50 protein-coding genes and 2 tRNA genes (2 of these 52 running past the window's edge) are annotated in these 57,205 nt (G+C 71.5%); 35 read left to right on the plus strand and 17 right to left on the minus strand.

What is annotated here, in order from left to right; all coding sequences use genetic code 11:
• The 4 genes from IGS69_RS23205 to moeZ all read left to right on the plus strand — a co-directional run.
• Nucleotides 1-114 carry the end of a hypothetical protein gene (locus IGS69_RS23205; RefSeq protein WP_190902459.1) on the plus strand. Its footprint begins 1,281 nt before the window's first position, so only the last 114 of its 1,395 coding nucleotides appear in the window; its start codon lies beyond the left edge, outside the window; the stop codon is at nt 112-114.
• 120 nt (nt 115-234) lie between these two features.
• Nucleotides 235-1,194 (plus strand): NAD-dependent epimerase/dehydratase family protein, encoded by a 960-nt coding sequence (locus tag IGS69_RS23210; RefSeq protein WP_010047687.1) that lies wholly within the window; start codon nt 235-237, stop codon nt 1,192-1,194.
• Nucleotides 1,182-1,931, plus strand: a complete 750-nt coding sequence (locus IGS69_RS23215) for a spherulation-specific family 4 protein (protein ID WP_190902460.1) — start codon at nt 1,182-1,184, stop codon at nt 1,929-1,931. The genes IGS69_RS23210 and IGS69_RS23215 overlap by 13 nt, the downstream gene beginning before the upstream one ends.
• A gap of 63 nt (nt 1,932-1,994) precedes the next feature.
• Nucleotides 1,995-3,173 (plus strand): adenylyltransferase/sulfurtransferase MoeZ, encoded by a 1,179-nt coding sequence (gene moeZ, locus IGS69_RS23220; protein WP_190902461.1) that lies wholly within the window; start codon nt 1,995-1,997, stop codon nt 3,171-3,173.
• A 125-nt stretch (nt 3,174-3,298) separates the two neighbouring features.
• Here the strand turns inward: moeZ and IGS69_RS23225 are convergent, their stop codons facing one another.
• From IGS69_RS23225 to IGS69_RS23235, 3 genes are all read right to left on the minus strand, one after another.
• Entirely contained in the window at nt 3,299-4,768 is a 1,470-nt protein-coding gene (locus tag IGS69_RS23225) for an alpha/beta hydrolase (protein ID WP_190902462.1), read from the minus strand.
• Nucleotides 4,769-4,992: 224 nt separating this feature from the next.
• Nucleotides 4,993-6,537 carry an alpha/beta hydrolase gene (locus IGS69_RS23230; RefSeq protein WP_190902463.1) on the minus strand — a complete coding sequence of 515 codons (1,545 nt, stop codon included), beginning with the start codon at nt 6,535-6,537 and terminating at the stop codon, nt 4,993-4,995.
• A gap of 117 nt (nt 6,538-6,654) precedes the next feature.
• Nucleotides 6,655-9,393 carry a lysylphosphatidylglycerol synthase domain-containing protein gene (locus IGS69_RS23235; RefSeq protein WP_190902464.1) on the minus strand — a complete coding sequence of 913 codons (2,739 nt, stop codon included), beginning with the start codon at nt 9,391-9,393 and terminating at the stop codon, nt 6,655-6,657.
• Between the two features lie 186 nt (nt 9,394-9,579).
• Here IGS69_RS23235 and IGS69_RS23240 point away from each other — a divergent pair, with 186 nt between their 5' ends.
• The 5 genes from IGS69_RS23240 to nudC all read left to right on the plus strand — a co-directional run bounded on the left by IGS69_RS23240 (nt 9,580) and on the right by nudC (nt 19,803).
• The gene (locus IGS69_RS23240; RefSeq protein WP_229829154.1) at nt 9,580-9,969 is read left to right on the plus strand and encodes an MGMT family protein; all 390 of its coding nucleotides are present in this window, start codon (nt 9,580-9,582) and stop codon (nt 9,967-9,969) included.
• Between the two features lie 266 nt (nt 9,970-10,235).
• Nucleotides 10,236-13,622 carry an ATP-dependent helicase gene (locus IGS69_RS23245; protein ID WP_190902466.1) on the plus strand — a complete coding sequence of 1,129 codons (3,387 nt, stop codon included), beginning with the start codon at nt 10,236-10,238 and terminating at the stop codon, nt 13,620-13,622.
• A gap of 91 nt (nt 13,623-13,713) precedes the next feature.
• Nucleotides 13,714-17,289, plus strand: coding sequence for an ATP-dependent DNA helicase (locus IGS69_RS23250; protein ID WP_190902467.1), 3,576 nt, complete (start codon nt 13,714-13,716; stop codon nt 17,287-17,289).
• A 10-nt stretch (nt 17,290-17,299) separates the two neighbouring features.
• A complete protein-coding gene (locus IGS69_RS23255; protein ID WP_190902468.1) occupies nt 17,300-18,703 on the plus strand; it encodes a dipeptidase in 1,404 nt (467 codons plus the stop codon).
• A gap of 155 nt (nt 18,704-18,858) precedes the next feature.
• Nucleotides 18,859-19,803, plus strand: a complete 945-nt coding sequence (nudC, locus tag IGS69_RS23260) for an NAD(+) diphosphatase (protein ID WP_190902469.1) — start codon at nt 18,859-18,861, stop codon at nt 19,801-19,803.
• Between the two features lie 130 nt (nt 19,804-19,933).
• On the opposite strand, the gene IGS69_RS23265 is transcribed toward nudC, so the two are convergent.
• Nucleotides 19,934-20,176, minus strand: coding sequence for a mycoredoxin (locus IGS69_RS23265; RefSeq protein WP_030854849.1), 243 nt, complete (start codon nt 20,174-20,176; stop codon nt 19,934-19,936).
• A gap of 182 nt (nt 20,177-20,358) precedes the next feature.
• Here IGS69_RS23265 and IGS69_RS23270 point away from each other — a divergent pair, with 182 nt between their 5' ends.
• The 5 genes from IGS69_RS23270 (at nt 20,359) to IGS69_RS23290 (ending at nt 24,362) form a co-directional block, all read left to right on the plus strand.
• Nucleotides 20,359-22,554, plus strand: coding sequence for an ATP-dependent DNA helicase UvrD2 (locus IGS69_RS23270; RefSeq protein ID WP_190902470.1), 2,196 nt, complete (start codon nt 20,359-20,361; stop codon nt 22,552-22,554).
• Nucleotides 22,555-22,718: 164 nt separating this feature from the next.
• Nucleotides 22,719-23,045, plus strand: coding sequence for a hypothetical protein (locus tag IGS69_RS23275; RefSeq protein ID WP_078885271.1), 327 nt, complete (start codon nt 22,719-22,721; stop codon nt 23,043-23,045).
• A gap of 173 nt (nt 23,046-23,218) precedes the next feature.
• Nucleotides 23,219-23,587 carry a WhiB family transcriptional regulator gene (locus tag IGS69_RS23280; RefSeq protein WP_190902471.1) on the plus strand — a complete coding sequence of 123 codons (369 nt, stop codon included), beginning with the start codon at nt 23,219-23,221 and terminating at the stop codon, nt 23,585-23,587.
• Nucleotides 23,584-23,907, plus strand: a complete 324-nt coding sequence (locus IGS69_RS23285) for a hypothetical protein (RefSeq protein WP_190902472.1) — start codon at nt 23,584-23,586, stop codon at nt 23,905-23,907. The genes IGS69_RS23280 and IGS69_RS23285 overlap by 4 nt, the downstream gene beginning before the upstream one ends.
• A gap of 236 nt (nt 23,908-24,143) precedes the next feature.
• Nucleotides 24,144-24,362, plus strand: coding sequence for a hypothetical protein (locus IGS69_RS23290; RefSeq protein ID WP_190902473.1), 219 nt, complete (start codon nt 24,144-24,146; stop codon nt 24,360-24,362).
• Between the two features lie 16 nt (nt 24,363-24,378).
• Here the strand turns inward: IGS69_RS23290 and IGS69_RS23295 are convergent, their stop codons facing one another.
• Nucleotides 24,379-25,749 carry an ABC1 kinase family protein gene (locus IGS69_RS23295; RefSeq protein ID WP_190902474.1) on the minus strand — a complete coding sequence of 457 codons (1,371 nt, stop codon included), beginning with the start codon at nt 25,747-25,749 and terminating at the stop codon, nt 24,379-24,381.
• Nucleotides 25,742-26,956: a ThiF family adenylyltransferase gene (locus tag IGS69_RS23300; protein ID WP_190902475.1), complete on the minus strand. Its 1,215-nt coding sequence runs from the start codon at nt 26,954-26,956 to the stop codon at nt 25,742-25,744. Before IGS69_RS23300 ends, IGS69_RS23295 begins: the two co-directional genes overlap by 8 nt.
• Before the next feature lie 351 nt (nt 26,957-27,307).
• Between IGS69_RS23300 and IGS69_RS23305 the strand changes: the two genes are divergently transcribed.
• From IGS69_RS23305 to IGS69_RS23320, 4 genes are all read left to right on the plus strand, one after another.
• The gene (locus IGS69_RS23305; RefSeq protein WP_190902476.1) at nt 27,308-27,916 is read left to right on the plus strand and encodes a M48 metallopeptidase family protein; all 609 of its coding nucleotides are present in this window, start codon (nt 27,308-27,310) and stop codon (nt 27,914-27,916) included.
• Nucleotides 27,917-28,058: 142 nt separating this feature from the next.
• Nucleotides 28,059-29,795, plus strand: a complete 1,737-nt coding sequence (locus IGS69_RS23310; RefSeq protein WP_190902477.1) for a TerD family protein — start codon at nt 28,059-28,061, stop codon at nt 29,793-29,795.
• 11 nt (nt 29,796-29,806) lie between these two features.
• Entirely contained in the window at nt 29,807-30,487 is a 681-nt protein-coding gene (locus IGS69_RS23315) for an AIM24 family protein (RefSeq protein WP_031112077.1), read from the plus strand.
• Nucleotides 30,488-30,503: 16 nt separating this feature from the next.
• The gene (locus tag IGS69_RS23320; protein ID WP_190902478.1) at nt 30,504-31,259 is read left to right on the plus strand and encodes an AIM24 family protein; all 756 of its coding nucleotides are present in this window, start codon (nt 30,504-30,506) and stop codon (nt 31,257-31,259) included.
• A 159-nt stretch (nt 31,260-31,418) separates the two neighbouring features.
• Here the strand turns inward: IGS69_RS23320 and IGS69_RS23325 are convergent, their stop codons facing one another.
• Both IGS69_RS23325 and IGS69_RS23330 read right to left on the minus strand, forming a co-directional pair.
• Nucleotides 31,419-31,946, minus strand: a complete 528-nt coding sequence (locus IGS69_RS23325) for an NUDIX hydrolase (RefSeq protein ID WP_190902479.1) — start codon at nt 31,944-31,946, stop codon at nt 31,419-31,421.
• The gene (locus tag IGS69_RS23330) at nt 31,943-33,409 is read right to left on the minus strand and encodes a zinc-dependent metalloprotease (protein WP_190902480.1); all 1,467 of its coding nucleotides are present in this window, start codon (nt 33,407-33,409) and stop codon (nt 31,943-31,945) included. Before IGS69_RS23330 ends, IGS69_RS23325 begins: the two co-directional genes overlap by 4 nt.
• 192 nt (nt 33,410-33,601) lie before the next feature.
• On the opposite strand from IGS69_RS23330, the gene IGS69_RS23335 reads away from it, so the two are divergent.
• The 4 genes from IGS69_RS23335 (at nt 33,602) to IGS69_RS23350 (ending at nt 36,853) form a co-directional block, all read left to right on the plus strand.
• Nucleotides 33,602-34,723 carry an SDR family oxidoreductase gene (locus IGS69_RS23335; RefSeq protein WP_190902481.1) on the plus strand — a complete coding sequence of 374 codons (1,122 nt, stop codon included), beginning with the start codon at nt 33,602-33,604 and terminating at the stop codon, nt 34,721-34,723.
• Nucleotides 34,724-34,865: 142 nt separating this feature from the next.
• Entirely contained in the window at nt 34,866-35,324 is a 459-nt protein-coding gene (locus tag IGS69_RS23340; protein ID WP_190902482.1) for a molybdenum cofactor biosynthesis protein MoaE, read from the plus strand.
• 171 nt (nt 35,325-35,495) lie between these two features.
• On the plus strand, nt 35,496-35,660 hold the full coding sequence (locus tag IGS69_RS23345; RefSeq protein ID WP_190902483.1) for a hypothetical protein: 165 nt from the start codon (nt 35,496-35,498) through the stop codon (nt 35,658-35,660).
• Between the two features lie 101 nt (nt 35,661-35,761).
• Entirely contained in the window at nt 35,762-36,853 is a 1,092-nt protein-coding gene (locus IGS69_RS23350; RefSeq protein ID WP_190902484.1) for a YlbL family protein, read from the plus strand.
• A 114-nt stretch (nt 36,854-36,967) separates the two neighbouring features.
• On the opposite strand, the gene IGS69_RS23355 is transcribed toward IGS69_RS23350, so the two are convergent.
• On the minus strand, nt 36,968-37,510 hold the full coding sequence (locus tag IGS69_RS23355; protein ID WP_190902485.1) for a PPA1309 family protein: 543 nt from the start codon (nt 37,508-37,510) through the stop codon (nt 36,968-36,970).
• Between the two features lie 163 nt (nt 37,511-37,673).
• On the opposite strand from IGS69_RS23355, the gene IGS69_RS23360 reads away from it, so the two are divergent.
• From IGS69_RS23360 to IGS69_RS23375, 4 genes are all read left to right on the plus strand, one after another.
• Nucleotides 37,674-40,622, plus strand: coding sequence for a UPF0182 family membrane protein (locus tag IGS69_RS23360; protein ID WP_190904610.1), 2,949 nt, complete (start codon nt 37,674-37,676; stop codon nt 40,620-40,622).
• Nucleotides 40,623-40,679: 57 nt separating this feature from the next.
• Nucleotides 40,680-40,753: transfer RNA gene (locus IGS69_RS23365), tRNA-Met, on the plus strand.
• Nucleotides 40,754-40,987: 234 nt separating this feature from the next.
• Nucleotides 40,988-42,811 carry a tetratricopeptide repeat protein gene (locus tag IGS69_RS23370; RefSeq protein WP_190902486.1) on the plus strand — a complete coding sequence of 608 codons (1,824 nt, stop codon included), beginning with the start codon at nt 40,988-40,990 and terminating at the stop codon, nt 42,809-42,811.
• Nucleotides 42,812-42,893: 82 nt separating this feature from the next.
• Nucleotides 42,894-42,967: transfer RNA gene (locus IGS69_RS23375), tRNA-Met, on the plus strand.
• Between the two features lie 123 nt (nt 42,968-43,090).
• On the opposite strand, the gene IGS69_RS23380 is transcribed toward IGS69_RS23375, so the two are convergent.
• Nucleotides 43,091-43,507: a Fur family transcriptional regulator gene (locus IGS69_RS23380; RefSeq protein WP_190902487.1), complete on the minus strand. Its 417-nt coding sequence runs from the start codon at nt 43,505-43,507 to the stop codon at nt 43,091-43,093.
• A gap of 145 nt (nt 43,508-43,652) precedes the next feature.
• Here IGS69_RS23380 and IGS69_RS23385 point away from each other — a divergent pair, with 145 nt between their 5' ends.
• Nucleotides 43,653-45,104 (plus strand): catalase, encoded by a 1,452-nt coding sequence (locus tag IGS69_RS23385; protein ID WP_190902488.1) that lies wholly within the window; start codon nt 43,653-43,655, stop codon nt 45,102-45,104.
• Nucleotides 45,105-45,177: 73 nt separating this feature from the next.
• On the opposite strand, the gene IGS69_RS23390 is transcribed toward IGS69_RS23385, so the two are convergent.
• The 3 genes from IGS69_RS23390 to IGS69_RS23400 all read right to left on the minus strand — a co-directional run bounded on the left by IGS69_RS23390 (nt 45,178) and on the right by IGS69_RS23400 (nt 47,271).
• Nucleotides 45,178-45,567 carry a CBS domain-containing protein gene (locus IGS69_RS23390; protein WP_190902489.1) on the minus strand — a complete coding sequence of 130 codons (390 nt, stop codon included), beginning with the start codon at nt 45,565-45,567 and terminating at the stop codon, nt 45,178-45,180.
• A 129-nt stretch (nt 45,568-45,696) separates the two neighbouring features.
• Nucleotides 45,697-46,497 (minus strand): histidinol-phosphatase, encoded by an 801-nt coding sequence (hisN, locus tag IGS69_RS23395; protein WP_190902490.1) that lies wholly within the window; start codon nt 46,495-46,497, stop codon nt 45,697-45,699.
• Between the two features lie 33 nt (nt 46,498-46,530).
• Entirely contained in the window at nt 46,531-47,271 is a 741-nt protein-coding gene (locus IGS69_RS23400) for a GbsR/MarR family transcriptional regulator (protein WP_190902491.1), read from the minus strand.
• A gap of 233 nt (nt 47,272-47,504) precedes the next feature.
• On the opposite strand from IGS69_RS23400, the gene IGS69_RS23405 reads away from it, so the two are divergent.
• The 4 genes from IGS69_RS23405 (at nt 47,505) to IGS69_RS23420 (ending at nt 50,890) form a co-directional block, all read left to right on the plus strand.
• Nucleotides 47,505-48,173, plus strand: a complete 669-nt coding sequence (locus IGS69_RS23405) for a DUF4097 family beta strand repeat-containing protein (RefSeq protein WP_190902492.1) — start codon at nt 47,505-47,507, stop codon at nt 48,171-48,173.
• A gap of 32 nt (nt 48,174-48,205) precedes the next feature.
• Nucleotides 48,206-49,159: an ATP-binding cassette domain-containing protein gene (locus IGS69_RS23410; protein WP_190902493.1), complete on the plus strand. Its 954-nt coding sequence runs from the start codon at nt 48,206-48,208 to the stop codon at nt 49,157-49,159.
• A complete protein-coding gene (locus IGS69_RS23415) occupies nt 49,156-49,947 on the plus strand; it encodes an ABC transporter permease (protein ID WP_190902494.1) in 792 nt (263 codons plus the stop codon). The genes IGS69_RS23410 and IGS69_RS23415 overlap by 4 nt, the downstream gene beginning before the upstream one ends.
• Before the next feature lie 337 nt (nt 49,948-50,284).
• A complete protein-coding gene (locus IGS69_RS23420; RefSeq protein WP_190902495.1) occupies nt 50,285-50,890 on the plus strand; it encodes a TetR/AcrR family transcriptional regulator in 606 nt (201 codons plus the stop codon).
• A 7-nt stretch (nt 50,891-50,897) separates the two neighbouring features.
• Here the strand turns inward: IGS69_RS23420 and IGS69_RS23425 are convergent, their stop codons facing one another.
• The 4 genes from IGS69_RS23425 to IGS69_RS23440 form a co-directional block, all read right to left on the minus strand.
• Nucleotides 50,898-51,221, minus strand: a complete 324-nt coding sequence (locus IGS69_RS23425) for a DMT family transporter (RefSeq protein ID WP_190902496.1) — start codon at nt 51,219-51,221, stop codon at nt 50,898-50,900.
• Between the two features lie 138 nt (nt 51,222-51,359).
• Nucleotides 51,360-52,370, minus strand: coding sequence for a ribosome small subunit-dependent GTPase A (rsgA, locus tag IGS69_RS23430; protein ID WP_190902497.1), 1,011 nt, complete (start codon nt 52,368-52,370; stop codon nt 51,360-51,362).
• Nucleotides 52,371-52,387: 17 nt separating this feature from the next.
• Nucleotides 52,388-53,704 carry a 3-phosphoshikimate 1-carboxyvinyltransferase gene (aroA, locus tag IGS69_RS23435; protein ID WP_190902498.1) on the minus strand — a complete coding sequence of 439 codons (1,317 nt, stop codon included), beginning with the start codon at nt 53,702-53,704 and terminating at the stop codon, nt 52,388-52,390.
• A 110-nt stretch (nt 53,705-53,814) separates the two neighbouring features.
• Entirely contained in the window at nt 53,815-54,537 is a 723-nt protein-coding gene (locus IGS69_RS23440; protein WP_190902499.1) for a M50 family metallopeptidase, read from the minus strand.
• 103 nt (nt 54,538-54,640) lie between these two features.
• Here IGS69_RS23440 and IGS69_RS23445 point away from each other — a divergent pair, with 103 nt between their 5' ends.
• The 4 genes from IGS69_RS23445 to rsrA all read left to right on the plus strand — a co-directional run.
• Nucleotides 54,641-55,456, plus strand: a complete 816-nt coding sequence (locus IGS69_RS23445; protein ID WP_190902500.1) for an SOS response-associated peptidase — start codon at nt 54,641-54,643, stop codon at nt 55,454-55,456.
• A gap of 1 nt (nt 55,457) precedes the next feature.
• Nucleotides 55,458-56,114 (plus strand): alpha/beta hydrolase family protein, encoded by a 657-nt coding sequence (locus tag IGS69_RS23450; RefSeq protein WP_385863454.1) that lies wholly within the window; start codon nt 55,458-55,460, stop codon nt 56,112-56,114.
• Nucleotides 56,115-56,370: 256 nt separating this feature from the next.
• Entirely contained in the window at nt 56,371-57,057 is a 687-nt protein-coding gene (gene sigR / locus IGS69_RS23455) for an RNA polymerase sigma factor SigR (RefSeq protein ID WP_190904612.1), read from the plus strand.
• On the plus strand, nt 57,054-57,205 hold the 5' end (the start) of the coding sequence (gene rsrA / locus IGS69_RS23460; protein WP_190902501.1) for a mycothiol system anti-sigma-R factor. It continues 160 nt past the right edge of the window; 152 of the gene's 312 nt are visible here — the first part of the coding sequence; it begins with the start codon at nt 57,054-57,056; its stop codon lies off the right edge, out of view. The genes sigR and rsrA overlap by 4 nt, the downstream gene beginning before the upstream one ends.

Genomic DNA, 57,205 nt, shown 5'->3' on the forward strand with positions numbered 1-57,205 from the left:
GCCGGCAGCGTCCCCACCCTCACCTGCGGGGCCGCGGCGCTGGCCCTCCTGGTCCACACGACCCGCAAGCTCACCCGGGCCTCGGCCCACGCACCGCCGGAGCCCGCGCGATGAGCGCATCGGGCCTCGGCGCCACCGCCGCGGGCAGCACCCGCCCCGTCCCTACCTTTCCGCCCCGAGGAGAACCCGCATGATCACCCACCCAGGAACCCCGGCGACATGGGGAGCCGTGCGATGAGAGTCCTGCTGATCGGAGCCAACGGCTACATCGGGCGCTTCGTCGCCGACCGCCTGCTCGCCGACCCGGCCGTGCAGCTCACCGCCCTCGGCCGCGGTGACGACGCCGACGTCCGCTTCGACCTCGCCTCCGGCAGCCCCGGCGCCCTCACCCGCTTCCTCGACGCGGTCCACCCGGGCGTCGTCGTCAACTGCGCCGGCGCCACCCGAGGCGGGGCCCGCGAGCTCACCCGCCACAACACCGTCGCCGTCGCCACCGTCTGCGAGGCCCTGCGCCGCAGCGGCTGCGGCGCCCGGCTGGTCCAGATCGGCTGCAGCGCGGAGTACGGCCCGAGCCAGCCCGGCTCCTCCACCGCCGAGGACGCCGTACCCCGGCCCGGCGGCCCGTACGGCGTCAGCAAACTCGCCGCCACCGAACTGGTCCTCGGCTCCGGCCTGGACGCCGTCGTCCTGCGGGTCTTCTCACCGGCCGGACCCGGCACCCCCGCCGGCTCCCCGCTGGGCCGCCTCGCCGAGGCCATGCGCCGGGCCATGCAGTCCGGGGACGGCGAGCTGAAACTCGGCGGCCTCGGCGCACAGCGCGACTTCGTCGACGTCCGCGACGTGGCCCGCGCCGTCCACGCCGCCTCGCTCTCCGCCGCACAGGGCGTCATCAACATCGGCTCCGGCCGCGCCGTGCGCCTGCGCGACGCCGCCGCCGTCCTCGCCCGCGTCGCCGGATACGGCGGCGCCCTCCACGAACTCGACGGACCGCCCGGTGCCCTGCGCACGGCCATCGGCCACCCCCGCCCCGACCCGGACCACGCCCCTCCCGTTGCGTACCCGTACCCCGACGGCTGTGGCAGCTGGCAGCAGGCCGACGTGCGCACCGCGCGCGACCGGCTCGGCTGGCGTCCCCGGATCGGCCTGGAGGAGTCCCTCGCCGACATCTGGATGGAGGCGGCATGCCGCATCTGACCAGATCCCGGCGGCACACCTCGGACACCGAACTGCGCCCCGGCGTCGGCGTCCCCGGCTTCGCGCATCCCCTCCTCGCCCCCACCGAGTGGGGTGAGCTGACCCGCCCCGGCACTCCGCTGCACTGGGTCGTCCTCAACGTGGCGGACGGCCCCGGCGCCCGCCCCGACCCGCACTGCCTGGAGGCGGCCGGCCGGCTGCGCAACGCGGGCATCCGCGTCCTCGGCCGCCTCGACACCCGGTACGGCACCCGCAACTTCGGCGAGCTGATCTCGGACGCCCACCGGTTCGTCGACTGGTACCAGGTCGACGGCTTCCTCCTGGAGCACTGCCCGGCCGACCACGCCGGGCTGCCCCAGGTCCGCCGCACGGTCGCCACACTGCGGGTGATCCGTGACGCTGCCCACGTCGTCCTCGGTCACGGCATCCACCCGCACCCCGGCTACGTCGAACTCGCCGACCAGCTGGTCACCTTCTCCGGACCCTGGAGCGACTACCGCTGGTCGCAGGTGGCCGAGTGGACCGCCGACCACGCGCCCGAGCGCTTCTGCCACTTCGTCCACGGTGTGCCCCACCCGCACCTGGCCGAGGCGCTGCGCATCGCCCGCTGGCAGGGCGCCGCGACGGTCTGGATGACCGACCACACGGATCGCGGCGGAAGCACCGACCCCTGGGAGGCCATGCCCGGTTACTGGGACGAATTCGTCTCGCGGATCGGAACAGGTGTCTCGGAATGAAAAAGGCCATGGCACTGTTACGGGGAGAACAACCGTAGTGATTGACCGACCAACGGAGTCCCCGTGTCGCTGCCACCCCTGGTCGAGCCCGCTTCCGAGCTCACCGTAGACGAGGTCCGCAGGTACTCCCGCCACCTGATCATTCCCGACGTGGGGATGGACGGGCAGAAGCGGCTGAAGAACGCCAAGGTGCTGTGTGTGGGCGCCGGCGGCCTGGGCTCGCCGGCGCTGATGTACCTGGCCGCCGCGGGTGTCGGCACCCTCGGCATCGTGGAGTTCGACGAGGTCGACGAGTCGAACCTGCAGCGTCAGATCATCCACAGCCAGGCCGACATCGGCCGCCCGAAGGCCGAGTCCGCCCGCGACAGCGTCAAGGGCATCAACCCGTACGTGAACGTGATCCTTCACGAGGAGCGGCTCGAGGCCGACAACGTGATGGACATCTTCAGCCAGTACGACCTGATCATCGACGGTACGGACAACTTCGCGACCCGCTACCTGGTCAACGACGCCTGCGTGCTGCTGAACAAGCCGTACGTCTGGGGCTCGATCTACCGCTTCGACGGCCAGGCGTCCGTCTTCTGGTCCGAGCACGGCCCCTGCTACCGCTGCCTCTACCCGGAGCCCCCGCCCCCCGGCATGGTCCCCTCCTGCGCCGAGGGCGGCGTCCTGGGCGTGCTCTGCGCGTCCATCGGCTCCATCCAGGTCAACGAGGCCATCAAGCTCCTCGCCGGCATCGGCGACCCGCTGGTCGGCCGGCTGATGATCTACGACGCCCTGGAGATGCAGTACCGCCAGGTCAAGGTCCGCAAGGACCCGAACTGCGCGGTCTGCGGTGAGAACCCGACCGTCACCGAGCTCATCGACTACGAGGCCTTCTGCGGCGTCGTCTCCGAAGAGGCCCAGGCGGCGGCCGCCGACTCCACGATCACTCCCAAGCAGCTCAAGGAGTGGATCGACGACGGCGAGAGCATCGACATCATCGACGTCCGCGAGCCGAACGAGTACGAGATCGTCTCCATTCCGGGCGCCCGGCTGATCCCGAAGAACGAGTTCCTCATGGGCACCGCCCTGGAGAGCCTGCCGCAGGACAAGAAGATCGTCCTGCATTGCAAGACGGGTGTCCGCAGTGCGGAAGTCCTCGCGGTCCTGAAGTCCGCGGGCTTCTCGGACGCGGTACACGTCGGCGGTGGCGTGATCGGCTGGGTCAACCAGATCGAGCCGTCCAAGCCGGTGTACTGAGCCGTCCCGAGGTACCGAGCTCGGCCGGCGTGCTGAGCCGAGCCGGTCCACCGGGCCGTTTCCGGCCTCGCTTTCCCCGCGGCGGGGGCTTCGGGCATCACGGGTGCCCGAAGCCCCCGCCGTCGTCATGAGCAGACCTTGCCGTTCTTCGGCACCGAGCCGCCCAGCAGGTACGCGTTCACCGTGGAGTCCACGCAGTCGCTCCCACTGCCGTAGGCGCCATGCCCCTCGCCCCGCCAGGTGAGCAGCACTCCGACGCCCTTGCCCAGCTCGCCGGCCATCCTCAGCGCGCCCTCGTACGGCGTGGCCGGGTCGCCGGTGTTGCCGACGACCAGGACGGGTGCCGCGTCGGGGGCGCTCACCTCCGGGGTGTCGTGCTGTCCGGGCACCGGCCAGTCGTGGCACCAGCCGGCCGTGTCCCAGCCGAGGAACGTCCCGAAGACGGGGGAGATCGTCTCGAATCGCGGCAGCAGCTTCTTCGTCTCGGCCACCGTCGGCCGCTGCCTGTCGTCCAGGCACGATATGACCCGCTGGGAGTGGGTCGTCGTGCCGTAGCGCCCCGAGGGGTCGCGCTCGTTGTAACGGTCGGCGAGGGCCAGCAACTCCGAGCCGTCGCCTTCCTCCGCCGCCTCCAGGGCGCTCGTCAGGGTCGGCCAGCTGTCCTTGCTGTACAGCGGCAGGATGATGCCGGTGACCGCGAGGGTCTGGGTCAGCTTCCGCCCCGGCGCGCCCGTCGCCAGGGGGCGGTCGTCGATGCGCCGGAGCAGGTCGGCGATCTTGCGTGTGCCGTCCTCCGGATCCTGGCCCGTGGACCTGAGGTAGCCGTTCAGCGCACGCTGGAAGCCCCTGGCCTGGTTCTGGGCATGGCCGACGGTGTCCGCGGTGGGGTCGACGACCGCGTCCAGCGTCATGCGTCCCACCTTCTTCGGGAAGAGGTGGGCATAGGTGCCGCCCAGTTCGGTGCCGTAGGAGATGCCGAAGTAGTTCATCCTGTCGTCGCCGAGGACCTCACGGATGCGGTCCATGTCGCGGGCCGAGTCGGCGGTCGAGACGTGGGCCATCAGCTTCCCGGCGTCCTTCTGGCAGCCCTTGCCGAAGTCGGCGGCGTCCGCGAAGTACGCCTTCTCCTCGGCGGGGGTGTCCGGGGTGACGTCCACCGACTCGGCGGCCTGGATCTCCTTGTCGCCGCGGCAGCGCACGCCCTCGCTGGTGCCTACGCCGCGCGGGTCCCAGCTCACCAGGTCGTACCGCTCGCCCAGTGAGGAGACGGTCGGCGCGTAGGACGGCATCATGGACACGCCCGAGGCGCCCGGCCCGCCGAAGTTGAACAGCAGCGAACCGAGGCGGTCGCCGCCGCGGGCCTTGGCGCGGATCAGTCCCAGGCCGATCGTCTCGCCGTCCGGCTTCGACCAGTCCAGCGGAACCTTCACCGTCGCGCACTGCCATTCGCCGCTCGGCGCGGGGCCTTCGGCGGTGGCCTTGCAGCGGCCCCAGGAGAGCCCGGTCTTGTCGTCGCCGGACGAACCGCCGCCACAGCCGGCGGCCAGCAGGGCCGAGGCGGCCGCCAGAGCGGTCCACCGAACCAAGCGCGTCATTGCCCATCCCCCCTCGCAGGCCGTCCGCTTCGTGCCGCGGATGGCGGTCAGGCCATGGTAGGCAGATCCGGCGTCGGCCGTTTCCGCCTGTGGATAACCTTCTGACCTGCGAGTTCGTCGGGAGCGTTGGGGATGTCAGGTGCAGACGGTCGCCGTCGGCGGCAGGGAACCGCTGCGGATGTCAGGAGCAGACGGCCCCCTGGCGGAAGGGACCGTTGCGGATGTCAGGTGCACACGGTCCCCGTCGGCGGCACTTTCCCGTCCAGCAGATAGCCGTCCACCGCCCCCTGCACGCACGGGTTCTTGCTGTCGTAGGCGCCATGCCCCTGGCCCCGGTACGTCAGCTCGACGCCGACGCCCTTGCCCAGCTCGTTCACCATGGCCCGCGCGCCCTCGTACGGCGTGGCCGGGTCGCCGGTGTTGCCGATGACCAGGATGGGCGCCGAGCCCGGAGCGCTGACGTCCGGGTCATTTGCGGCTCCCGGCACGGGCCAGTCGGTGCAGCTGAGCAAGGACCACGCCAGGTAGTCGCCGAACAGGTCGGACGCGGCCCGGAACTCGGGCAGCTTCCGCTCGACGTCGGCGGTGTCGTAGCGGGGTTTGTCGTCGGCGCAGTTGATGGCGATGTTGGCAGGGGTGATGTTGCTGTACTCGCCGTTCTCGCTGCGCCCGTTCATCGCGTCGGCCAGCGACAGCAGGATCCTGCCGTCGCCGTCGTACGCCTGCTCCAGGCCCTCGGTGAGGTACTCCCAGAAGTCCTGCGAGTACAGCGCTTGTGCGATGCCGCTGGTCGCCTGCGTCTGGGTCAGCTGGCGCGGGAAGATCCCCGGGATCGGGTTGCGGTCGAGGTCGGCCAGCAGTCTGGCGATACGGTCCTTCACGTCCTGGGCGCTGTCGCCGATCGGGCACTCCTCGACCTGCGACACGCAGTTCTCGGCGAAGTTGTCGAGTGCGCGCTGGAAGCCCTTGGTCTGCCCCAGCGACCCCTGTTCGGGGTTCTGCGTGGGGTCGACGACGGCGTCGAACACGGCTCGGCCGACCCGCGAGGGGAACAGGTGGGCGTAGACGCCGCCCAGTTCGGTGCCGTAGGAGATGCCGAAGTAGTGCAGCTTGTCGTCGCCGAGGACCTGACGCATCAGGTTCAGGTCGCGGGCCGTGTCGGTGGTGCGCACGTGCGGCAGGATCTTCCCCGAGTTGTCCTCGCAGGCGTCGTTGAACTCCTTGGTGTTGTCCACGAGCTCGGTGCGCTCGGCGGCGTCGTCGGGGGTGGCGTCCTGCTGGAAGTAGGCGTCGAGCTGCTGGTCGTTCTCGCAGATCACGGGTTCACTGCGGCCGACGCCGCGTGGGTCGAAGCTGACCAGGTCGTAGCGGGTGCGCAGCTTCTCGTAGCCTTCCGCGAAGGCGGGCAGCGAGGTGACGCCCGAGCCGCCGGGGCCGCCGAAGTTGAAGATGAGCGAGCCGATGCGGGCGTTCTCCGGGCCGGTCGTCCTGACCCGGATGAGCTCCAGGCCGATCGTGTCGCCCTTCGGGTCGTCCCAGTCGAGAGGGGCCTTCATGGTCGCGCACTGCCACTCGCCGTCGTCCGGCAGGGGAGAGGGTGAGGTGCCGCCGCCCTGGGCCGCGTCCGGGGCCGGGCAGCCCTTCCAGCTCAGGTCCTGTCGCGTGAGGTCCTCGTCCTTGGCGTCGTCGCCGCAACCCGCCAGCAGGGTGGACAGCAGCACGGCGGAGGCGGTCAGTGCGGCGGCGCGCAGCCGGAGGAGGGAGGGCATGCCTCCATCCTGCGGCGGCGGCGAACGGGGCGCGCGGGACGCGTGCCGTACGAGGTAGGAGGGGCAGGGGAGGCGGTAGGAGGGGCGGGGGAGGCTCTGCTTCCCCGCGCGGTCGTGTCAGAGGGCCTGCTTGCGCGAGAGATGGTTGAAGGCCAGCCAGCCCGGCAGCACCGGCAGCCACAGCGTCAGCAGGCGGAACAGCAGGACCGCCGGCGCCGCGACCTCCTTCGGCAGTCCGACGGCGATCAGACCGACCGTCAGGGTCGCCTCGACCGCGCCCACACCGCCCGGCGTCGGCGCCGCGGACCCCAGGGCGTTGCCCGCGAGGAAGACGACGGCGACGCTGGCGATGCTGATCGACGTGGAATCGTCGCCGAACGCGCGGATCGACGCGTCCAGGCACATCACGAAGCAGGCGGTCAGCAGCAGCATGCCGCCGATGCCGGTGACCAGCTTCTGCGGCCGCTGGAGCACGTCCAGCATGCGCGGCACGACACCCGCGAACAGCGACCGCACGCGCGTGACGACGAACTTGCGCAGGAACGGCACCGACGTCACCACCAGCACCAGCACGGCCACCGTGAGCAGCCCGGCGATGACCGTCCGGGACGGCGACAGGGACGGCGTCTTCTCGGTGCCGGTCAGATAGCCGAAGGACAGCAGCATCAGGATGTGGCAGCCGAGCCCGAACAACTGCGAGGCGCCGACGCTCGCCACCGCGAGCCCCGGCCGCACTCCCGCGCGCTGCAGGAAGCGTGTGTTCAGGGCGACCCCGCCCACCGCCGCCGGGGCGACGATCTTCACGAACGACCCGGCGACCTGCGCCGCCACGGTCCGCAGGAACGGCACCCGCTCGGGCACGAACCCCAGCAGCGCCATCGCCGCCGCGACGTAGCTGCACATCGAGAACAGCACGGCCGCGGCGACCCAGCCCCACTCGGCGTTCGCGATCAGCGGCCCGAACTCGATGTGCGTGAGCTGCGTCAGCAGGAAGTACGCGCCGATCGCGCCGGCGATGACACTGATCAGCGTGCGCGGCCGTACCCGCTCCAGCCGGGCCGGCTCGACGGGCGCCTGCGGCCTGATCCGCAGCACCGCGTGCCGGATCTGCGTGAGCAGGTCTTCCTCGCGCGCCTCCTCCAGGGCCTCGTCGATCGCCCGCTTCTCGGCCCGCTGCTCCGCCCGTACGGCCTTCTTGTCGGGCTTCTTGTCGGGCTTCTCCAGGACGACGGGCGTTTCGTCCGCGTCCTCGCCCGGGCCCTGCTTGGCCTGCCTGGACGCCTCAAGGACCGCCTCGCGTTCGCGCTGTGCCCGCTCGCGGGCCAGTCGGCGCAGCGTCGCGCGCGTGGAGCGGCTGAGCGCGATGGGCTGGAGCATCGGCAGGCAGTCCGCCACCGCGTCGGGGCCGAGCACCCCCACCGCCGAGGCCACCGTGCGCTCGGCGCCCACCCGCAGGCCGAGGGTCACCAGCAGCTGGGAGGTGTCCATGCGCAGCAGCAGATCGCCGGCAGCGATCTCGCCGACGCGCAGGTCGGTGAGGATCACCTTGCCGGAACGATCCACCAGAATCGCGTCACCCACCAGCCTGCGATGCGCGATACGCCGCGACTGCAGGGCCTTCACCTGGCGCCAGGTGTCGCGCAGCAGGTCGTCGGTGATCTCCTCGTCCGGCAGCGAGTCGAGGGTGCGCCCGCCGCTGTGCTCGTAGACGAGCATCACCGCGTCGGGGCCGAGCTCGGAGGTGGCGATCAGCTTGGGCGCGTTGGCCCCGGCCGCGATGGCCGCGTACGCCAGCAGGGCCTCCTGCTCCAGGGCCTGGCGCAGCGACTGGAGGCTGCTGCGGGTGGCGAAGCCGCGCAGGGTCAGGTTGCGCCAGGCGCGGTAGAAGAAGCCCTGGGCCTGCTGCTCCCGGTCGACCACCGTCACGTCCAGGGGCGGGCCGTCCTCCAGCGTGACGAAGTAGCGGCGGCCCCGGTCCCCGGTGTCCGGGTTGTCCGAGGTGTCCTCGCGTGAGGCGCTGACCGGGCGGAACCCGACGGTCCGCAGGCCTGCCATCAGCGTCTGGCCGGTGGGCCGGACGTTGGGCGAGCCGACCGCGTACAGCGTGCCGTAGGCCACGGTCCAGCCGATCAGCACGGTGAGGATGATCGAGAACGGGGTCGTGTACCCGGTGACGAGCATCGAGAAGGCGTCGAGGAGCAGCACGACCCACAGCACCGCGCGCCATCTGGGTCTGCGTGACATGCCGACGGCCGTCATGTAGGCGATGACCGGGGCCAGATATCCGTGCACGGGATCGGTCAGCGCGTGGATGTCGCCGGGGGAGGGCTGGGTGAGCGCCTCCTGGATCGAATCGGGGGCGGCCCGGGCCACCCACAGGTCCGTGGCGAGGGTCACACCGTGCGCGAGGACCGCCGCGAGCACGCCGTCGGCGATGCGCAGCCCGTCCCGTTTGATCAGCCGCTCGATGGCGAAGGCGACCGGCACCAGCAGGATCGCGATGCTGGAGGCCAGCCCCGCGATCTTGATGAGCAGGTCGGGTGCTTGCCCGGTGCCCTTGTTGATGTCCTGTTCGAGGCCCGAGGTGGTGCCGTGCGCGAAGGCGGCGATCCCGATCAGGATCGCGATGGCGAGCACACCCACCAGCAGGCGCATCAGGTCGGACGGGCGGTGCACGCGCGCGGGGAGCAGCGGTTCGTCGCCCTCCACCTCGTCGATGTGCGCGAAGTCGGGCTCCTGGGCGGCCGCCCGGGACTTCTTCGCGGCCCCCTTCGGACCGTCGGCCGGAGTGCCCGGGCGCGACGAAGCGTCAGAGGTGCCCTCCGTGTCCTCGGGGTGCGCACCCTGCTGCTTCATCGTCTCTTCTTGATCTCGTATCACCGATCACCGCCCGCACGATGGTGGCATGCCGCACCGGCACACGGGACAATCAGGGTGCACATGCGGGGGCGGACAGTCTGCCCGATGCGCCCCTGCCGGGTGAGGGAAACGCTCCGGAGCACGCCCCACCCGTTGTCGGTGGGGTGGGGCAGGATGGGGCGGATGAGTGAGCAGAGCCCTGAGGGGGGCCGGTACGAGGACGGGCCCGCGCAAGCGCTGCCCGAGTACGCCGAGCAGGTCCTCGACGTCGCCGAACTGATCCCGCCGGGGCGTGTCATGACCTATGGGGACGTCGCCGAATGGCTGGAGCAGGGGGGCCCGCGGCAGGTCGGCCGCGTGATGGCGCTCTACGGGGGAGCCGCTCCCTGGTGGCGGGTCGTCCGCGCGGACGGCGTCCTGCTGCCGGGGCACGAACAGCGGGCGCTCGGCCACTACCGGGCGGAGGGCACGCCCCTGAAGGAGGCGAGCCGTGCCGCCGAGGGCCACCTGCCGCGCATCGACATGAGACGGGCGCGGTGGGACGGCGGCGATCGCGCGGAGGGTCACACCTGACAGCTTCCGCCATCGGACGGCCTGTCGTGTGACCCGTGATCCGTACGGGGGAATCGGGGCACACCGGGGGCATGACGTACGTTCGTGAGGCGAGGGGCATGAGTGCCACGAGTGCCGAGAGTGGCCGGCGGGAAGAAGGGGAAGCCCTGCTTCCGCCGCACCCGTCGGCGTAGCGTCGGCTGCGCGTGCCCCCGTCACCCCGCGGTCACCGCCCGCCACCCGCGGTGGCCCGCCAACCAGCACTTCCACCAGAACCGGCGAACCACGTGAGCTCCTCTTCCTTCACCAGCGGCCTGTCGCACCCCCGGGCGCGGCGGGGGAGCCGTGGCGCTTACCGACTGGTACGTACCCCTCCTGCTCGGGTGGACCCCCCTCGTTTGGACGCCTCGCAGCGCTCCGTGGTTGACCACACGCGCGGCCCGCTGCTCGTCCTCGCAGGCCCGGGCACCGGAAAGACCACTACGCTCGTCGAGTCCGTGGCCGAACGCGTCGCCCGGGGCGGGGACCCCGAGCGCATCCTGGTCCTCACCTTCAGCCGCAAGGCCGCCGTCGAGCTGCGCGACCGCATGGCCCGGCGGGCCGGGGCGGCCCGCGCTCCCCAGGCGACCACCTTCCACTCGTTCTGCTACGCCCTGGTCCGCGCCCACCAGGACAACGACCTGTTCGTCGAACCGCTGCGCCTGCTCTCCGGTCCCGAGCAGGACGTCTCGGTGCGGGAGCTGCTCGCGGGCCAGGTCGGTCTGGAACGGCTCGGACTGGCTCATGTGCGCTGGCCGGACGAACTGCGCGCCTGCCTGACCACCCGCGGTTTCGCCGACGAGGTCCGCGCGGTTCTCGCCCGCAGCCGTGAACTGGGCCTCGGCCCCGACGCCCTGGACGCCTTCGCCCGCCGCACGGGACGGCCCGACTGGCGCGCCGCGGCCGCCTTCCTCGCCGAGTACCTCGACGTGCTCGACCTGCAGGGCGTGATCGACTACGCGGAACTCGTCCACCGCGCGGTGCTCCTCGCCCGCCGCCCCGAAGTCGCGGCGTGGCTCGCCGCCCGGTACGACGCCGTCTACGTCGACGAGTACCAGGACACGGATCCCGCTCAGGTACGACTGCTGGACGCCCTGGCCGGCGGTGGCCGCACGCTCGTGGCCTTCGGCGATCCCGACCAGTCGATCTACGCGTTCCGCGGTGCCGACGTCAACGGCATCCTGGACTTCCCGCACGCCTTCCCCCGCGCGGACGGCCGCCCGGCGCCCGTCTCCGTGCTGCGCACGTCCCGCCGCTCCGGCGCCGGCCTGCTCGCCGCCACCCGGCTGCTCACCCAGCGGATGCCGCTGACCCGTCTGCCCGCCGATAAGGTGCGCGCCCACCGCGAGCTCGCCCCCGTGCGGGACGGCGGCCGCGTCGAGGCGTACACCTACCCGACGGCCGGGACGGAGCTGGACAACATCGCCGACATCCTCCGCCGGGCTCACCTGGAGGACGGCGTCGCCTGGAGCGACATGGCCGTCCTGGTGCGCGCCGGCTCCCGCACCATCCCGACGGTCCGCCGCGCCCTCACGGCGGCGGGCGTCCCCGTGGACGTCGACGGTGACGACGTGCCCCTGCGGCAGGAACCTGCGGTGGCGCCGCTGCTGACGGCACTGCGGGCGGTGGCAGCGGCGGAGGCGGGGTCTACCGAGCGGCGGGAGGCCGGCGCCAGGGAGCCTTCCTCAGAGGACGTTCCTGATGCGCCAGAGGGCGTTCCTGATGCGCCAGAGGACGTTCCTGGTGCGTCGCAGGACACCTGCTGGCTCGACACCGAAACCGCCCTCACCCTCCTGACCTCGCCCCTCGCGAGCATGGACGCCGCCGACCTGCGCCGTCTCGGCCGCGCCCTGCGCGACGAGGAGAGGGCCGCCGGCAACCCGCTGCCGCCGCCCTCCGACGTGCTGCTCGCCCGGGCGCTCGCCGAGCCGGAGCGCCTGGCCGTGCACGACCCCACGTACGCGCGGGGCGCCCAGCGCCTCGGCGCCCTGCTGCGCAAGGCCCGCGAACGCCTCGCCGGCGGCGGCACGGCCGAGGAGGCGCTGTGGGACCTGTGGGAAGGCACGCCATGGCCCACCCGTCTGGAACGGGCCGCCCGCCGGGGCGGCGCCGCCGGGCGCAACGCGGACCGCGACCTGGACGCCGTCTGCGCCCTGTTCGCCACCGCCGCCCGCGCCGAGGAACGCACCGGAGGCCGGGGCACCCTGAACTTCCTGGCGGAGATCGACGCCGAGGACATCGCCGCCGACACCCTCACCAGGCGAGCCGTACGCCCCGCCGCCGTCCGCCTGATGACCGCGCACCGCTCCAAGGGACTGGAGTGGCGCCTCGTGGTCGTCGCGGGCGTCCAGGAGGGCCTGTGGCCGGACCTGCGCCGCCGTGGCTCCCTCCTGGAGGCCGACCGCATCGGGCGCGACGGACTCGCCGAACCCCTCGCCCCCGGCGCGCTGCTCGCCGAGGAGCGCCGCCTGTTCTACGTGGCCGCCACGCGCGCGCGTGAACGCCTCGTCGTCACCGCCGTCAAGGCCCCCGCGGACGACGGCGACCAGCCCTCGCGCTTCCTGACCGAACTCGGCGTCGAACCCAAGGACGTCACCGGGCGCCCCCGGCGCCCGCTGTCCGTCGCCGCGCTCGTCGCCGAACTGCGCGCCACCACCGTCGACCCGCGCGTCTCCGACGCCCTCCGGGAGGGCGCCGCCCGCCGCCTGGCCCGGCTCGCCGCCCTCGCCGACGAGGACGGCCGCCCCCTGGTGCCGTCCGCGCACCCCTACCGCTGGTGGGGCATGTTCGAGCCGACCGCGTCCAAGGTGCCGCTGCGCGACCGCGACCAGCCCGTGGTGCTCTCCGGCAGCGCCCTCGACCAACTGGCGAACACCTGCGCCCTCCAGTGGTTCCTCGGCCGCGAGGTGAAGGCCGACGCGCCCGCGACCGTCGCCCAGGGCTTCGGCAACGTGGTGCACGTCCTCGCCGACGAGGTCGCCTCCGGGCACACTCCCGCCGACCTCACCGTCCTCATGGAACGCCTCGACTCCGTGTGGAACGCGCTGGCCTTCGACGCGCCGTGGAAGTCGGCCCAGGAGAAGGACAACGCGCGCGTGGCGCTCGAACGGTTCCTGCAGTGGCACGTGACGAACCGCACCGGCCGGACCCCGGTGGCCAGCGAGCACGACTTCGACGTCACCCTCGAAGCGGGCGACTACCAGGTCCGCATCCGCGGCCAGATGGACCGGGTCGAGGCGGACGGCGACGGCCGCGCCTACGTGGTCGACTTCAAGACCGGCAAGCAGGCGCCCAGTTCCAAGGAGGTGGAGCGGCACCCGCAGCTCGCCGTCTACCAGCTGGCCGTCCGCGAGGGGGCCGTCGACGAGGCCTTCGACGGCGGACGCCCCGAGCCGGGCGGCGCCGAACTCGTCCACCTGCGGCAGGGGGCGGCCAACCGCGACGGCGGCGAGAGCCTGCCCAAGGTGCAGGCCCAGGAGCCGCTGGAGGGGGAGTGGGTCGGCGACCTGCTCGCCACCGCCGCCGGCAAGGTCCTCGACGAACGGTTCACGCCGACCGCCGGCCAGCACTGCACGCACTGCGCGTTCCGAGCCTCGTGCAGCGCGCGGCAGGAGGGGCGCCACGTCGTGGAGTGAGGTATCGCACCACCCGTGGTGACCTGCGCTTGGACCGTCCCGAACGCCTATGCGGCCACCACTGTCAGTGGGCGCCGCTAGCCTCTCTGACGTGCCAGCCCGTATCACCGACCCCGAACAGCTCAAGCAGCTCCTCGGCATCCCGTTCACCCCGGAGCAGACGGCCTGCATCACCGCGCCGCCCGCCCCGCAGGTCATCGTGGCCGGAGCCGGCTCGGGCAAGACGACGGTGATGGCGGCACGCGTGGTGTGGCTGGTCGGCACCGGCCAGGTCGCCCCCGAGCAGGTGCTCGGCCTCACCTTCACCAACAAGGCCGCCGCCGAACTCGCCGAGCGCGTCCGCAAGGCGCTGGTCAAGGCCGGCGTCACCGACCCGGACGCCATCGACCCGGACAACCCGCCGGGCGAGCCGGTGATCTCCACCTACCACGCGTTCGCGGGCCGCCTACTGACCGACCACGGCCTGCGCATCGGTCTCGAGCCCACGTCCCGGCTGCTCGCCGACGCCACCCGCTTCCAGCTTGCCGCGCGTGTGCTGCGCGAGGCCCCCGGGCCCTACCCGGCCCTGACCCGTTCCTTCCCGGACCTCGTCGGCGACCTCCTCGCCCTCGACTCCGAACTCGCCGAGCACCTCGTGCGCCCGGAGGCACTGCGCGCGTACGACGCCGAACTGCTGCTGACCCTGCGAGGCGCCAAGCTCAGCAACGCCGACCTGCGCAAGGTCCCGGAAGCCGCGGCCGCCCGGCGCGAACTCGCCGAGCTGGTCACCCGCTACCGGACCGCCAAGCGCGAGCGGGACCTGCTCGACTTCGGCGACCAGATCGCCCTGTCGGCCCGGCTCGCCGGAACCCCCGAAGTGGGCCAGGTCCTGCGCGACGAGTTCCGCGTGGTCCTGCTCGACGAGTACCAGGACACCTCGGTCGCCCAACGCGTCCTCCTGGCGGGCCTGTTCGGCGAGGGCACCGGCCACCCCGTCACCGCCGTCGGCGACCCGTGCCAGGCGATCTACGGCTGGCGCGGCGCCTCCGTCGCCAACCTCGACGACTTCCCCGAGCACTTCCCCCACGCCGACGGCCGGCCCGCGACCCGCCAGTCCCTCAGCGAGAACCGCCGCAGCGGCGGCCGCCTCCTCGACCTCGCCAACGGTCTCGCGGAGCCCCTGCGCGCCCTCCACGCGGGCGTGGAGGCCCTCCGCCCGGCCCCCGGCGCCGAACGCGACGGCATCGTCCGCTGCGCTCTGCTGCCCACCCACGCCGAGGAGATCGACTGGGCCGCCGACTCCGTCGCCCACCTCGTCCGGACCGGAACCGCGCCCGGCGAGATCGCCGTCCTGTGCCGCACCGCGACCGACTTCGCCGAGATCCAGGGCGCCCTGGTCGCCCGGGACATCCCGGTGGAGGTCGTCGGCCTGTCCGGGCTGCTGCACCTTCCCGAGATCGCCGACCTCGTCGCCGTCTGCGAGGTCCTCCAGGACCCCGGCGCCAACGCCTCCCTGGTGCGCCTGCTCACCGGCCCGCGCTGGCGCATCGGCCCGCGCGACCTCGCCCTCCTGGGGCGGCGCGCCCGGCTCCTCGTGGCCCACGCGCGCGTGGCGGACGACGACGACCAGGACCGCCGCCTGGCCGAAGCCGTCGAAGGGGTGGACCCGTCCGAGGTGATCTCCCTCGCGGACGCCCTCGACACCTTCCTCGAAACACCACTGGACGGCCGCGGGGACGACGACGGACTGCCGTTCTCGCCCGACGCGCGCGTGCGCTTCGCCCGGCTGGCCACCGAACTGCGCGAGCTGCGCCGCTCCCTGGCCGACCCGCTGATGGACGTCCTGCACCGCGTCCTCGCCGTCACCGGCCTGGAGGTCGAGCTGTCGGCTTCCCCGCACGCCCTGGCCGCCCGCCGCCGCGAGACCCTGTCCAACTTCCTGGACGTCGCCGCCTCCTTCGCCGCCGGCGACAACGAGGCGTCCTTGCTCGCCTTCCTCGGCTTCCTGCGCACCGCCGCCCAGTACGAGAAGGGCCTCGACAACGCCCTGCCCGGCGGCGAGAACACCGTCAAGGTGCTCACCGCCCACAAGTCCAAGGGCCTGGAGTGGGACGTCGTGGTCGTCCCCGGCCTGGTCACCGGCACGTTCCCCAGCAGCCAGGGCCGCGAGAAGTGGACCTCCCAGGGCAAGGTCCTGCCGCACGGGCTGCGCGGCGACGCCGACACCCTGCCCGACGTGACGTCCTGGGACGCCAAGGGCCTGAAGGCCTTCCACGAGGCCATGAAGGACCACCAGCACACCGAGGAGCTCCGCCTCGGCTACGTCACCTTCACCCGCCCCCGCTCCCTCCTCCTGGGCTCCGGCCACTGGTGGGGGCCCACTCAGAAGAAGCGCCGCGGGCCGTCCGCGTTCCTCCAGGCCCTCTACGAGCACTGCGAAGCCGGGTACGGCGAGATCGAGGCCTGGGCGGACGAACCAGCCGAGGACGAGGACAACCCGGCCCTGCACCGGGCGACGGCCGACCAGGTCTGGCCCCTGCCCCTGGACGCGGCGGCCCTGGCCCGCCGCCGCGCCGCCGCCGAGACCGTCCTGGCCCACCTCGAGGGCCTCGCGTCCGAGGAGGCCGGGCACCCCGCGGCCGTGCACGACCCGGACGCCCTCGACGACCCGGAGTGGCCGCCGCCCCCCGAGGACGACGAGCCTCCCTACGACGAACCGGACCCCTTCGACTACGACGAAGACCCCTTTGACCACGACGAAGACGCCTTCGACGACGAGGCCCTCGACGCACCGGCCTCCCCGGCGCCCCAAGAAGAAGACGCCATCGACGGAGATGCCTTCACGGAAGCAGACGGGCCGGCGGACGGAGACGCACGGCCGGCGCACGCCCCCACGGTCCCCCACCAGGCGGGACCACCGGAACCCCAGGACCCCCGGCGACACCCCAGGCCGCACCTCACCCCGGAGGAAGCCCGCACCATCGCCTCCTGGGACCGCGACCTCGACGCCCTCACCGGCGAGCTCCTGCGCGCCCGCGACAGCGTCACCGAGGTCCCCCTGCCCACGTCCCTCACGGCCTCCCAGCTGCTGCTCCTGGCCGCCGACCCGGACGGCCTCGCCCAGGAGCTGGCCCGCCCCATGCCCCGGCCACCCCAGCCGGCCGCCCGCCGCGGCACCCGCTTCCACGCCTGGGTCGAGGCCCGTTTCGAAGCGCTGACGCTGCCCATGCTGGAGCCGGAGGAGCTGCCGGGCAGCGACGCGGAGATCTCCGACGAACGGGACCTGGAGTCCCTCAAGGAGGCCTTCGAGCAGACCGAGTACGCGCACCGCACGCCCTACCGGGTGGAGGTCCCCTTCCAGCTGGCGCTCGCCGGCCGCGTCGTACGGGGCCGCATCGACGCCGTCTACAAGGTGGGCGACGGTGAGCGCGCGACCTACGAGATCGTCGACTGGAAGACCAACCGCGCACGTACCGCCGATCCCCTCCAGCTGGCCGTCTACCGCATCGCATGGGCCGAGCAGCAGGGCGTCCCCCCGGAGGCCGTCACGGCCGCGTTCCTGTACGTACGCAGCGGTGAGATCGTCCGCCCCGACGGCCTGCCGGACCGCGCGGCACTGGAGCGGCTGCTCAGCGAGGAGCCGCCCGGTGAGGAACCGCACTCCGAGGAGGACGGTGCGGGCCGATAGGCTCGTGACCATGAGCCAGACCCCGGACAGCGTCGTCCGTACGTACATCCAGCAGCACCGCGCCGCCTTCCTCGACGACCTCACCGAGTGGCTGCGCATCCCGTCGGTGTCCGCCCAGCCGGACCACGCGCCCGACGTACGACGCAGCGCCGACTGGCTCGCCGCCAAGCTGAAGGAGACCGGCTTCCCGACGGCCGAGGTCTGGCAGACCGCGGGTGCGCCCGCCGTCTTCGCCGAGTGGCCCAGTGACGACCCGCAGGCGCCCACGGTCCTGGTCTACGGCCACCACGACGTGCAGCCCGCCGCCCGGGAGGACGGCTGGGAGAGCGAGCCCTTCGAGCCGGTCGTGCGCGGGAACCGCCTCTACGCGCGCGGGGCGGCCGACGACAAGGGCCAGGTGTTCTTCCACACCCTCGGCGTCCGCGCCCACCTCGCCGCCACCGGCCGCACCACCCCGGCCGTGCACCTCAAGCTGCTCGTCGAGGGCGAGGAGGAGTCCGGCTCCCCGCACTTCCGGGCCCTGGTCGAGCTGCACGCCGAGCGGCTCACCGCCGACGCCGTGATCGTCTCCGACACCGGCATGTGGTCCGAGGACACCCCCACCGTCTGCACCGGCATGCGCGGCCTCGCCGAGTGCGAGATACGCCTGCACGGCCCCGACCAGGACATCCACTCCGGCTCCTTCGGCGGCGCCGTACCCAACCCGGCGACGGCCGCCGCCCGCCTGGTCGCCGCCCTGCACGACGAGCACGCACGCGTGGCGATCCCCGGCTTCTACGACGGCGTGGTCGAACTCACCGACCGCGAGCGCGAACTCCTCGCCGAACTGCCCTTCGACGAGCAGCAGTGGCTGCGCACGGCCAAGTCCTACGCGGCCCAGGGAGAGGCCGGCTACACCACCCTGGAGCGGATCTGGGCCCGCCCCACCGCGGAGGTCAACGGCATCGGCGGCGGCTACCAGGGCCCCGGCAGCAAGACGATCATCCCCTCCTCCGCCCTGGTGAAGCTGTCCTTCCGCCTGGTGGCGGGCCAGGACCCCGGCCATGTGGAGAAGGCCGTCCGCGCCTGGGCCGAGCAGCAGGTGCCGCCGGGAATCCGCTGCGACGTCACGTTCAGCGGGGCCACGCGCCCGTGCCTGACGCCGCTCGACCACCCGGCTCTGGAGTCGGTCACCCGCGCCATGGGCCGGGCGTTCGAGAAGCCGGTCCGCTTCACGCGCGAGGGCGGCTCCGGACCGGCGGCCGACCTCCAGGACGTCCTCGGCGCCCCGGTGCTGTTCCTGGGCATCTCCGTCCCCTCGGACGGCTGGCACGCCCCGAACGAGAAAGTCGAACTCGACCTCCTCCTCAAGGGCGTCGAGACCACCGCGTACCTGTGGGGTGACCTCGCCGAGAACTGGCGCCATGCGCCCTGAGCCCACCGTCCTGTCCGGGCCGGGCACGCGCGCGGGGCACACTGGAGGCGCCGCCCCGCACCGCCCGAGCCCGCCGGACCCGGTCGCCTCCCGCCGTACGTCCCACTGAACCGCCTGCCGAACCCGACCGTTCCACCGGGGAGTTGGAAGCACCCGTGACCACCTGGACCGACCCCAACGCCGACCGCCCCATCTCGCTCACCGCCCCGAGCGGCATCGACCGGGCCGCTCACCACCGGCTCGACGAGGCCTGGCTCGCGGCGGCGTGGAGCCACCCGACGACGCGCTGTTTCGTCGTCTCCGGCGGACAGGTCCTCATCGACGAGACGGCGGACGGACGCACCGAACTCGTCATGACCCCGTCCTTCGAGGCCCCTCTCACCGAGGCCCACCGCTACTTCCTCGGCAACGACGAGGACGGCGTCAGCTACTTCGCCCTCCAGAAGGACTCCCTGCCCGGGCGCATGGACCAGTCCGCACGCCCGGCAGGCCTGCGCGAGGCGGGCGCGCTGCTGTCGGCCCGCGACGTGGGCCTGATGGTGCACGCGGTGGGCCTGGAGAACTGGCAGCGCACGCACCGTTTCTGCTCACGCTGCGGCGAGCGCACCGTCATCGCCGCCGCCGGGCACATCCGCCGCTGCCCGGCCTGCGGCGCGGAGCACTACCCGCGCACGGACCCGGCCGTGATCATGGCCGTGACCGACGAGGACGACCGCATCCTGCTCGGCCGCCAGGTCCACTGGCCCGAGGGCCGCTTCTCGACGCTGGCGGGCTTCGTCGAGCCCGGTGAGTCCATCGAGCAGTCGGTGCGCCGGGAGGTCCTCGAGGAGGTCGGCGTCAGCGTCGGCCAGGTCGAGTACGTCGCCAGTCAGCCCTGGCCCTTCCCGTCCAGCCTCATGCTGGGCTTCATGGCCCGCGCGACCTCGACCGAGATCGAGGTCGACGGTGACGAGATCCACGAAGCCCGCTGGTTCTCCCGCGAGGAGCTGCACGCCGCCTTCGAGTCCGGCGAGGTGCTCCCGCCCTACGGCATCTCGATCGCGGCCCGCCTGATCGAGCTCTGGTACGGCAAGCCGCTCCCGACGCGGAGCGTCGCCTGACGCCGCCGGTGACCGGCCCGTACGGGACTCCGGCACGGGCGTCGACCGCTCCGCGGCGATGAGCGAACGTGCTGGAAGGCGGCCCCTGAGCTGTCTCAGGAGCCGCCTTCCCCGCACGAACACGCGACGACTAGGCGCCGATCTTCTGCTTCACCTGCGCCAGCGACGGGTTCGTGAGCGTCGAGCCGTCCGGGAACAGGACGGTGGGCACTGTCTGGTTTCCGCCATTCGCCTTCTCCACGAACGCGGCGGAATCCGGGTCCTGCTCGATGTTGATCTCGGTGTACGCGATGCCCTCGCGGTCCATCTGGCTCTTCAGCCGGCGGCAGTAGCCGCACCACGTGGTGCTGTACATCGTCACAGTGCCCAGCATGTCTCTCGTACTCCTCAGGTGGCTCGGTCGGGTGGTCGCAGTCGGGGAACGTATGTGAAAGGTCCACCATTCCCGGTCCCCGGGCCCGGCCCGACGTGACGCCTGCCGCATTGATGCGACTATCAGTGCCCGCCTGTGGACAACCGGCGCTGCCGTCTCGCGCGACCTGGCAGCATGGCCGTGTGACAGCAGCAACGCACTCCACCCTGTTCCCGCAGGTACCGGACTCCGCCGACGCGGTGCTCGAAGGGCTCGACCCCGAGCAGCGCGAGGTGGCGACGGCCCTGCACGGTCCGGTGTGCGTCCTGGCGGGCGCGGGCACGGGCAAGACCCGGGCGATCACCCACCGCATCGCCTACGGAGTGCGCGCCGGCATCCTGCACCCCTCCAGCGTCCTCGCCGTCACCTTCACCAATCGCGCAGCCGGGGAGATGCGCGGCCGGCTGCGCCAGCTCGGCGCCGCGGGCGTCCAGGCCCGCACGTTCCACTCGGCCGCCCTGCGTCAGCTCCAGTACTTCTGGCCGAAAGCCATCGGCGGCTCCATGCCCCGGCTCGTCGACCGCAAGATCCAGCTCGTCGCCGACGCGGCCGCCGCCTGTCGCATCCGTCTCGACCGGGGCGAGCTGCGGGACGTCACTGCCGAGATCGAGTGGTCCAAGGTCACCCAGACCGTCCCCGCCGACTACGCGCCCGCCGCAGCCAAGGCCGGCCGCGAGTCCCCCCGCGACCCCGCTGAGATCGCCCAGCTCTACGCCGCCTACGAGGACGTCAAGCGCGAGCGGTCCGTGATCGACTTCGAGGACGTGCTGCTGCTGACCGTGGCCGTCCTGCAGGACCGGCACGACATCGCCGAGCAGATCCGCGCCCAGTACCAGCACTTCGTGGTCGACGAGTACCAGGACGTCAGCCCCCTCCAGCAGCGCCTGCTCGAACTGTGGCTGGGCGAGCGCGACAGCCTCTGCGTGGTCGGGGACGCCAGCCAGACGATCTACTCCTTCACGGGGGCGACCCCGGACCATCTGCTCGACTTCCGCACCCGCCACCCCGCTGCCACGGTCGTCAAACTGGTCCGCGACTACCGCTCCACCCCCCAGGTCGTCCACCTCGCCAACGGCCTGCTCGCCCAGGCCCGGGGCCGGGCCGCCGACCACCGCCTGGAGCTCGTCTCCCAGCGCCCCGCGGGGCCCGAGCCCGTCTACGCCGAGTACACCGACGAGCCCGCCGAGGCCGAAGGCGCGGCCCGCCGGATCCGCGAACTCATCGACTCGGGCGTCCCGGCCTCCGAGATCGCGATCCTCTTCCGTACGAACGCCCAGTCCGAGACCTACGAGCAGGCCCTGGCCGACGCGGGAGTGCCCTACCAGCTGCGTGGCGCCGAGCGGTTCTTCGACCGCCCGGAGGTGCGCAAGGCGGGCATCGCCCTGCGCGGCGCGGCCCGCTTCGGCGGCAACGACTCCCTCCTCGACGACGTCGTCGACCTTCCTTCCCAGGTGCGTGCCGTGCTGTCGGGAGAGGGCTGGACGACGCAGCCACCGGCCGGCTCCGGCGCCGTGCGAGAGCGCTGGGAGTCCCTGGCCGCCCTGGTGAACCTCGCCCAGGACTTCGCCGCCGCCAAACCGGGCGCCACCCTGGCCGACCTCGTCGCCGAACTCGACGAACGGGCGAACGCCCAGCACGCCCCCACCGTGCAGGGCGTCACCCTCGCCTCCCTGCACTCGGCCAAGGGCCTGGAGTGGGACGTCGTGTTCCTGGTCGGCGTGGCCGAGGGCATGATGCCGATCACCTACGCCAAGACCGACGAACAGATCGAGGAGGAACGCCGCCTCCTCTATGTCGGTGTGACCCGGGCGCGCGAGCACCTCCGCGTCTCCTGGGCGCTCTCCCGCTCACCCGGGGGCCGCCCCAACCGCCGCCCCAGCCGCTTCCTCGACGGACTGCGCCCCGGCTCGACGGCCACCACGGGCCGCACCTCCGCGGGCGCGGCGGGCGGAATCGAGCGCGGAATCCCCGGAACCAGGGAGTCCGCCCCGAGACGGGCTCAGCGAGTTCCCGCCCGCTGCCGGGTCTGCGGCCGCACGCTGACCGACCCGGGCGAGATGAAACTGATGCGCTGCGACGACTGCCCCTCCGACATGAACGAGGGCCTGTACGAGCGGCTGCGCGAGTGGCGCGCCGACCAGGCACGCAGCAGCGGCCAGCCCGCCTTCTGCGTGTTCACGGACCGCACATTGATGGCGATCGCCGAGACCGCCCCCGACGACGAGCGTGAGCTCGCCCGCATCCCGGGCGTCGGGATGCGCAAGCTCACCCGCTACGGGGCCGACGTACTGGCCCTCTGCGCAGGCCAGTCATCCGCCGAGAGCACAGATCCGGACTGACACTAACTCGTCGAAAAAATAGTTTGCGCATGCCCCAGGAATCCCCATAGGTTCTTAGGCACGAGAGCAGCGGCCTTCTCGGAGGCCCTGATTCCGTGTTCTACTTGCATATCCGCAGGACTGGTTCGTCCAGTCCCCCGAGACGCCGAGAGGAGGCGAGTCCAGTGATCAGCATCAACACCAGCTCCGTCAGCATCGTGAAAATGACCGATCGCTCGGCCGTCTCCGCGTGCATGCTCGGCGTTTCGAACCTGGGCACCGGTCTGTCCGGCATTCGTGCCGTCCGTCCGGCGTCCTCCTCCGCTGCTCCCGCGGGCCTTCCCGTCCGCGAGCGCAATGAGCGACCGACCAAGGCACTGGAAGCGGCAGTAGCGGCACAGGCACAGGCCTATGCCTTTACGGCAACCGGTGCCGGATTCCGGAAGCAGACGACGCAGCACCACCAGATGTGGGCCTTCCGTGGGCCAGAACCCTGGAGTGATCCAGCCTGATCTCAGATCAGGCCGGCGCCTTCAGGGCCGCGGAACCCCATCCGGGATCCGCGGCCCTTCTGTTTGTCCCTGAACAGGGATGACGGACCGAAGGAGCCTCGGGACAAGAAAAGAACCCGGTACCACCACCCCCCGGCCAACAGGCCGGAACGAACAGACGAGGAAGACGAACCGTGCAACTCGAAGCGCACGCCCCGTCCGTACCGCCTTCCGCCCCGATCCCCAAGCCCGGCTCCACGGAGGACCCCACCTTGACCCCGCTCACTGCGCTCACCGCGCTCGACGACGCCATCGAGAACCTCGGCGTACCGGTCCCGTGCCGTTCCTACGACCCGGAGGTCTTCTTCGCCGAGTCGCCCGCGGACGTCGAGTACGCCAAGTCCCTCTGCCGTACCTGCCCGCTGGTCGAGGCCTGCCTCGCCGGTGCCAAGGAGCGGCGTGAGCCCTGGGGCGTCTGGGGTGGCGAGCTGTTCGTCCAGGGTGTCGTCGTCGCCCGGAAGCGGCCGCGTGGTCGCCCGCGCAAGAACCCGGTCACGGCATGAACACCGCAGGAACGATCGACCGCCCCCTCACGCACGACCCCCAGAAGCAGGCCCCGATGAAGCCGTCCACTGACGAGCCCGCAGGCTCCGCGAACCAAGACTTCACCATCACCGGCGCGAAGGACTCGCGTCAGAACAGGACCCGAGAGATGCAACTCATCCCAGAAGCCATGGCTCGCGCGCATATGCGCGAGCGACTGCAGGAGGCGGAGCGGGATCGACAGGCCGTGCGCCTGATGGCCGCCCGCCGGATGCAGCGCAGGGCGGAGCGCGCTTCCCTGCGTGCCCGCCGGGCGCTCGCCATGGCGGTCATGCAGTAACCCGCCGCACCTGACGTGGGGACAGCCCGGCCCATGAGCCCGGGCTGCCGCCGCCGACCTCGCACCACGGGGGCCGGTCCGTGCCGAACGGACCGGCCCCCGTGGTGCGTTGTGCGGGAGGGAGCACGGCATCCATCGGGCCCCAGGCGTCGTGGCCTTCGCGCCGGATGGTGCGCCGCTGAACCCCGGGGGCGTTGTGTCACCCGTGTCTCCGGGTGCGGAGTTATCGTCGCCAGGTGACGAGTCCTTCAGGAGGCAGTGACGACCGCGCCGCCGCGCAGCCGCGGCGCCTGGTCTGTGCCCGCTGCGGCACATCGGCCGACGTCCTGACCGACGGTCCGCCCCTCACCTGGACCTACTCCGTGGAGGACGGCGCCCGCCGCCACTACTGCGAGACCTGCTCCCGGGAGAACATCAGATCAATCGAGGGGCGCCTGGACTCGGACTGGTGGTGACACCCACGGCCCCGGCTCACGCCTCCGCCACGGCTTCCTCGCCGTCCGCCGGGTCCTCCGGGACGAACCCCGGCAGCCACTCCTCCAGCTCCTCACGCAGCCGCACTGTCGCTCCGAGCTGGCACAGCACGCCGATCGTGCTCAGCGTCACCCGGTGGATCAGCAGATAGGACGGGGGCAGGTTGAGCTGCTTGCCGAGCTGGTAGGCGGGGGAGCGGATGTCGGCGACACGGCCGGCCTGGCTGCGCATCCAGCCCCGGGTGAAGGTGAACTCCTCGACCTGGGCCGGCTCGATGATCGGTAGCAGGTAGTCCATGACCGCGTCCGGGTCCAGCTCTATCGTCTCCTTGACGAACCCTTCCACGCGCAGCAACTCGTAGACCGCCTCGGCCTCCCCGTCGAGGGTCATCCGCAGAGACTCGCCGATGGTGGCCGGCAGGCCACCCGGGAGCCGGTCGACCGTGCCGAAGTCCAGGACCCCGAGGCGCCAGTCGTCCTCACCTTCCGGGCCGCCGGGCAGGAGCCGGAAGTTGCCCGGGTGGGGGTCGGCGTGCAGCAGGCCCGTGCGGGCGGGGCCGGAGAAAAGGAAGCGGGCCAGGAGCTGACCGGCACGGTCGCGCTGCTCCTGGGTGCCGTCCGAGATGATCTCCGACAGCGGGATGCCGTCCATCCACTCGGTGACCAGGACCTGGTCGGACTGGTGGACCACCTGGGGCACGACCACGTCCGGGTCGTCCGTGAACTCCGCCGCGTGGGCCTGCTGGGCCTGGGCCTCCAGACCGTAGTCCAGCTCTTCGGAGACGCGGTCCTTCAGCTCCGTGATCAGCGGCTTGATGTCCATGCCGGGGATCAGCGGACCGAGCAGCCGCGAGAAGCGGCTCAGCTGGTTCAGGTCCGACAGCAGGGCTTCACCGGCGCCCGGGTACTGCACCTTGACCGCGACCTCGCGGCCGTCGTGCCACACCGCCCGGTGGACCTGGCCGATCGATGCCGCCGCTGCGGGCTTGTCCTCGAACTCCAGGAACAGCTCGTTCCAGCCCTCGCCGAGCCGCTCCTCCAGCACCGCGTGCACCGTGCGGGTCGGCATGGGCGGCGCGGCTTCCTGGAGCTTGGTCAGCGCGGCCCGGTAGGGGCCGGCCACCTCCTCGGGCAGCGCGGACTCGAAGACGGACAGGGCCTGGCCGAACTTCATGGCCCCGCCCTTGAGCTCGCCGAGCACCTTGAACAGCTGCTCAGCCGTGCGCTGTTGGAGCTCGCGGCCGACGAGCTCGGCGGATTCGCCGACGATCCGCTTGCCGAATCCCCAGGTCGCCCGCCCGGCGATGCCGAGCGGGAGCGCGGCGAGCTTGGCGGTCCGGGTAACCGCCTTCCGGGGAAGATCAGACATGCGCCCTCCAAGTCCCAGCCGGCCGCTCCGCCTCTGCCTCACGGCACTGCTCCGACGGCCGTTGCACCGCCATTGTCTCGTGCGACTCCCCGTCCTCCGAGAGGTGCTCCCCTTTTCCTCTCTCCACCGCCGCGCAGGGGCATTCCGGATGTGCCCGGATCGACCGAGCACGCCAGTGGAGACCGGGGACGGAGACCTCCCAGCGTGACCCGGCACTGGAGGGGACCCGGCCGTCCAGGAAAGCGAGCGCGTGTGCTGCCGCCAGGCCGGCCACGGTCGTGGCCAGCGCCAGGTCGCAGGGCCGGACCTGCCGCTGCCTGCCGGAGCGCCACTGGGCGACCAGCCGGGGCCAGGCCGGATCCCGGTCGGCGCGGCCCTCCTGCAGACACCCCGCGCAGCTCGTCTCCCCGGGCAGCACGAGGGGGCCGACCACGCCGGTGCCCTCCACGACACCGGCGTACAGATGGGGTGTCCCGGAAGCCAGCAGCGGCTCGGCGGCGGCCGGGTCGGGCGCGTGCACGGCGACATCGTCCCGCGGGGCGATGATCACCAGCGAGAATCCCGGGTCCCCCGCCTCCGGGGATCTTCGGGCCGTCGCGCGGCGCCGCGGCCGGTCCGGGGCCGCCCGGCGCACGGCACGGCGGGCCGACTCGTCCCTGCGGTCGCCGACGGACTCCGCGGGAAGCCCGCCCGGCGCGACGTCCCACCGCTCCACACGGCCACCGTCGAGCACGTCCACCTCGCCCACGCCGGCCCCGGCCAGGAGCGAGGCCAGCACGGCACCCACCCGGCCCGCGCCCCGCACCTGCACGCGCTGCGAGCGCCGGGCCGCCAGCTGCCCGATCGCCTCCCCGGGGGCCGAGGTCGTCAGGGACAGGGAGGCCAGGTCGGGGCGCAGCCGGTCGAGGACCTCCTTCTTCTTCCGCAGGGCGTCGGCCACCGGCCCGCCGCCGTGGGCGTCGTCCAGCAGCCCGGCCCGGGCGAGCCCCCGCACCAACCCGTCGACATGACCGTCGGGCAGGTCCATGCGGCGTCCCTCCTCGCGCAGGAGCTCCAGCCCCCGCGTGCCGTTCAGCAGGTCGAGGAAGCTGCCCGTCGCCAGGTCCATCGGGCCCACAGTCATCGCATGCGCCGGTGTCATCCCGAACTGCACGGTGTTGAGGTCGCGCCAGCCGCGCCTGAGCGCGGGTTTCACCATCGGATGCATGACAGGCCCCCGTATGCCGTAGATCGTCCCCGTATGCCGGCGGAGCGAGGATGCGGGCCCGGGCAGGTCACGCCGAGGCCGGTCGCAAGCAGGGCCCGTGCCCGGGCCCGGCCCGGGCACGGGCACGCCCGGCGCAGGCCAGCCCCGAGCGCGGAAGACGGCCCTTGGTGCCGGACCGGCCCCGCCATCGCGTCGCCGACGGGATCCAGCATGCCCAACCCCGTCGCCGGCTGCCGAAAGTTGTCCACAGGCCCGGGCATTCGTCGTACAAATCCGGCGGCCGATGGGAGCGGCGGCACCGAACCGTCCCGGAGTCGGGACTTCCCCGTGTGCAGCGGGTAACGTCGGGGCGTGCCCGCCGACCCACTGCACCGCGCCGGAACGCCACACCGCAGCAAGACGAGCCAGCCGCCGAGCGGCTCGGGGGCGAGCGCGATCGAGGTCCGCAGGAGCGCCCGCCGACGCAGAACGGTCTCCGCGTACCGCGAGGGCGATCGCACCGTGGTCCTCATCCCCGCCCGCATGTCCGAGGCGGAGGAGCAACGCTGGGTGAACGTCATGCTCGACAAGCTGGCCGCCCAGGAGAGCAAGCGGACCCTCGGTGACGCCGAGCTGGCCGAGCGGGCCCGGCGTCTGTCGGACCTGTACTTCGACGGCCGGGCCCGGCCCGCGTCGGTGCGCTGGGTGACCAACCAGAACACGCGCTGGGGATCCTGCACCCCCGCTGAGGGCAGCATCCGCCTCTCCCACCGCCTCCAGGGCATGCCCGAGTACGTCGTCGACTACGTCCTCGTCCACGAACTCGCCCATCTGCTCGTCCACGGCCACGGGCCACGCTTCTGGGAACTCCTCAAGGCTTATCCGCGCACGGAGCGGGCCCGCGGATACCTCGAAGGCGTGGTCGCCGCCGAGCGGTTGCCCCACGTACCCGGCGCGCGGGGTGAGAGCCCCGCGAGGTGACCGCCCGCTTTCCGCGAGCGAACAGCCGATACGGCCGAGCGGCCGTTCTGTACCGGCTCTGTACCGACCTCGTCCGGTGTCCGACTTTGCCGTTAGCCTGGCGCGACGCAATCACGTACTGGATGGGGGACGGTCGTTACGCATGGCCAGGGAATTCCAACGCGGCCACAAGGCCAGGATCAGTGACCTCACCGCGGGCACGGATCTGTACGTAGGTGTACAGATCGCCGGCCCCGGACTGAGCTTCGACATCAGCTGCTTCGGCCTCGACGCCGATGAACGGCTCTCGGACGACCGGTACTTCGTCTTTTTCAACCAGCCGAAGTCCCCCGAGGAGTCCATTCAGCTCCTGGGCGCCCAGGCGGGCGACACGGAGTCCTTCCGCGTGACGCTCGACCGGATCCCGTCGCAGATCCAGAAGCTGTCCTTCACCGCGACGATCGACGGCGCCGGCCAGATGTCGCAGATCGCCTCCGGCTATATCCGCATCGTCGCGGGTGGCGAGGAGGTGGCGCGCTACTCGTTCAGCGGCTCGGAGTTCTCCACCGAACGGGCCGTGATGCTGGGCGACTTCTACCTGAAGGACGTCTGGCGGTTCGCCGCGGTCGGGCAGGGCTTCGACGGCGGCCTGGACGCGCTGCTGAAGAACTTCGGCGGCGAGGTGGCCGAGGAGGAGACGCCCGCTCCCGCGCCTGCGCCGCAGCAGCCGCAGGCGGGCGCCGCCCCGGGCTTCGCCCCGCCCGCGTTCGGCGTCCCGGCCACTGCGGAACCCGCCCCGGCACCGGCGGCGCCTCCCGCACCCGCGCCCCAGCCGGCCGCCCAGGGCTTCGCGCCCCCGTCCGGCGCCACCCCGCCTCCGGCCCCGGCGCCCGCACCCCAGGTGCACGCCGCCCCGACCATCGTCGCGCCCTTGCACACCCCGCCGGGTGGCTCGCAGGTGCCGCCTCCGGCCCCGGCGCCCGCGCCGTACGGCCAGCCGGGCCAGCAGCCGCCGCAGTACGGCCAGGTCCCCGGTCAGACGGCCCCGCCGCCTCCGGGCTACGGCCAGCCCCAGGCACCTCACGCGCCTCAGGCGCCCCACGCCCCGGCCCCGCCGCCCGGCTACGGACAGCCCACCCCGCCCCCCGGCTACGGACAGCAGCAGCCGCCGTACGGGCAGGCCCCCTACGGAACCCCTCAGGGAGTCCCGCAGGGCGCCCCTCAAGGCGCTCCCCAGGGCCCCGGTGTGTCCGGCGCGCTCCAGCAGTTCAAGGAGACCCCCACCGGGCAGCGCTGGACGCAGCAGAACAAGAAGCTCGTCCGCGTCGACCTCGGCATCGGCGGACAGCCCGTGCTGGCCCGGCAGGGCAGCATGGTGCTCTACCAGGGCAAGGTCGACTTCAGCTACAAGGGCGCCGGGTTCGCCGGGCGGATCGTGGGCAACACGACCGGCCAGGAGATGCAGCTGATGCGCTGCACGGGCCAGGGACAGGTGTTCCTCGCCGAGAACTCGACCATGCTGCACCCCCTCGAGCTGCAGGGCGACGCCGTCTGCGTCTCCGCCGAGAACGTCCTCGCGTTCGACGAGAGCCTCACCTATGAGGTCCGCCGCATCGAGGGCCACGGCATCCCCGGCGGCGCACTGTTCACCATGCAGTTCCAGGGCACCGGCACCATCGTCGTGAAGACGCACGGCACTCCCGTGGTGCTGCCCGTCACGCCCACCACGTTCGCCGACTGCAACGCCGTCGTCGCCTGGTCGGCCGCCGCCCAGGTCGTCGTCTCCAGCCAGGTGCGGATGCGCCGCAACGCCTACCCCGGCGACACGGGGGAGAGCGTGAACCTCCAGTTCCGGGGAGCGCCCGGCAACTTCATCGTCGTCCAGCCGTACGAGGTCTGAGGGAGCCCGTCATGACACAGCAACTCGCGGGCCACGCCCCCGCACCCGTCACCGCCCGCATGGAGAACCACGGCAACCACATGCTGAAGGTCGCCATGCAGACCGGCAACGACCTCCTCGCGCGCGTGGGGTCGATGGTCGCCTACGAAGGGTTCGTCCAGTACGAGCCCAACCCGCCGGCCGTGCGCCAGATCGCCAAGGACTGGATGACCGGCGAGGGCGCGCCCCTGATGAAGTGCTCCGGCGACGGTCTGCTCTACCTCGCCGACTACGGGGCGAACGTCGTCGTGATCAACCTCAACGGCGACGGCATCTCCGTCAACGCCACCAACCTGCTCGCCTTCGACGCCCACCTCACCTGGGGCGTGGAGCGGGTCAAGGGCCTGGCGAAGTTCGCCGGGCAGGGCCTGTGGAACACCAAGATCTCCGGGCAGGGCTGGGTCGCGCTGACCTCCCGGGGCAAGCCCATCGTCGTCGACTGCGGGGGCGGCGAGGACGAGACCTACGTAGACCCCGACGCGCTCGTCGCCTGGTCCCCGAACCTCAAGGTGAAGGGCAAGCGCAGTTTCCGGGCCCAGTCGCTGATCGGCCGCGGCAGCGGCGAGGCCTACCAGATGGCCTTCTCCGGTCAGGGCATCGTCGTCGTCCAGCCCAGCGAGGACAGCACCGACCGCCTCCGGGTCCGGGGCTGAGGGGGAGCCACACGCCATGCAGAGCCCGATTTTCGCCTACAACGAGCAGCAGACCCAGGAACGCTGGAGTCTGCAGAACAAGCAGATGCTGCGCGTCGCCCTGGAGGGCCACGACGACGTCCTGGCCCGCAAGGGCACGATGGTCGCCTACCAGGGCCTCGTCGAGTTCGACGCCGAGTTCCAGAGCAACCAGCAGTCACGCGCGCGTGCGCAGACCGGGGAGGGCCTGGACCTGATGCGCTGCCACGGGCAGGGCACGGTCTACCTCGCCAACCTCAAGCAGCATGTCCACGTCATGGAGGTGGACCAGGACGGACTCACCGTCGACAGCAGCTATGTGCTGGCGATGGACTCCTCCCTGCACCACGAGGTCATCGCCGTGGACAGCCTGTACGGCATCTCCGGCTCCGGGAAGTACCAGCTCAACATCACCGGCCGGGGCAAGGTCGCCCTGATGACCTCCGGCATGCCGCTGGCGCTGCAGGTGACGCCCGACAAGTACGTCAACTGCGACGCCGACGCGATCGTCGCCTGGTCGACGGGCCTGCGGGTGCAGATGCAGGCCCAGACGCACTCCTCCGGGGTGTGGCGGCGGCGCGGCAGCACCGGCGAGGGCTGGGAGCTGAGCTTCATGGGCACCGGCTTCGCGCTCGTCCAGCCCAGCGAGCTGCTGCCGCCGCAGGGCGCCCAGATCGGCTCCGGCCTTGCCGCGCAGTACGGCATGGGCCAGCAGGGAGCGCGGGGGCAGAACCAGGGCAACGTCTGGAGCTGAGCGCTCCGCGGGTTCGGCCGATTCGGTTCGGGGGCTGTGCGGTCTGGGTCAGGCCGCGGGCCGTCCGTGGCTGGTCGCGCAGTTCCCCGCGCCCCTGACGGGGCGCACCCGCCGTGATGTAAGGGGCGGCCTCCATGGCGGCCGCCCCTTACATATGACTCACTTCGTGATCCTCGCGCGGGTCGCCGCCAGCAGCCGCACGACCGAATCGTCCGCCACCTCGGCCACCTCGTCGTACCCGAACCAGCGCACGTCCAGTGACTCGTCGCTGATCGCGTGCGCCGCGTCCGGGGGTGCCACGACGGCGTACTGGACGTCGAAGTGGCAGTGGCAGGGCGGCGGGATCGGATGCCGGTCCAGGCGCACCGGGCCGCCGGGCAGCAGGGAGAGACCCGGGACGCCGGACTCCTCCGTCGCCTCACGCAGGGCCGCGTCCGCCAGGGAGGCGTCGCCGGGCTCGCAGTGGCCGCCCATCTGCAGCCACATCCGCAGCTTCCTGTGCAGAGTCAGCAATACCCGGCCGCCCTCGGGGTCGATCACCAGGGCGCTCGCCGTGATGTGACCCGCGTGGCAGGCCTTCCACAGGCCGTCCGGGTGTGCCGCCAGGTGGTCCAGGTAGGCCTGGCGCAGCTCTGCCTGGTCCTCGTACCCCTTCAGTACGAGGACCGCGTCGTCGTACAGGCTCACCCGGCGTCGTCGCCCTTGCTCTCGTCCTCGGCCCCGCCCTGGTCCTTCTTCTTCAGGTCGGGCTTGTCCGCCGCCTCGCCGAGCATCTTGTCCAGCTCGGAGAAGTCGATCTGCTCGCGGTGCACGAAGCCGTCCGGGTCGTCCAGGTCGGTCGCCGTCGGCAGCATGTCCGGGTGGTGCCACAGGGCGTCCCGGCCGTCGACACCGCGCGCGTCCGTGAGCGAGGCCCACAGGCGGGAGGCGTCCCGCAGACGGCGCGGGCGCAGCTCCAGGCCGATCAGCGTGGCGAACGTCTGCTCGGCGGGTCCGCCCGAGGCACGGCGGCGGCGCATCGTCTCGCGCAGCGCGTCCGCGGACGCCAGGCGGGGTTTCGCGGCGGCGTGGACCACCGCGTCCACCCAGCCCTCCACCAGCGCCAGAGCCGTCTCCAGACGGGCCAGAGCGGCCTTCTGCTCGGGCGTGTCCTCCGGCTGGAACATGCCCTGCTGGAGGGCTTCCTGCAGCTGCTCCGGGTTCTGCGGGTCGAACTGACCGACCACATCCTCGAGCTTGGCCGTGTCGACCTTGATGCCGCGGGCGTAGCCGTCGACCGCGCCGAACAGATGCGAGCGCAGCCACGGCACGTGCGCGAAGAGGCGCTGGTGCGCCGCCTCACGCAGGGCGAGGTAGAGCCGCACCTCCTCCTGGGGGACGCTCAGGTCCTTGCCGAACGTCTCGATGTTCACCGGGAGCAGCGCGGCCTTGCCGGCCGGGCCGAGCGGAAGGCCGATGTCGGACGAGCCGACGACCTCGCCGGCGAGCACGCCGACGGCCTGCCCGATCTGGGTGCCGAACATGGCGCCGCCCATCGAGCGCATCATGCCGATCAGCGGGCCGGCCATGGCCTGCATCTCCTCCGGCAGGACGTCGCCCATGGCGGTACCGACGCGCTCGGCGACCGGGTCGACGAGCTCCTTCCAGGCGGGCAGGGTCGCCTCGACCCACTCCGCGCGGCTCCAGGCGACCGCGGAGGCGGCGCCGGAGGGCAGCGACGTGGCGTCGTCGAGCCACAGGTCGGCCAGGCGGACGGCTTCCTCGACGCCCTTGCGGTCGGCGGGACCGACGCTGGCGTCCTTGGTGCCGTCAGGACTGCCCTGGGAGACCGTCTGGCGGGCGATCTGCTTGGCCATGTCCCAGTTCACCGGGCCGCCCTCGTAGGAGAGCATCTGGCCCAGCTGCTGGAACGCGGCACCCAGGTCGGTGGGGTTCAGCGACCCGAACATGGCTGCGAACGGATTGTCCGCACCGGGGCCGCCGGGGCCACCGGGACCTCCGCCGAAGCCTCCGGCTCCGGGCAGGCCGCCAAAACCGAACGGGTTGGCCGGTCCCTGACCACCACCGCTCTGCTGGTCCTTCTTCTTGCCCTCGTCGCCGTCGTCCGGCTCCTCCGGCGGAAGGCCGAATCCGAATGGGGTGTCACTCACGGGATTCCTCGGCTGGTAGGGCCGCCGGTTCTTTCCGGCGGCACGGCTGCCCGACAACACCACCCAGCGTAGACACCTGGGGCGGATCGGGCCTCGGTGCTTCGCCGACTGACGGCCTGCGGCAGGATGGATGCCACCTGGTACGCACGCGTCGGACGCGCTCGTACTGAAGACAACCGCTGGAGACGCCCGGTGAGTTCCCCAGATCCGCAGGTTCGCGCAGCGCGAAACCAGTCAACCAGTTCCGCGAGTCCCGCGGCGCGCGGACCCGTCGTCGCGGTCACCGGTGCCGCGTACGGCGTAGGAGCCCTGCTCACGGAGCAGCTCGCCGCGTCCGACGAGGTCAAGCAGGTCCTGGCCATCGACGAGCGGCGCGGCGAGTGCGCGGCGGCCCAGTGGCACATCCTGGACGTGCGGGATCCGGCCATCGCGGACAAGCTGCGCGGGGCCGACGTGGTGGTGCACCTGGCGCTGGATCTCGATCTGGAAACCGACGCGGCCGCCCGAACGGCCTACAACGTACGGGGGACGCAGACCGTTCTGACGGCCGCCGCGGCGGCCGGTGTGCACCGGGTCGTGCTGTGCACCTCGGCGATGGTCTACGGGGCGCTGCCCGACAACGAGCTGCCGCTGTCCGAGGACGCCGAGCTGCGCGCCACGGCGGAGGCGACCGGGGTGGGCGACCTGCTGGAGATCGAACGGCTGGCGCGCCGGGCGCCCCGGGCGCACCCGGGGCTCAATGTCACCGTGGTCCGGCCGGCCGTGCTGGTGGGCGGTACGGACACCGCGCTGACCAGGTATTTCGAGTCTCCCCGGCTGCTCGTCGTCGCAGGGTCGCGGCCCGCTTGGCAGTTCTGCCACGTCGAGGACCTGTGCAGCGCGCTGGAGTACGCGGTTCTGGAGAAGGTCGACGGGGAACTGACCGTCGGGTGCGACGGCTGGCTGGAGCAGGAGGAGGTCGAGGAGCTGAGCGGGATCCGGCGGATGGAGCTGCCGTCGGCGGTCGCGCTGGGCGCGGCGGCGCGCCTGCACCGGATCGGGCTCACGCCCTCCCCGGCCGGGGACCTGGCGTACACGATGTACCCCTGGGTGGTGAGCGGCAGCCGGCTGCACGACGCCGGGTGGCGGCCGCGGTACACCAACGAGGAGGTGCTGGCGGAACTCCTGGAGGAGGTGTCCGGCCGGCACACGGTCGCCGGCCGGCGGCTGGGCCGCAAGGACGCCACGGCCGCGGGTGCCGCGGGCGCGACGGTGGCGCTGCTGGGCGCGGCGGCGGTGGTGCGGCGGGCGCGGAAGGCCCGGCGGCGGATCTGAGAGGCGCTCCCCACAGTCTCGAGGGGCCGCTCCGTGCAGAGGCCGAGAAGGACGCCCCTGTAGGAGACTCCAAACGTGTACGCGCGCGTGCCGGTCGATAGCTCTATTCCACGCTGTCGGTCGCGTGCGGCACGATGGACCCATGGCAACCACGAACGATCACCCCGGTGAGCAGGCCGCGCAGGATCCGATCAAGCTGATCGGGATCCGGGACTCGGCCCTCTCCCTGGACGAGGTGTTCCGGGCCGTCGGTGACGACGCTGCCGGCGGCACCGCGCTCTTCGTGGGAACCGTGCGCAACCACGACGGCGGTGCCGACGTCGACGAGCTGGGGTATTCGTGCCACCCCAGCGCCGAGGCCGAGATGCGGCGGATCGCCGAGAAGGTCGCCGCCGAGTTCCCGGTGCGGGCCCTGGCGGCCGTGCACCGCGTGGGGGACCTCCGGGTCGGGGATCTCGCCGTGGTCGTCGCCGTCTCCTGCCCGCATCGCGGAGAGGCCTTCGAGGCCTGCCGGAAGCTGATCGACGACCTCAAGCACGAGGTGCCCATCTGGAAGCACCAGAAGTTCTCCGACGGCACCAATGAATGGGTCGGCGCGTAGCGCTGTCGTTGAGGGGTGGCGGTCGGGTGACGGGAGGGCGGGTCGGCGCCTGCTGATCGTGGGGGCCGTCTTCCGGTTGCGTAACCGCACCCCCGGCGTGAGCGTTGTCACTGCGGATCGTTAATCTGCTGATCAGTCAGTTGCGGACGCTCAAAGGGGTTGGAGGTCGGCATGGCGGCGCTCGCCTGGTTGCTGATTCCGCTTGTGGCTGCCATCGGCGCGGGGCTCTGGGGCAGTTGGGCCAACCGGACCCGCAAGGCGCGTAACGACGGCCCGGAGCTCACCGGCTACGCCCGCTTCCGGGAGGCCATGGAAAAGCCCCGGCCCGGGGCCTGACAGGCAGGAAACAGCAGGTCACAAGCGTGGTGAAGCGCAGGGTCGCCCCGGACGGGCGGCCCTGACGGTGCGCTGACAGGACCGTCCCGTAGTGTCGTGTCATGCCACGCCGCACCGCGACGATGCTCGCCTCCACCCTGATGCTGATCGCGCTCCTGTGCGCGGGAGTGTTCATCCCCGTGCCGTACGCGGAGATGTCCCCGGGGCCGACGGTGAACACGCTGGGCGATCACGACGGTGAGCCGGTGCTGCAGATCGCGGGCAAGAAGACGTACCCGGCCAGTGGCCACCTGAACATGACCACGGTCCGGGTCACGAGCGCCGACTACCGGATGAACCTGGTCGAGGCCGTCTACGGCTGGCTCGCGCACGACAACAAGGTCGTGCCGCACGAGACGCTCTACCCGGACGGCAAGACCGAGGAACAGTCCACCCAGGAGAACGCCGAGGAGTTCAGCCAGTCCCAGGAGAGCGCCAAGGTCGCCGCCCTGAAGCAGCTGGACGTGCCGGTGAAGTCCTGGGTGATCGTCTCGACGGTCGTCAAGGGGTCCCCGGCGGAGGGCAAGCTGCACGCGGGGGACGTGATCAAGGCCGTCGACGGTACGGCGGTGAAGGAGCCGGCCGACGTCGCGAAGCTCGTGACCAGGCACAAGCCGGGCCAGGAGGTCCGCTTCACGATCGTGCCGGCCAAGGAGCAGGCCGCCGCGGAGAAGGAGAAGCGGACGCCGACCAAGACGCAGGACATCACGATCACCACCACGACGTCCGACGACGCGGGTGAGAAGCGGGCCATCGTGGGGATCTCCGCGGGAACCGACCACACCTTCCCGTTCACCATCGACATCAAGCTCGCCGACGTCGGCGGACCGAGCGCCGGGCTGATGTTCGCGCTCGGCATCTACGACAAGCTCACCCCGGGCAGCCTGACGGGCGGCAGGTTCGTGGCCGGCACCGGCACGATCGACGACGCCGGCAAGGTCGGGCCGATCGGCGGCATCGAGATGAAGACCGTGGGCGCGCGGGCCAAGGGCGCGCAGTACTTCCTGACGCCCGCCGACAACTGCGCAACCGCCGCCAAGGACACCCCCGACGGCCTCACCCTGATCAAGGTGGGCACCATCAAGGACGCCCTCGGCGCTCTCAAGGACATCCGCAGCGGCGACACCGCGGACCTGCCGAAGTGCGGTAAGTAGGCCGGAGCCAAGGCACCACAGGGCCACAGGGGCAGGGTCCCAGGAGGGGCATGGGACCGAGGGACCGAAGGACGGACCGGGGTCCGGAAGGCCGGACCCCACAGTCGTCAGGGGCTACTCCTCGAACGTCGCCGTAAGCGCCTCCGCCAGGCCCGGGACCAGGTCGGAACCGGTCAGAACCTCGGTGGGGGAGTCCTTCTCGCGCAGCCGCAGGGCCGACTCGCGCGTGCCGTCGCGCAGGACCGCGACCGTCATGCGGACCTCCTGGCGGTCCGGGTGGTCCGCCACCCACTTCGTGAGCGCGGCCTCGCTCAGACCCTTCGGAACCTGGGCCTCCGCGGACGGCGGCAGCATCAGGCGCTCCACGGCGAGGGCGCAGCCGGCCACGGCGTCGGGCCAGGCGATGGTGGCGAGGAACTCGTCGAGCGGCTTGCCCGTTGGAACTTCGTCCTGCTCGATCGGGGTGAGTCCGGAGTTCTCCGGCTCGTCCCCCAGGCCGAGCCGGTCCGCGAGCGAGGGTTGTTCGGCCCGCAGCCGTGCGGTGTCGACGAGGGCGAAAAGACGGGCAGGCTGGTCCCAGCCGAGGCCGGAGACGTACTCGTCGATCTCGAGAACGGCCCGGGTGAGTGGGTTCGCAGCCATGGGAGTGTTGGACATGGTCACAATCCTCTCTCGTTCCTGACCGGAATCGGGAACCGAGTAAACGGTGAGTAAGTTGCATAGGTGGGGGCCCACGATCACGGGGGCCACGCCCGGTCCGTGAAGACGCGGGCCTGACGAATCAACAGCGAACTTCGAGGTGCGCACCTTGGCTTTCCAGATGCCGGACCGCGGCGGAGGCCCTTCGGGGCCGCGGATCAGAGTGGGCCGCCCGTCCCGGCGTGTCCGGACCCTGCTCATGACGCTGGGCGTCCTGGCCGTTCTCGGCATGGCGTTCACCATGTTCGCGGGCTTTTGGACGGACTGGCTCTGGTACCGCTCGGTGAACTACTCCTCGGTCTTCACCACCACCCTGTGGACCAAGATCGGGCTCTTCTTCGTCTTCGGCGTGCTCATGGCCCTCGCCGTCGGCTTCAACATCTGGCTGGCGCACCGGCTGCGGCCGCCGCTGAGCGCCATGTCGATGGAGCAGCAGAACCTCGACCGCTACCGGATGGGCATCGCGCCCTACAAGAAGTGGCTGCTGTTGGGGATCACCGCCCTGGTGGGCCTGATCGCCGGAGCCTCCGCCTCCGGCCAGTGGCGCACCTGGCTCATGTGGGTCAACGGCGTGCCCTTCGGCCAGAAGGACCCCCAGTTCAAGCTGGACGTCTCCTTCTACGCCTTCGACCTGCCCTGGTACCGGTTCCTGCTCGGCTTCGGCTTCGCCGCCGCGATCCTGTCCGTGATCGCCGCCGCGCTCACGCACTACCTGTACGGCGGCCTGCGCGTCACCAGCCCCGGCGCCCGTGCCACGGCCGCGGCCACCGGGCACCTGTCCGTGCTCATCGGCGTCTTCGTGGCCCTCAAGGCGGTCGCGTACTGGCTCGACCGCTACGGACTCGCGGTGAAGTCCAGCGACTTCAGGGCGACCGACAACTGGACGGGCCTGAGGTACGTCGACGCCAACGCCTACCTGCCGGCCAAGACCATCCTGTTCTGCATCGCCGTCATCTGCGCGCTGCTGTTCTTCGCCACCATCTGGCGGCGCACCTGGCAGCTGCCCGTGATCGGCTTCGGCCTGATGGTGCTCTCCGCGATCCTCATCGGCGGCCTCTACCCGGCGATCGTGCAGAAGTTCCAGGTCCAGCCGAACGAGCAGGCCAAGGAAGCGCCCTACGTCGAGAAGAACCTCGAGGCCACGCGCCAGGCGTACGGCATCGACGGCACCAAGGTCACCGACTACTCGGGCACGAGCAAGACCGCGGACAAGTCGACCCTGCGCGATGACGTCTCCTCCACGGCGAGCATCCGGATCATGGACCCGAACATCGTCTCGCCGACGTTCCAGCAGCTCCAGCAGATCAGGAACTACTACGCCTTCCCGGACAACCTGGACGTGGACCGCTACGCCAAGGACGGCAAGGACCAGGACACGGTCATCGGTCTGCGTGAGCTGAACCTCGCGGGCATCCCGAAGAAGAACTGGATCAACAACCACTTCCGTTACACCCACGGATACGGAGTGGTCGCCGCCGAGGGCACCAGCGCCGACGCCCAGGGCCGGCCGAACTTCACCGAGTCCGACCTCCCGTCCGAGGGCGATCTCGGCACGTACGAGCAGCGGGTCTACTACGGCGAGAAGACCACCACGTACTCGATCGTCGGCGGTCCCCAGAAGGAGATCGACTACTCCGACGACAACGGCGAGAAGACCACCAGCTACAAGGGCGACAGCGGGGTCAACCTCTCCAACCCGGTCAACCGGGCCGCGTACGCGGTGGCGTTGGGCGAGCCGCAGATCCTGTACTCCGGTGCCATCGGAGACGGCTCGCGGATCCTGTACAACCGCACGCCCAAGGAGCGCGTCGAGGCGGTCGCCCCCTGGCTGACCATCGACGGCGACGCCTACCCGGCGGTCGTGAACCACCGGATCCAGTGGATCGTCGACGCGTACACGACGACCAACGGATACCCGTACTCCTCGCGTACGACCCTCGGTGACACGACGGCCGACTCGCTGACCGCCACCAACGACAACCGCGCGGTGGTGGCCCAGCAGAACCAGGTCAACTACATCCGCAACTCGGTGAAGGCGACCGTCGACGCGTACACCGGCGAGGTCAAGCTCTACCAGTGGGACACCAAGGACCCGGTCCTGAAGACCTGGATGAAGGCCTTCCCGGACACGGTGGAGCCCAAGAGCGACATCTCCAAGGACCTGATGGACCACCTCCGCTACCCGCAGGACCTGTTCAAGGTCCAGCGGGAGCTGCTCACCCGCTACCACGTGAAGGACGCCACGACGTTCCTCAGCGGCAGCGAGGTGTGGCAGGTGCCGGACGACCCGACGAACCGGTCGGGCAGCGCGGTGCCGCCGTACTACCTGAGCATGAAGATGCCCGACCAGAAGGCGCAGGCCTTCTCGCTGACGACGACCCTCACGCCCAACGGCCGGGACAACCTCAGCGCGTTCATGGCGGTCGACGCCGAGGCGGGCACCAGTGACTACGGCAAGATCAGAATCCTGAAACTGCCGACGAACACCACGGTCAACGGACCCAAGCAGGTCCAGAGCCAGTTCAACTCGCAAGAGGACATCGCCGAGTCCATCAGGCTCCTGAGAGGCGGCGACTCCGAGGTCGAGTACGGCAACCTGCTGACGGTGCCGCTCGACGGCGGACTGCTGTACGTGGAGCCGGTCTACGTACGAGGCGGCGGACTGAAGTACCCGCTGCTGCGCAAGGTGCTGGTCACCTACGGAGGTCAGACGGCCTTCGAGAACACCCTCGACGAGGCCCTCAACAAGGTCTTCGGAGCGGACGGCCCGACCACCGAGCCACCGGACGAGGGCGATACGACACCACCGCCGACGTCCGACAACCCGACGGTCCAACAGGCCCTGGAGGACGCCCAGAAGGCGTTCGACGCGGGCCAGGAGGCCCTGAAGAAGAACGACTGGGAGGCGTACGGCAAGGCGCAGAAGGACCTCGAGGACGCCCTGCGGAAGGCCGAGGACGCGCAGTCCGAGGCGAGCCGCACGGGCGGCGCCGGGGGCGGCGAGAGCAAGCCCGGCGACAAGCCGAGCGGCAGCCCCAGCGGCAGTCCGAGCCCGAAGCCGAGCAGCTAGGGCTCTGGCCTGGTCAAATGCCCATCCCGCGCCGTGATACGGTTGTGAACACAACGGCGCGGGGTGGAGCAGCTCGGTAGCTCGCTGGGCTCATAACCCAGAGGTCGCAGGTTCAAATCCTGTCCCCGCTACTGAAGTCGCGATGTCCGAGTGACGCGGCGACACCGAAGGCCCGGATTCCACACAGGAATCCGGGCCTTCGTGATGTGTGAACGCATGTGCTGGCGTCGGCTGTGGCCGCGCCGCCGGGGGGAGTTGGGCAATCTGTGTTTGACTTGTCTCTCTGTGGGCATGTCGACAAAACGCTGAAGTGACCTCACTGGCTGCGGTATACCAGGTGTACCCAGGTTGCAGGTGGTGCGACGATGGACGTTATGGGGGACAAGGCAACTCTGTTCGAGACAGGGCGTTTTGTGCAGCCTTCCAGCCGGGAGGACACCGAGACCCCGGACGAGACCGGGGAGATCGCCGACGAGGCGGCCGAGGAGCTGCGTCAGCGGCTGGCCGCCGAGGCCGGCGACGTCGAAGCGATGAGTGTCCTCGGGGCCATGCTGCTGCGCCGTGGCGATCTCGACGGTGCCGAGCCTCATCTGCGAGCCGCCACCGCCGCGGGCGACCGGGCGGCGGCCAACAACCTGGGAGTCCTCCTCCACCAGCGGGGGTACGCCGACGAGGCCGCCGGATGGTGGCGGATCGCCGCCGTCGCCGGATCCACGGCGGCCGCGCACGCCCTCGGCCGGCACCACCGCGAGCGCGGCGACGAACCCGCCGCCGAGTACTGGCTGCGGCAGTCCGCCGAGCAGGGGCACACGCTGGGCGCCTACGCGCTCGCCGACCTGCTGGAGCACCGCGGCGACGCCGCGGCCGAGCAGTGGATGCGGGTCGCGGCCGAGCGCGGCCACCGGGAGGCGGCGTACCGGCTGGCGCGGGCGCTGGACCGGAAGGCGGCGCGGGAAGCCGGCGGTGACGACGACGGCCGGGCGCCCGAGGAGGCCGAGCAGTGGTATCGGCAGGCCGCCGCGCGCGGCCACCGGCGGGCCGCCCTGCAGCTCGGGACGATCCTGGAGCGGCGCGGCGAGCTCAAGGAGGCCGGACGCTGGTACCTGACGTCCGCCAAGGACGGCGAGGCGCGGGCCGCCTGCGCGCTCGGCTTCCTGCTGCGCGACGCGGGCGACACCGAGAACGCCGCTGTGTGGTGGCTGCGGGCCGCCCAGGACGGCGACGGCAACGCCGCGAACGCGCTGGGCGCGCTGCACGCCGAGCGGGGCGAGACCCAGACCGCCGAGCGGTGGTACCGCGCCGCGATGGACGCGGGCGACGTGAACGGCGCGTACAACCTCGGCCTGCTCTGCGCCGAGCAGGGACGCACCCAGCAGGCCGAGCAGTGGTACCGCCGCGCGGCCTACGCCGGGCACCGGGAGGCCGCGAACGCGCTGGCGATCCTGCTGCTGCGGGGCGGCGACGAGACGGGCGCGGAGCCGTGGTTCTCCAAGGCCGCAGAGGCGGGGAGCGTGGATGCCGCCTTCAACCTCGGCATCCTGCATGCCGGGCGGGACGAGGAGCGGGCCGCGCTGCGCTGGTACGAGCGGGCCGCTGCCGCCGGGCACACCGAGGCGGCGCTCCAGGTCGGCATGGCGAGGCTGCGGGACGGCGACGAGCAGGAGGCCGAGCGGCATCTGCGGTGCGCGGCCGGGGGCGGGAGCGCCGAGGCCGCGTACCGGCTGGCGACCGTGCTCGACGCGCGGCGGCCGCCGGAGCCCGCGCACGAGCTCGGGGAGCCGGTGCACCGGCGGAGCGAGTGCGAGGAGTGGTACGAGCGGGCGGCCTCCCAGGGGCATCGGCGGGCGCAGGTGCGGGTCGGCATGCTGGCGGCGGCCCGGGGCGATGTCGTCGAGGCGGCTCGGTGGTACCGGGAGGCGGCCGAGGCCGGGTCCCGCAACGGCGCGTTCAATCTCGGGCTGCTGCTGGCCCGGGAGGGGAGCGAGCCCGAGGCGGCGGTCTGGTGGACGCGCGCCGCGGACGCGGGGCACGGGCGGGCGGCGTTGCGGCTGGCCCTGGTCTACGCGCGTCGGGGTGAGCTGGCGGAGGGCCAGCGGTGGGCCGACCGGGCCGTGTCGCTGGGGCCGGCGTCTGTCACCGAGCGGGCGGAGCGGCTGAGGGACGCGCTGCGGCAGGAGCTGTCCGCGTGAGGTGGTGGAGGTGGGGCGGGGGTGCGGCCGGGCAATGGATTTGCATCTGCCCTCCGCGGTGACGTAACGTTGCATTCACCGACGCGGGGTGGAGCAGCTCGGTAGCTCGCTGGGCTCATAACCCAGAGGTCGCAGGTTCAAATCCTGTCCCCGCTACTGAAGGCCGAGGGCCGGAATCCGAAAGGGTTCCGGCCTTCGGTGTTTCCGCGGCATCGTGCAGCATGGCAGCAGAGAGCCCCGGCACCCATCAGTGCCGGGGCTCTCGCGCGTTCGTGCGGGCTAGGCGGCCGCGCAGTTCGGGCAGACGCCGCGGTAGGTCACCTCGACGTCCGAGACCGTGAAGCCGAAGCGCTCGGTGTCGGGGAGGTCCGCCAGCGGGTTGCCGACCGGATGGACGTCCCGGATGGCGCCGCACTGGGCGCAGACCAGGTGGTGATGCCGCTGGTGGGCGTTCGGGTCGTACCGCTTGGCGCGCTGGTCGGTGGAGACCTCCAGCACCTCGCCGAGGGTCACGAGCTCACCCAGCGTGTTGTACACGGTCGCCCGGGAGATCTCGGGCAGCTTGGCGACGGCCCGGGCATGGACCTCGTCGGCCGTCAGATGGACGTGTTCGCCGTCGAGGACCTCGGCCACGACGCGCCGCTGCGCGGTCATTCGCCATCCGCGTCCGCGCAGGCGTTCCAGAAGGTCGCTCATGGCCACCAGCCTAACAGCTAGGGGGACCAGGTCCCGAACAGGTGTGAGTTTAGAGTCCCACTTGCTTTAGACGTTGTCTATTGTAGGATCGAGAACGGCTTTGACCGGTGAACAGGACTGGTCAGGAATGGTGCAGGAGGCGCACGTGACGCAGGGACCGCTTACGACGGAGGCCGGGGCTCCGGTCGCCGACAATCAGAACAGCGAGACCGCGGGCGTCGGCGGCCCGGTGCTCGTCCAGGACCAGCTGCTGCTGGAGAAGCTGGCTCACTTCAACCGTGAGCGCATCCCGGAGCGTGTCGTCCACGCCCGCGGCGCCGGTGCGTACGGCACCTTCACGGTGACCGCCGACGTCACCCCGTACACGCGGGCCGCCTTCCTCTCCGGGATCGGCAAGCAGACCGAGGTCTTCCTGCGCTTCTCGACGGTGGCGGGCAACCTGGGGGCGGCGGACGCGGTCCGCGACCCGCGCGGCTTCGCGCTGAAGTTCTACACCGAGGAGGGCAACTACGACCTCGTCGGCAACAACACCCCGGTGTTCTTCATCAAGGACGCCATCAAGTTCCCGGACTTCATCCACACCCAGAAGCGCGACCCCTACACCGGCTCGACCGAGGCGGACAACGTCTGGGACTTCTGGAGCCTGTCGCCCGAGTCGACGCACCAGGTGACCTGGCTGTTCGGCGACCGCGGCATCCCCGCCTCGTACCGCCACATGGACGGCTTCGGCTCGCACACCTTCCAGTGGAGCAACGCGGCCGGCGAGGCCTTCTGGGTGAAGTACCACTTCAAGACCGACCAGGGCATCAAGACCCTGACGGCCGAGGCGGCGGCCCGGCTCGCGGGTGAGGACCCCGACTCCCACCAGCGTGACCTTCGCCAGGCCATCGAGCGCGGCGAGTACCCGACCTGGACCGTCGGCGTGCAGATCATGCCGGTGGCCGAGGCGGCGACCTACCGCTTCAACCCGTTCGACCTGACCAAGGTCTGGCCGCACGCGGACTACCCGGTCGTCGAGATCGGCAAGCTGGAGCTCAACCGCAACCCGGAGAACGTCTTCGCCGAGGTCGAGCAGTCGATCTTCAGCCCCGCCCACTTCGTGCCGGGCATCGGCCCCTCCCCGGACAAGATGCTCCAGGGCCGTCTCTTCGCCTACGGCGACGCCCACCGCTACCGGGTCGGCATCAACGCCGACCACCTGCCGGTGAACCGGCCGCACGCCACCGTGGCGCGCACCCACTCCCGGGACGGGTACCTCTACGACGGACGGCACGCCGGCGCGAAGAATTACGAGCCGAACAGCTTCGGCGGCCCGTTCCAGACGGACCGTCCGCTGTGGTCCGCCACGGCCGTGAGCGGCGCGACGGGCAACCACCCGGCCCCGGTGCACGCCGAGGACGACGACTTCGTGCAGGCGGGCAACCTCTACCGCCTGATGAGCGAGGACGAGAAGGAGCGCCTGGTCGCCAACCTGGCCGGCTTCATCGCCAAGGTCTCGCGCGACGATATCGTCGAGCGGGCGATCGACAACTTCCGTCGGGCCGACGGAGACTACGGCAAGCGGCTGGAGGTCGCGGTCCAGGCCCTGCGCGGCTGAACTCCAGCGCTGGACCGCTTGCGGTAGCGGACGGGCCGGGACCCTCTTCGGGGGGCCCGGCCCGTCCGCGTGGTCAGGCCGGGACCCGCTGTCGTGCCGGTGCCCAGCAGCGGATGATGTCGCGGACCGAGACGATGCCGACGGGTTCGCCGCCGTCCAGCACGATGAGGTGCCGGAAGCCACCGTGTGCCATGGCGGCCGCGGCCTCCTCCAGGGTCCAGGCCGGAGCGGCGAACACGACGTCGTTGGTGGTGTGGGCGTGGGTGTGTTCGGCGTCCGGGTCCTGGCCGAGGCCCACGGAGTTGAGGATGTCGCGTTCGGTGAGGATGCCGATGCCGGCGTCGGGGTCGTGGACGACGGCCGCCCCGACCTTGCGCGCGGACATCAGCGCCGCTGCCTGGCGCAGGGTGTGGGTGGGGCCGATGGTGAGGACGACAGTGCTCATGGCGTCACGGACGAGCATGGATGGAGCCACCTCCTGGGGGTCTCCCCGCCGTTCGTTCATGATTTCACAAATTCACAAGTGGGGGGACTCTCAGGGTGGCAGGTAAAGGGAGAGTCAACAAGGGGGCGCTCGGTAACAACCGGGGGCTCAGTAGCGCTGGTTCAGGTATCCCAGCAGCTCGTCGTGGAGCAGGCCGTTGGACGCGGCCGCGTTGCCGCTGTGGGGGCCCGGGCGGGCGTCGAGGCCGGTGAAGGTGCCGCCCGCCTCGGTGACGACGATGGCGGTGGCGGCCATGTCCCACAGGGACAGCTCCGGCTCGGCGCACATGTCGACGGCGCCTTCCGCGACCATCATGTACGGCCAGAAGTCGCCGTACGCGCGCGTGCGCCACACCTCGCGGGTCAGGTCCAGGAAGCCGTCCAGGCGGCCCTGCTCCTCCCAGCCGCTCAGTGAGGAGTACGCGAAGGAGGCGTCGGAGAGCTTGGAGACGCGGGAGACCTGCAGCCGGGAGGCCTTGGTGAGGCTGCGGCCGGAGAACGCGCCGTGGCCCTTCGCGGCCCACCAGCGGCGGCCGAGGGCGGGGGCGGACACGACGCCGACGACGGGCTGGAAGCCCCCCTCGCCGGCCTCCATCAGCGAGATGAGCGTGGCCCAGACGGGAACGCCGCGTACGTAGTTCTTGGTGCCGTCGATCGGGTCGATCACCCAGCGGCGGGGGCCGGTGCCCTCGACGCCGTACTCCTCACCGAGGATCGCGTCCCTGGGGCGGGCGCGCCCGAGGTGGCCGCGGATGAGTTCCTCCGCGGCCTTGTCCGCCTCGCTCACCGGGGTCATGTCCGGTTTGGTCTCGACCTTGAGGTCGAGGGCCTTGAACCGGTCCATCGTCGCGGCGTCGGCGGCGTCGGCGAGGACGTGGGCGAGACGCAGGTCGTCGAGGTAGTCGGGCATGCAACGAACCTATCTGCCGAGGTGGCGATGGGGCTACCGGGGGTTTGTGGGGGAGTCGGAAGTGCTCTCGGGCTTGGTGTGGAGGATGTCGCGTGCCTGCTCCGCGGCGCGGGTGGAGCTCTCGGAGACGAAGTCGAGGAAACGGGCGATGTTCTCGAGGCGTGCGGCGGCCGGGGTGCCGGGGCCGAGGATGCCGACGCCCTGCCGCGCGGTCTCGACGACCTTGGCGATGGCCTGTGCGCTGGCCATCATCGACCGGTACCAGATGTCGTCGTCGACGATGTAGCGCTCGCGGCGGCCCTGGTCGGCCTCCCGGCGGAGGAAGCCCTGGCTGTCGAGGAACGTGACCGCCTTGGACACCGAGGCCGGGCTGACCTGGAGGCGCTCGGCCAGTTCGGACGCGGTGAGGCTGCCGGAGTCGGTCATGCAGAGGCAGGCCAGCACGCGGGACATCATCTTCGGCATGCCCGACGCCATCATGACGGTGGTGAACGTCTCCTCGTACTCGCGTACGGCCTCGGCGTCCCGTCCGTCGGACTGCGGGCGGGCCTTCGGGTCCCGTTGCGCGGGCTGCTTGCGGCGGGTGCGGCGTTCCGTGGCGCGATGGGCCAGGTCGGCGCGGTAGGCCGTGGGGCCGCCGTTGCGCATGACCTCGCGGGTGATCGTCGAGGTCGGGCGGTCCAGGCGCCGGGCGATCTCCGCGTAGGCGAGGCCGTCGGCGAGTCCCAGCACGATCTGCTGGCGCTCTTGCTGAGTGAGTCTGCCTCCCGGCATCGCGGCCTCCTTTGTGGTGCGTGATGTCCGCACCATAGCGTTCATCTTCATTTCATTGCAACGGAATGAGTGGTGGTGTTGCGTTAGGCGGCAGGGTCGTTGCAATGAAATGTCTGCTCTGAGCTGCCAGGACTGGCCTTGCGTGCAACGAAGTTGTTGCCTGCTGCGTGAATGCAACGTAGCTTTTCCATCGTTGGAAACTACGGAACGAAGTCACGTCAAGGAGAGCAACGATGCAGAAGTTCGACAGCCCCGCCCCCGTCTCGGCCGTCCTCGACATCCCCGCCGGACGCATCCGCCTCATCGCCGCCGACCGGACCGACACCACCGTCGAGGTCCTGCCCGCGGACCCCGCCAAGAGCCGCGACGTCAAGGCGGCGGAGCAGATCGAGATCACCCACCACGACGGCGCCCTGCGGATCGAGGCCCCCGCGGCGAAGAACCGCATCCTCGGCTCCTCCGGATCCGTCGAGGTCACCGTCCAGCTGCCTGCCGGATCCCGCGTCCAGGCCAAGGCCGCCGCCGCCGACCTGCGCGGCGTCGGACGGCTCGGCGACGTCGAGTTCGACGCCGCGCAGGGCACGATCAAGCTCGACGAGACCGGCAGCGCCCGCCTCACCCTGCTCGCCGGCGACATCCTGGTCGGCCGCCTGGGCGGCCCCGCCGAGATCAGCACCCAGAAGGGTGACCTCCGCATCGCCGAGGCCGTGACCGGCGCCGTCGCACTGCGCACCGAACAGGGCGACATCACGGTCGACGCCGCCCACGGCGTCTCCGCCGCCCTCGACGCCGGCACCGGCCACGGCCGGATCCACAACGCCCTCAAGAACACCGACGGCGCCGCCGGCCTGACCATCCACGCCACCACCGCCCACGGCGACATCACCGCCCGCAGCCTCTAGAACCCCACCGCCCGTCCGAAGGAGCACCTCTCATGACCGATCTGGCCATCGCGGCGAACGGGCTGCGGAAGTCCTACGGCGACAAGACCGTCCTGGACGGCGTCGACCTGGCCGTCCCGGAAGGAACGATCTTCTCCCTCCTCGGCCCGAACGGCGCCGGCAAGACCACCGCCGTCAAGATCCTCTCCACCCTCATCTCGCCGGACCCGACCAGCGGCGAGATCCGGGTCGGCGGCCACGACCTCACCGCCGACCCGCAGGCCATACGCGCCGCGATCGGCGTGACCGGTCAGTTCTCCGCGGTCGACGGTCTGATCACCGGCGAGGAGAACATGCTCCTCATGGCGGACCTGCACCACCTGCCCAGACGCGAGGGACGCCGCGTCGCCGCCGAGCTGCTGGAGCGCTTCGACCTCGCCGACGCGGCGAAGAAGCCCGCATCCACCTACTCCGGCGGCATGAAACGCCGCCTCGACATCGCCATGACCCTGGTCGGCGGCCCCAGGATCATCTTCCTCGACGAACCCACCACCGGCCTCGACCCCCGCGCCCGCCACACCATGTGGCAGATCATCCGCGACCTCGTCACCGGCGGCGTCACCGTCTTCCTCACCACCCAGTACCTCGAGGAGGCCGACGAACTCGCCGACCGCATCGCCGTCCTCCACAACGGCACCCTCGCCGCCGAAGGCACCGCCGAGGAACTCAAGCGCATCGTCCCCGGCGGACACGTCCGGCTCCGCTTCACCGACCCCGCCGCCTACCGGAACGCCGTCACCGCCCTGGGCGACACCACTCGCGACGACGAAGCCCTCGCCCTCCAACTCCCCAGCGACGGCAGCCAGCGCGCACTGCGCACCATCCTCGACCGTCTCGACGCCGCAGGGGTCGAAGCGGACGAACTGACCGTGCACACCCCCGACCTCGACGACGTGTTCTTCGCCCTGACGGGCACCACTGACCAGCCCAAGGAGACGGCCCGATGACCTCCCTCTCGCTCGCCGTGCGCGACTCGGCCACCATGCTGCGCCGCAACCTGCTGCACGCCCGGCGCTACCCGTCCCTCACGCTGAACCTGCTGCTCACGCCGATCATGCTGTTGCTGCTCTTCGTCTACATCTTCGGCGACACCATGAGCGCGGGCATCGGCGGTGGCGGTCCGGACCGCTCCGCGTACATCGCCTTCGTGGTCCCCGGCCTGCTGCTGATGACCATCGGCAGCACCACGATCGGCACCGCGGTCTCCGTCTCCAACGACATGACCGAGGGCATCATCGCCCGCTTCCGGACCATGGCCATCCACCGCGGCTCGGTCCTCATCGGGCACGTCATCGGCAGCGTGCTGCAGGCGGTCATCAGCGTGGTGCTCGTCGGCGCCGTCGGTGTGGCCATCGGCTTCCGCTCCACCGACGCCACCGTCGTGGAGTGGCTCGCGGCCTTCGGACTGCTCGTGCTGTTCGCGACCGCGCTCACCTGGATCGCGGTCGGCATGGGCCTGGTCAGCCCGAACGCCGAGGCCGCCGGCAACAACGCGATGCCCCTCATCCTGCTGCCGCTGCTGTCCAGCACCTTCGTCCCGCTCGACGCGATGCCGGGCTGGTTCCAGCCGATCGCCGAGTACCAGCCGTTCACCCCGGCCATCGAGACCCTGCGCGGCTTGCTGCTCGGCACCGGGATCGGCCACAACGGATGGCTCGCCCTCGCCTGGTGCCTCGGCCTCGCCGTGCTCGGCTACTTCTGGTCGGCCTCGAAGTTCAACGACGACCCGAAGTAGCCCCGGGTCAACGCCGCGCGGCAAGGCCGTAGCCCACCGGGCCAACGACCCCGCGCGGCAAGGCCGTAGGCCTCCGGGCCGAACCCACGCGGCAAGGCCGTAGCCCACCCGGTCAACGACCTCGCGCGGCAAGGCCGTAGGCCTCCGGGCCGATCCCGCGCGGTAAGGCCGTAGCCCACCCGGCCAACGGCCCCGCGCGGCAAGGCCGAGCCCACCCGGCCAACGACCCCGCGCGGCAAGGCCGAAACGCGCCCCCAAGCGCGCTCGCGAACCCTTGACAGTGGTTGCACGCGCGTCAAATCTGGGCGCAGACCGCTCGCCCCAAGGGGAGGCGAAGATGCCTGCAGCGCGGGAATCTCTACTGGACGCCGCGTACACGGCGCTGGTGCGCCGGCCGTGGTCGGCCGTACGGATGGTGGACGTGGCCGCGGCGGCCGGAGTGTCCCGGCAGACGCTGTACAACGAGTTCGGCAGCAAGGACGGCCTCGCCCGGGCGCTCGTCAGGAGAGAGGCCGACGGATTTCTCGCCGGGGTGGACCGCGCCCTCACCGGGCCGAGCGATCCCCGCGACCGGCTCGCCGCCACCGCCGAGTGGACCGCTTCGGCCGCCCGGGAGAACCTCCTCGTCCGCGCCATGCTCACCGGCTGCTGGAGCGAGCGGCTGCCCGCCCCGGCCCTGACGGCCGTGCCGTCCACCTCTGCCGTGCCGGCCCAGCGCCGCGCCGACGGGCCGCTGCCCTCACCCGGCGACTTCGTCGCCCTCGTCCGCGACCGGGCCGTCGGCCTCCTGGCCGGCCCCGGCACGGCCAAGTCCGACTCCGCCGACCTGGCCCGCTCCTGCGAACTCGCCGTCCGGCTGGCCCTGTCGTGCGTGGCCGCACCACCCGGCGAGGGCGGCGTCGCCGACCTGGTCCGCAGCGCCCTTCAGCGGCAGGCGAGGTGACGAAGCGTCAGTGCGCCGATCCCGACAACTGCAGCCCGACCACGCCGATGATGACGAGACTGATCGACACGATCTTCAGCGTGGACACCACGTCGCCCAGGAAGATCATGCCGTAGATGGCCGTTCCCGCAGCCCCGATGCCGGTCCACACCGCGTACGCGGGACCCACGTCGAGCCGTCTCAGCGCCAGGGTCAGCAGTCCGAAGCTGCCGAGGGCGAAGATGCAGAACGCGACCGTCGGCCACAGCCGGGTGAAGCCGTGCGACAGCTTCAGACACACCGCGAAGCCGGTCTCGAGCAACCCGGCCACGATGACCAGCAGCCACGCCATGAGTCGTCCTCCCGTATCCCACGTTCAGTGACCGCTTCGTCGGTTCCGTCGCGCTCGTCAGGCTTTGGCCAGGCTCGCGTCCGGCTTGGGTGCGATTATGCACTTACCGTCCGCACGCCAGGACAAACAACGCGGAGGTCAGTCGCCTTCCTTGCGCTCGCGCGTGGCCAGCAGCCGGCGCAGCGAGTACAGCCGCGCCGGATCCGCGTGCCCCTCGGCCACCCACGCGTCCAGCGCGCAGTCCGGCTCGTCGTGGCTGCACGCGCGCGGACAGCCCTCGGTGCCCGGCTCCAGGTCGGGGAAGGCGTGGATGACCCGGGACGGGTCCACATGGTTGAGGCCGAAGGACCGCAGGCCCGGGGTGTCGATCACCCAGCCGTCGCCGCCCGACAGGGGCAGCGCCAGCGCCGAGGTCGTGGTGTGCCGGCCGCGGCCCGTCACCGCGTTCACATGGCCCGTCGTACGCCGCCGCTCCTCGGGCACCAGCGCGTTCACCAGGGTCGTCTTGCCGACCCCGGAGTGGCCGACGAACGCGGTGATCTTGCCGTCGAGCTGCTCCCGCACCCGGGCGAGGGCGACCCCGCTCTCCAGTTCCGCGCGGCTGGTGACCACGTAGGGGATGTCGAGGTCGCCGTACAGCTCCAGCAGTTTCTCCGGCGGGGCGAGGTCCGACTTGGTCAGCACCAGCAGCGGATCCAGGCCACCGTCGTAGGCCGCGACCAGACAGCGGTCGATCAGCCGGGGGCGGGGCTCCGGGTCGGCGAGGGCGGTGACGACTGCCAGTTGGTCGGCGTTGGCGACGACCACCCGCTCGAACGGATCGTCGTCGTCGGCCGTGCGGCGCAGTACGGACGTGCGCTCCTCGATGCGCACGATCCTCGCCAGGGTGTCCTTCTTGCCCGTCAGGTCACCGACGAGAGCCACGCGGTCGCCGACCACCGCTGCCTTGCGGCCCAGCTCGCGGGCCTTCATCGCCAGGACCACGCGGTCCTCGACGAGGCAGGTCAGACGGCCCCGGTCGACGGTGAGGACCAGGCCCTCGGCGGCGTCCTCGTGCTTGGGGCGGATGTTCGTCCGGGGCCGGGTGTTCCGGCGGCCCGGACGGGTGCGGATGTCGTCCTCGTCGGTGTGCTTGCCGTAGCGCCGCATGACGTGATCCCCGCGTCCTACGCCCCGAGCATCCCGGTCCACAGATCGGGGAAGTCGGGCAGCGTCTTGGCCGTCGTCGCGACGTTCTCGATCTGCACGCCCTCCACCGCGAGTCCGATGATCGCGCCGGCTGTGGCCATGCGGTGGTCGTCGTAGGTGTGGAAGATCCCGCCGTGCAGCCGGCGGGGGCGGATGTGCAGACCGTCGGCGGTCTCCGTGACGTCGCCGCCGAGTTCGTTGATCTCCTTGGTCAGCGCGGCCAGCCGGTCCGTCTCGTGCAGCCGCAGGTGGGCCACGCCGCGCAGCGTCGACGGGGAGTCCGCGAGGGCCGCGACCGCCGCGATGCCCGGGGTCAGCTCGCCGACCTCGCCCAGGTCGACGTCGATGCCGTGGATCGAACCGGAGCCGGTGAACACCAGCCCGTACTCGGTCAGTTCGCAGGAGCCGCCCATCTCGGTGAAGATCTCGCGCAGCCGGTCGCCGGGCTGGGTGGTGCGCGAGGGCCAGTCCGGGACGACGACCTTGCCGCCGGTCACCAGGGCCGCTGCGAGAAACGGCTGTGCGTTGGACAGGTCCGGCTCGATGACCAGGTCGCGGCCGAGCAGGGCCCCCGGCGAGACCCGCCAGACGTTCGGCTCGCCGCCCGACTCGGGCGTGTCCACCTGGGCGCCGACCGCGCGCAGCATGTCGACGGTCATGCGGATGTGCGGCATGGAGGGCAGCGTGGCGCCGGTGTGGCGGACCTCGACGCCCTGGTTGAAGCGCGGCCCGGACAGCAGCAGGGCGCTCACGAACTGGGACGAGGAGGAGGCGTCGACGGCGACCGTGCCGCCTTCGAGGGCGCCGTTGCCGTGCACGGTCATCGGCAGGGCGCCGCGGCCGTCGTCGTCGATACGGGCGCCGAGCTGACGCAGCGCGTCGATGACGCCGTTCAGCGGACGCTCGTAGGAACGGGGGTCGCCGTCGAACCGGACGGGGCCGTCGGCGAGCGCGGCGACCGGCGGCAGGAACCGCATCACCGTGCCGGCGTTGCCGACGTCGACCGCGGCCGGGCCGCGCAGGCCCGAGGGGATCACCCGCCACGCCTCGCCGGTGCCGTCGGGGCCCACGCCTTCCTCGATCTCGATGCCCATCGCGCGCAGCGCCCCCGCCATCAGCAGGGTGTCCCGGGAGCGCAGGGGGCGGCGCAGCCAGCCGGGCTCGGAGGCGAGGGAGGCGAGGACCAGGGCACGGTTGGTGACCGACTTGGACCCGGGCACGTGGACCGTCGCGTCGACGGCTCCGCTCGCGTGCGGGGCGGGCCAGAGGGCGGTGTCTGCGGTGTTCGGGGCCATGGCCCCACTTTATAAGCCAGCCGACTTCCGAGTGCGGCGCCGTCGGCGCCGGTCGCGCCCGCGTGGTGGAGCCGCACACCACGGGGGCCACGCGCCCCTCGGGCCGGCCGTCACATCTCCAGCAGCCAGCGCCCGCCGCCGATCAGCGAGCACAGCGACACCGCGTGGAAGAGGAAGAACCACAGCCCCGCCGGTACGTGCGTCAGCCGCGACAGCTGGTCCGCGTCCGAGTCGCCGGCCCCGCCCCGGGCCCGCTTCGCCTGGAGTTCGAAGGCCGGGCGGACTCCGCCGATCAGCAGGAACCACACCACCGCGTACGCGAACGCCGCCTGGACCTGGGGCCCGGCCAGCCAGGACACCAGCACGAACAGACCGCCGGTGACGAGCATGGTCAGGGCGCCGTAGGCGTTGCGGATCATCACGAGCATGGCCAGGAGCAGGGCCGTGGCCAGCCACAGCAGCAGGGTGATGCGGCCGCCGCCCAGCAGGGCCGCGCCGCCGAGGCCCAGCAGGGGCGGGGCGGTGTAGCCCGCGGCGGCGGTGAGGATCATGCCGATGCCGTGCGGCTTGCCGCGGCTGACGGTCAGGCCGCTGGTGTCCGAGTGCAGGCGTATGCCGGTGAGGGTGCGGCCGGTGAGCAGGGCCACGAGCCCGTGACCGCCCTCGTGGGCAATGGTGATGGCGTTGCGGGAGATGCGCCACAGGCCGGGCGGGATCACCACGGCGAGCGCGGCGCCCAGAGTCGCGATCACCACCCACAGATCGGGGTCGGGCTGCGTGCCGGACACCTCGTCCCAGAGGGAGGCGAGCGAGGCGGTTGCGGTGCTGTCCATGTAAGGCGTTGGCTCCCTGTGGGCGATCCAATGGGTGCGGCGCGCAGCGCCGTCGTTGAGGGGTGGTGGTCGGGCGGCGGGTGGGCCTGGCAGTGTGGCACGTATGTGCGGACGGTATTCAGCGAGTCGTAGGCCAGAGGATCTCGCAGGAATCTTTGAGATCGAGAAGTGGGAGCCCGAGGAGACCCTCGCGCCGGACTACAACGTGGCACCCACCAAGGAGGTCTACGCCGTCCTGGACCGCCCCCTGAAAGACGCGGACGACCCGCGGCCGGTTCGGCAGCTGCGCACGCTGAAGTGGGGACTCGTCCCGTCCTGGTCGAAGACCCCCGAGGGCGGCGCCCGGATGATCAACGCCCGCGCGGAGACCGTCCACGAGAAGCCGTCCTACCGCCGCGCCTTCACCTCCCGGCGCTGCATCCTGCCCGCCGACGGCTACTACGAGTGGGTCACCGGCACCCAGGAGCGCGAGCTGGAGGTCGAGGGCAAGAAGAAGCGGCCCCGCAAGCAGCCGTACTTCGTGACACCGGCCGACGGGTCGGTCTTCGCGATGGCCGGGCTGTACGAGTTCTGGCGCGACAGGACCCTGCCGGACGATCACCCGCAGGCCTGGTGGGTGACCTGCTCGGTCATCACCACGGAGGCCGAGCAGAGCCCCCTCGCGGTGTCCCCGGCCGACGGGCCGCGGGCGCTCGCCGAGATCCACCCCCGGATGCCGCTGATGCTGACGCCCGACCGCTGGGACGCCTGGCTGGACCCGTCCCGCACGGACGCCGACGACCTGCGCGAGCTGCTCGCCCCGCCGCCCGGCGGGCTGATGCGGGCCTACCCCGTCGCCACGGCCGTCAGCAACGTCCGCAACAACGGGCCGGAGCTGCTGAAGGAGCTGGAGGGGCCCGAAGAGGGCACACTCTTCTGACGTGACGCATGTGACGAAGACGGCCCCCACGAGCACCGAGACCGTCGAGACCGACGCCGGAACCGCCCGTATCACCTGGCACGAGGCGAAGAAGGCCCGGCTGGTCCTCGCCGTCAGTCACGGCGCGGGCGGCGGCATCGAGGCCCGCGACCTGACCGCCCTGGCCGAGGCCCTGCCCGCCCACGGCGTGACCGTCGCCCGGGTGGAGCAGCCCTGGCGGGTGGCCGGGAAGAAGCTGGCACCCGCGCCCGGGACCCTGGACACCGGCTGGCGCGGCATCTGGCCCGCGCTGGCGGAGTCCGGGCTGCCGGTGATCTCCGGAGGGCGCAGCGCCGGGGCCCGGGTGGCCTGCCGCACCGCGACCGAGCTGGGCGCCCACGCCGTGCTCGCGCTCAGCTTCCCGCTGCACCCGCCGGGCAAGCCGGAGAAGTCCCGCGCCGACGAGCTGCTGGGCTCCGGGGTGCCCACCCTGGTCGTGCAGGGCGGCAACGACCCGTTCGGGAAGCCGGCGGAGTTCCCCGAGGGGACGTACGCGCTCGTGGAGATCCCGTACGGGGATCACGGCTTCGCCGTGCCGAAGCGTGCGGACATCTCGCAGGACGAGGCCGTGGCAGTCATCACGGACGCGGTCGTGGAGTGGACGGGGTCACTCGGGTAAAGCTTCGGGAATGCCGGGGCGGCGGTCACTGTTGTGCGGGACGTACGTGCTGGAGACCAGCGCCGACGTCGTAGGAGAGGGAGTCCGCCGCATGGGTTCGACCATCTGCCCGACCCGCAGCAGCCGCGCCGACCTGGACTGGACGGTGCTGCACGCGGCCAGGACCGCCCCTGTCCGGGCGGCGGGCGGACCGGATCGTCGTCTATCCTCCGATTCGGGTGAGACCGGTCTCGGTCTCACGAGAACACTCGAGGAGGTGGGTCCGGTCACTGGGACCGACGCAGGGGCCGACAACGGCCGGTCGGAGCAGCCCGAGAGCCAGGGCGGCACGGGCGCGGAGACGGCCGCGGAGCGCAGCGCGCGCTTCGAGCGGGACGCGCTCGAGTTCCTCGACCAGATGTACTCGGCCGCGCTGCGCATGACGCGCAACCCGGCCGACGCCGAGGACCTGGTGCAGGAGACGTACGCCAAGGCGTACGCGTCCTTCCACCAGTTCCGCGAGGGCACCAACCTCAAGGCGTGGCTGTACCGGATCCTCACCAACACCTTCATCAACTCGTACCGCAAGAAGCAGCGCGAACCTCAGCGCTCCGCGGCCGAGGAGATCGAGGACTGGCAGCTCGCCCGCGCCGAGTCGCACATGTCGACGGGCTTGCGCTCCGCGGAGTCGCAGGCGCTCGACCACCTGCCCGACTCGGACGTGAAGGAAGCGCTCCAGACGATCCCCGAGGAGTTCCGCATCGCGGTCTACCTGGCGGATGTCGAGGGCTTTGCCTACAAGGAGATCGCCGACATCATGGGGACACCCATCGGTACGGTGATGTCCCGGCTGCACCGGGGCCGCCGTCAGCTGCGCGGCATGCTGGAGGACTACGCCCGTGACCGCGGGATGGTCCCGGCCGGCGCCGGAGAGTCGAACGAAGCGAAAGGCTCGGGGTCATGAGCTGCGGAGAGCCGCACGAGACGGATTGCAGCGAAATCCTCGATCATCTCTACGAGTTCCTCGACCGTGAGATGCCGGACTCGGACTGCGTGAAGTTCGAGCACCACTTCGAGGAGTGCTCGCCCTGCCTCGAGAAGTACGGGCTCGA

Origin of the sequence: Streptomyces tuirus (genome assembly GCF_014701095.1) — a bacterium.
Lineage (GTDB): Bacteria > Actinomycetota > Actinomycetes > Streptomycetales > Streptomycetaceae > Streptomyces > Streptomyces tuirus.

Coding starts and splice junctions, on each gene's coding strand:
- IGS69_RS23310 (WP_190902477.1), top strand. CDS start 28,059: ATGGCCAGGGAATTCCAACGCGGCCACAAGGCCAGGATCAGTGACCTC.
- IGS69_RS23345 (WP_190902483.1), top strand. CDS start 35,496: ATGGCGGCGCTCGCCTGGTTGCTGATTCCGCTTGTGGCTGCCATCGGC.
- IGS69_RS23350 (WP_190902484.1), top strand. CDS start 35,762: ATGCCACGCCGCACCGCGACGATGCTCGCCTCCACCCTGATGCTGATC.
- IGS69_RS23370 (WP_190902486.1), top strand. CDS start 40,988: ATGGACGTTATGGGGGACAAGGCAACTCTGTTCGAGACAGGGCGTTTT.
- IGS69_RS23445 (WP_190902500.1), top strand. CDS start 54,641: ATGTGCGGACGGTATTCAGCGAGTCGTAGGCCAGAGGATCTCGCAGGA.
- IGS69_RS23210 (WP_010047687.1), top strand. CDS start 235: ATGAGAGTCCTGCTGATCGGAGCCAACGGCTACATCGGGCGCTTCGTC.
- IGS69_RS23320 (WP_190902478.1), top strand. CDS start 30,504: ATGCAGAGCCCGATTTTCGCCTACAACGAGCAGCAGACCCAGGAACGC.
- IGS69_RS23235 (WP_190902464.1), bottom strand. CDS start 9,393: ATGAAGCAGCAGGGTGCGCACCCCGAGGACACGGAGGGCACCTCTGAC.
- aroA (WP_190902498.1), bottom strand. CDS start 53,704: ATGGCCCCGAACACCGCAGACACCGCCCTCTGGCCCGCCCCGCACGCG.
- IGS69_RS23300 (WP_190902475.1), bottom strand. CDS start 26,956: ATGCATCCGATGGTGAAACCCGCGCTCAGGCGCGGCTGGCGCGACCTC.
- IGS69_RS23340 (WP_190902482.1), top strand. CDS start 34,866: ATGGCAACCACGAACGATCACCCCGGTGAGCAGGCCGCGCAGGATCCG.
- rsgA (WP_190902497.1), bottom strand. CDS start 52,370: ATGCGGCGCTACGGCAAGCACACCGACGAGGACGACATCCGCACCCGT.
- IGS69_RS23295 (WP_190902474.1), bottom strand. CDS start 25,749: ATGTCTGATCTTCCCCGGAAGGCGGTTACCCGGACCGCCAAGCTCGCC.
- IGS69_RS23425 (WP_190902496.1), bottom strand. CDS start 51,221: ATGGCGTGGCTGCTGGTCATCGTGGCCGGGTTGCTCGAGACCGGCTTC.
- IGS69_RS23420 (WP_190902495.1), top strand. CDS start 50,285: ATGCCTGCAGCGCGGGAATCTCTACTGGACGCCGCGTACACGGCGCTG.
- IGS69_RS23415 (WP_190902494.1), top strand. CDS start 49,156: ATGACCTCCCTCTCGCTCGCCGTGCGCGACTCGGCCACCATGCTGCGC.
- IGS69_RS23285 (WP_190902472.1), top strand. CDS start 23,584: ATGAACACCGCAGGAACGATCGACCGCCCCCTCACGCACGACCCCCAG.
- IGS69_RS23240 (WP_229829154.1), top strand. CDS start 9,580: ATGAGTGAGCAGAGCCCTGAGGGGGGCCGGTACGAGGACGGGCCCGCG.
- IGS69_RS23440 (WP_190902499.1), bottom strand. CDS start 54,537: ATGGACAGCACCGCAACCGCCTCGCTCGCCTCCCTCTGGGACGAGGTG.
- IGS69_RS23405 (WP_190902492.1), top strand. CDS start 47,505: ATGCAGAAGTTCGACAGCCCCGCCCCCGTCTCGGCCGTCCTCGACATC.
- IGS69_RS23255 (WP_190902468.1), top strand. CDS start 17,300: ATGAGCCAGACCCCGGACAGCGTCGTCCGTACGTACATCCAGCAGCAC.
- IGS69_RS23390 (WP_190902489.1), bottom strand. CDS start 45,567: ATGCTCGTCCGTGACGCCATGAGCACTGTCGTCCTCACCATCGGCCCC.
- IGS69_RS23230 (WP_190902463.1), bottom strand. CDS start 6,537: ATGCCCTCCCTCCTCCGGCTGCGCGCCGCCGCACTGACCGCCTCCGCC.
- IGS69_RS23355 (WP_190902485.1), bottom strand. CDS start 37,510: ATGTCCAACACTCCCATGGCTGCGAACCCACTCACCCGGGCCGTTCTC.
- IGS69_RS23315 (WP_031112077.1), top strand. CDS start 29,807: ATGACACAGCAACTCGCGGGCCACGCCCCCGCACCCGTCACCGCCCGC.
- IGS69_RS23380 (WP_190902487.1), bottom strand. CDS start 43,507: ATGAGCGACCTTCTGGAACGCCTGCGCGGACGCGGATGGCGAATGACC.
- IGS69_RS23215 (WP_190902460.1), top strand. CDS start 1,182: ATGCCGCATCTGACCAGATCCCGGCGGCACACCTCGGACACCGAACTG.
- hisN (WP_190902490.1), bottom strand. CDS start 46,497: ATGCCCGACTACCTCGACGACCTGCGTCTCGCCCACGTCCTCGCCGAC.
- IGS69_RS23400 (WP_190902491.1), bottom strand. CDS start 47,271: ATGCCGGGAGGCAGACTCACTCAGCAAGAGCGCCAGCAGATCGTGCTG.
- IGS69_RS23410 (WP_190902493.1), top strand. CDS start 48,206: ATGACCGATCTGGCCATCGCGGCGAACGGGCTGCGGAAGTCCTACGGC.
- IGS69_RS23265 (WP_030854849.1), bottom strand. CDS start 20,176: ATGCTGGGCACTGTGACGATGTACAGCACCACGTGGTGCGGCTACTGC.
- IGS69_RS23360 (WP_190904610.1), top strand. CDS start 37,674: ATGCCGGACCGCGGCGGAGGCCCTTCGGGGCCGCGGATCAGAGTGGGC.
- IGS69_RS23225 (WP_190902462.1), bottom strand. CDS start 4,768: ATGACGCGCTTGGTTCGGTGGACCGCTCTGGCGGCCGCCTCGGCCCTG.